Origin of the sequence: Streptomyces sp. ActVer (assembly GCF_027270795.1) — a bacterium.
Taxonomy (GTDB): Bacteria; Actinomycetota; Actinomycetes; order Streptomycetales; family Streptomycetaceae; genus Streptomyces; species Streptomyces umbrinus_A.
On record NZ_JAPWHT010000001.1, the window covers coordinates 55,570 to 103,055 of the forward strand.

General features: G+C 69.2%; 40 protein-coding genes and 7 pseudogenes (1 of these 47 running past the window's edge). 25 read left to right on the top strand and 22 right to left on the bottom strand.

Features of this window, described 5'->3' with window-relative positions; all coding sequences use genetic code 11:
• The 3 genes in view from O3Q52_RS00305 to O3Q52_RS00315 are tightly spaced (each overlapping or abutting the next) and all read right to left on the bottom strand, a layout consistent with a single transcriptional unit that may run on beyond the window.
• A protein-coding gene (locus O3Q52_RS00305; protein WP_266531848.1) for a hypothetical protein crosses the window boundary here: on the bottom strand, positions 1-42 show its 5' end (the start). The gene continues 1,173 nt to the left of window position 1, outside the view; 42 of the gene's 1,215 nt are visible here — the first part of the coding sequence; the start codon lies at positions 40-42; the stop codon falls past the left edge of the window.
• Positions 39-929 (bottom strand): enoyl-CoA hydratase/isomerase family protein, encoded by an 891-nt coding sequence (locus O3Q52_RS00310; protein ID WP_266531849.1) that lies wholly within the window; start codon positions 927-929, stop codon positions 39-41. Before O3Q52_RS00310 ends, O3Q52_RS00305 begins: the two co-directional genes overlap by 4 nt.
• Positions 926-2,113 carry a CaiB/BaiF CoA-transferase family protein gene (locus tag O3Q52_RS00315; protein WP_266531850.1) on the bottom strand — a complete coding sequence of 396 codons (1,188 nt, stop codon included), beginning with the start codon at positions 2,111-2,113 and terminating at the stop codon, positions 926-928. The genes O3Q52_RS00310 and O3Q52_RS00315 overlap by 4 nt, the downstream gene beginning before the upstream one ends.
• Positions 2,114-2,248: 135 nt before the next feature.
• On the opposite strand from O3Q52_RS00315, the gene O3Q52_RS00320 reads away from it, so the two are divergent.
• A complete protein-coding gene (locus O3Q52_RS00320; protein WP_269646746.1) occupies positions 2,249-3,772 on the top strand; it encodes an AMP-binding protein in 1,524 nt (507 codons plus the stop codon).
• Positions 3,773-3,835: 63 nt separating this feature from the next.
• On the opposite strand, the pseudogene O3Q52_RS00325 reads toward O3Q52_RS00320, so the two are convergent.
• From O3Q52_RS00325 to O3Q52_RS00340, 5 genes and pseudogenes are all read right to left on the bottom strand, one after another.
• Positions 3,836-4,232 (bottom strand): annotated as a pseudogene (locus tag O3Q52_RS00325) (transposase family protein); the annotation flags it as partial.
• 167 nt (positions 4,233-4,399) lie between these two features.
• Positions 4,400-4,945, bottom strand: a complete 546-nt coding sequence (locus O3Q52_RS54075) for a transposase (protein ID WP_327692295.1) — start codon at positions 4,943-4,945, stop codon at positions 4,400-4,402.
• Positions 4,931-5,179, bottom strand: a pseudogene (locus tag O3Q52_RS54080) (transposase); the annotation flags it as partial. The gene O3Q52_RS54075 and the pseudogene O3Q52_RS54080, both read right to left, overlap by 15 nt.
• Before the next feature lie 434 nt (positions 5,180-5,613).
• Positions 5,614-5,905 (bottom strand): annotated as a pseudogene (locus O3Q52_RS00335) (transposase family protein); the annotation flags it as partial.
• 181 nt (positions 5,906-6,086) lie between these two features.
• Positions 6,087-6,695: a VOC family protein gene (locus O3Q52_RS00340; RefSeq protein WP_266586785.1), complete on the bottom strand. Its 609-nt coding sequence runs from the start codon at positions 6,693-6,695 to the stop codon at positions 6,087-6,089.
• Between the two features lie 344 nt (positions 6,696-7,039).
• On the opposite strand from O3Q52_RS00340, the gene O3Q52_RS00345 reads away from it, so the two are divergent.
• Entirely contained in the window at positions 7,040-7,231 is a 192-nt protein-coding gene (locus tag O3Q52_RS00345) for a hypothetical protein (protein WP_266586779.1), read from the top strand.
• A gap of 132 nt (positions 7,232-7,363) precedes the next feature.
• Positions 7,364-7,852 carry an IS3 family transposase gene (locus tag O3Q52_RS00350; protein ID WP_269646747.1) on the top strand — a complete coding sequence of 163 codons (489 nt, stop codon included), beginning with the start codon at positions 7,364-7,366 and terminating at the stop codon, positions 7,850-7,852.
• A 330-nt stretch (positions 7,853-8,182) separates the two neighbouring features.
• Here the strand turns inward: O3Q52_RS00350 and O3Q52_RS00355 are convergent, their stop codons facing one another.
• Positions 8,183-8,962: an enoyl-CoA hydratase/isomerase family protein gene (locus O3Q52_RS00355; RefSeq protein WP_266586769.1), complete on the bottom strand. Its 780-nt coding sequence runs from the start codon at positions 8,960-8,962 to the stop codon at positions 8,183-8,185.
• A gap of 466 nt (positions 8,963-9,428) precedes the next feature.
• On the bottom strand, positions 9,429-10,592 hold the full coding sequence (locus O3Q52_RS00360; protein WP_266531586.1) for a CdaR family transcriptional regulator: 1,164 nt from the start codon (positions 10,590-10,592) through the stop codon (positions 9,429-9,431).
• Between the two features lie 153 nt (positions 10,593-10,745).
• Here O3Q52_RS00360 and O3Q52_RS00365 point away from each other — a divergent pair, with 153 nt between their 5' ends.
• From O3Q52_RS00365 to O3Q52_RS00380, 4 genes and pseudogenes are all read left to right on the top strand, one after another.
• The gene (locus tag O3Q52_RS00365) at positions 10,746-14,213 is read left to right on the top strand and encodes an indolepyruvate ferredoxin oxidoreductase family protein (RefSeq protein WP_269646748.1); all 3,468 of its coding nucleotides are present in this window, start codon (positions 10,746-10,748) and stop codon (positions 14,211-14,213) included.
• Between the two features lie 50 nt (positions 14,214-14,263).
• A complete protein-coding gene (locus O3Q52_RS00370; RefSeq protein ID WP_266586766.1) occupies positions 14,264-15,310 on the top strand; it encodes a Glu/Leu/Phe/Val dehydrogenase dimerization domain-containing protein in 1,047 nt (348 codons plus the stop codon).
• Positions 15,310-16,178: pseudogene (locus O3Q52_RS00375) on the top strand (3-hydroxybutyryl-CoA dehydrogenase). The gene O3Q52_RS00370 and the pseudogene O3Q52_RS00375 overlap by 1 nt, the downstream one beginning before the upstream one ends.
• Positions 16,175-16,306 carry a hypothetical protein gene (locus tag O3Q52_RS00380; RefSeq protein ID WP_266586764.1) on the top strand — a complete coding sequence of 44 codons (132 nt, stop codon included), beginning with the start codon at positions 16,175-16,177 and terminating at the stop codon, positions 16,304-16,306. Before O3Q52_RS00375 ends, O3Q52_RS00380 begins: the two are co-directional and overlap by 4 nt.
• Positions 16,307-16,318: 12 nt before the next feature.
• On the opposite strand, the gene O3Q52_RS00385 is transcribed toward O3Q52_RS00380, so the two are convergent.
• The 5 genes and pseudogenes from O3Q52_RS00385 to O3Q52_RS00405 form a co-directional block, all read right to left on the bottom strand.
• Positions 16,319-16,492 (bottom strand): hypothetical protein, encoded by a 174-nt coding sequence (locus tag O3Q52_RS00385; RefSeq protein ID WP_269646749.1) that lies wholly within the window; start codon positions 16,490-16,492, stop codon positions 16,319-16,321.
• A gap of 161 nt (positions 16,493-16,653) precedes the next feature.
• Positions 16,654-17,111, bottom strand: a pseudogene (locus tag O3Q52_RS00390) (electron transfer flavoprotein subunit beta); the annotation flags it as partial.
• Between the two features lie 24 nt (positions 17,112-17,135).
• Positions 17,136-17,642: a DoxX family protein gene (locus O3Q52_RS00395; RefSeq protein ID WP_266586762.1), complete on the bottom strand. Its 507-nt coding sequence runs from the start codon at positions 17,640-17,642 to the stop codon at positions 17,136-17,138.
• A 140-nt stretch (positions 17,643-17,782) separates the two neighbouring features.
• Positions 17,783-19,063: an acyl-CoA dehydrogenase family protein gene (locus O3Q52_RS00400; RefSeq protein WP_266586760.1), complete on the bottom strand. Its 1,281-nt coding sequence runs from the start codon at positions 19,061-19,063 to the stop codon at positions 17,783-17,785.
• Positions 19,064-19,074: 11 nt separating this feature from the next.
• Entirely contained in the window at positions 19,075-20,202 is a 1,128-nt protein-coding gene (locus O3Q52_RS00405) for an acyl-CoA dehydrogenase family protein (RefSeq protein WP_266586758.1), read from the bottom strand.
• 170 nt (positions 20,203-20,372) lie between these two features.
• Between O3Q52_RS00405 and O3Q52_RS00410 the strand changes: the two are divergent.
• Positions 20,373-21,233: pseudogene (locus tag O3Q52_RS00410) on the top strand (AAA family ATPase).
• Between the two features lie 17 nt (positions 21,234-21,250).
• Here O3Q52_RS00410 and O3Q52_RS00415 read toward each other — a convergent pair.
• Positions 21,251-21,538 carry an alpha/beta fold hydrolase gene (locus tag O3Q52_RS00415; RefSeq protein WP_266586756.1) on the bottom strand — a complete coding sequence of 96 codons (288 nt, stop codon included), beginning with the start codon at positions 21,536-21,538 and terminating at the stop codon, positions 21,251-21,253.
• 18 nt (positions 21,539-21,556) lie between these two features.
• Between O3Q52_RS00415 and O3Q52_RS00420 the strand changes: the two genes are divergently transcribed.
• The 3 genes from O3Q52_RS00420 (at position 21,557) to O3Q52_RS00430 (ending at position 23,052) form a co-directional block, all read left to right on the top strand.
• Positions 21,557-21,847 carry a hypothetical protein gene (locus O3Q52_RS00420; protein ID WP_266586754.1) on the top strand — a complete coding sequence of 97 codons (291 nt, stop codon included), beginning with the start codon at positions 21,557-21,559 and terminating at the stop codon, positions 21,845-21,847.
• Positions 21,848-22,077: 230 nt separating this feature from the next.
• Positions 22,078-22,623 carry a MaoC family dehydratase N-terminal domain-containing protein gene (locus tag O3Q52_RS00425; protein WP_266586752.1) on the top strand — a complete coding sequence of 182 codons (546 nt, stop codon included), beginning with the start codon at positions 22,078-22,080 and terminating at the stop codon, positions 22,621-22,623.
• 15 nt (positions 22,624-22,638) lie between these two features.
• A complete protein-coding gene (locus O3Q52_RS00430; protein ID WP_266586750.1) occupies positions 22,639-23,052 on the top strand; it encodes a MaoC/PaaZ C-terminal domain-containing protein in 414 nt (137 codons plus the stop codon).
• A 68-nt stretch (positions 23,053-23,120) separates the two neighbouring features.
• Here O3Q52_RS00430 and O3Q52_RS00435 read toward each other — a convergent pair whose 3' ends face one another.
• Together O3Q52_RS00435 and O3Q52_RS00440 are read right to left on the bottom strand one after the other, a co-directional pair.
• Positions 23,121-24,635, bottom strand: coding sequence for an acyl-CoA dehydrogenase family protein (locus tag O3Q52_RS00435; protein WP_269646763.1), 1,515 nt, complete (start codon positions 24,633-24,635; stop codon positions 23,121-23,123).
• Positions 24,615-25,319, bottom strand: a pseudogene (locus O3Q52_RS00440) (LacI family DNA-binding transcriptional regulator); the annotation flags it as partial. The pseudogene O3Q52_RS00440 and the gene O3Q52_RS00435, both read right to left, overlap by 21 nt.
• Before the next feature lie 138 nt (positions 25,320-25,457).
• Here O3Q52_RS00440 and O3Q52_RS00445 point away from each other — a divergent pair.
• From O3Q52_RS00445 to O3Q52_RS00500, 12 genes are all read left to right on the top strand, one after another.
• A complete protein-coding gene (locus O3Q52_RS00445) occupies positions 25,458-26,717 on the top strand; it encodes an MFS transporter (RefSeq protein ID WP_269646750.1) in 1,260 nt (419 codons plus the stop codon).
• A 9-nt stretch (positions 26,718-26,726) separates the two neighbouring features.
• On the top strand, positions 26,727-28,088 hold the full coding sequence (pafA, locus tag O3Q52_RS00450) for a Pup--protein ligase (RefSeq protein WP_143635636.1): 1,362 nt from the start codon (positions 26,727-26,729) through the stop codon (positions 28,086-28,088).
• A 131-nt stretch (positions 28,089-28,219) separates the two neighbouring features.
• Positions 28,220-29,227, top strand: coding sequence for an FKBP-type peptidyl-prolyl cis-trans isomerase (locus O3Q52_RS00455; RefSeq protein ID WP_269646751.1), 1,008 nt, complete (start codon positions 28,220-28,222; stop codon positions 29,225-29,227).
• An 88-nt stretch (positions 29,228-29,315) separates the two neighbouring features.
• Positions 29,316-29,690, top strand: a complete 375-nt coding sequence (locus tag O3Q52_RS00460; protein ID WP_269646752.1) for an FKBP-type peptidyl-prolyl cis-trans isomerase — start codon at positions 29,316-29,318, stop codon at positions 29,688-29,690.
• 267 nt (positions 29,691-29,957) lie between these two features.
• Complete coding sequence (locus tag O3Q52_RS00465; protein ID WP_055615505.1) at positions 29,958-30,911, top strand: YafY family protein; 954 nt, start codon at positions 29,958-29,960, stop codon at positions 30,909-30,911.
• Positions 30,912-30,927: 16 nt separating this feature from the next.
• On the top strand, positions 30,928-32,061 hold the full coding sequence (locus O3Q52_RS00470) for a YafY family protein (RefSeq protein WP_269646753.1): 1,134 nt from the start codon (positions 30,928-30,930) through the stop codon (positions 32,059-32,061).
• An 11-nt stretch (positions 32,062-32,072) separates the two neighbouring features.
• Positions 32,073-32,360 carry a hypothetical protein gene (locus tag O3Q52_RS00475; RefSeq protein WP_269646764.1) on the top strand — a complete coding sequence of 96 codons (288 nt, stop codon included), beginning with the start codon at positions 32,073-32,075 and terminating at the stop codon, positions 32,358-32,360.
• Positions 32,361-32,369: 9 nt separating this feature from the next.
• The gene (locus O3Q52_RS00480; RefSeq protein ID WP_269646754.1) at positions 32,370-32,564 is read left to right on the top strand and encodes a hypothetical protein; all 195 of its coding nucleotides are present in this window, start codon (positions 32,370-32,372) and stop codon (positions 32,562-32,564) included.
• Between the two features lie 237 nt (positions 32,565-32,801).
• Positions 32,802-33,089 (top strand): Sec-independent protein translocase subunit TatA, encoded by a 288-nt coding sequence (tatA, locus tag O3Q52_RS00485; protein WP_143635623.1) that lies wholly within the window; start codon positions 32,802-32,804, stop codon positions 33,087-33,089.
• Between the two features lie 47 nt (positions 33,090-33,136).
• Entirely contained in the window at positions 33,137-34,081 is a 945-nt protein-coding gene (gene tatC / locus O3Q52_RS00490; protein WP_269646755.1) for a twin-arginine translocase subunit TatC, read from the top strand.
• Between the two features lie 274 nt (positions 34,082-34,355).
• A complete protein-coding gene (locus O3Q52_RS00495; protein WP_269646756.1) occupies positions 34,356-34,763 on the top strand; it encodes a hypothetical protein in 408 nt (135 codons plus the stop codon).
• Positions 34,764-34,943: 180 nt separating this feature from the next.
• On the top strand, positions 34,944-37,760 hold the full coding sequence (locus tag O3Q52_RS00500; protein ID WP_269646757.1) for an RNA helicase: 2,817 nt from the start codon (positions 34,944-34,946) through the stop codon (positions 37,758-37,760).
• A gap of 286 nt (positions 37,761-38,046) precedes the next feature.
• On the opposite strand, the gene atzF is transcribed toward O3Q52_RS00500, so the two are convergent.
• The 4 genes from atzF to O3Q52_RS00520 all read right to left on the bottom strand — a co-directional run bounded on the left by atzF (position 38,047) and on the right by O3Q52_RS00520 (position 44,937).
• The gene (gene atzF, locus O3Q52_RS00505) at positions 38,047-39,726 is read right to left on the bottom strand and encodes an allophanate hydrolase (protein ID WP_269646758.1); all 1,680 of its coding nucleotides are present in this window, start codon (positions 39,724-39,726) and stop codon (positions 38,047-38,049) included.
• 164 nt (positions 39,727-39,890) lie between these two features.
• Positions 39,891-43,472 (bottom strand): urea carboxylase, encoded by a 3,582-nt coding sequence (gene uca / locus O3Q52_RS00510; protein ID WP_269646759.1) that lies wholly within the window; start codon positions 43,470-43,472, stop codon positions 39,891-39,893.
• A 29-nt stretch (positions 43,473-43,501) separates the two neighbouring features.
• A complete protein-coding gene (locus tag O3Q52_RS00515; protein WP_269646760.1) occupies positions 43,502-44,116 on the bottom strand; it encodes an urea amidolyase associated protein UAAP2 in 615 nt (204 codons plus the stop codon).
• The gene (locus tag O3Q52_RS00520) at positions 44,113-44,937 is read right to left on the bottom strand and encodes an urea amidolyase associated protein UAAP1 (protein ID WP_269646761.1); all 825 of its coding nucleotides are present in this window, start codon (positions 44,935-44,937) and stop codon (positions 44,113-44,115) included. Before O3Q52_RS00520 ends, O3Q52_RS00515 begins: the two co-directional genes overlap by 4 nt.
• Positions 44,938-45,116: 179 nt before the next feature.
• On the opposite strand from O3Q52_RS00520, the gene O3Q52_RS00525 reads away from it, so the two are divergent.
• Together O3Q52_RS00525 and O3Q52_RS00530 are read left to right on the top strand one after the other, a co-directional pair.
• Positions 45,117-45,740, top strand: a complete 624-nt coding sequence (locus O3Q52_RS00525) for a TetR/AcrR family transcriptional regulator (protein WP_055613921.1) — start codon at positions 45,117-45,119, stop codon at positions 45,738-45,740.
• Between the two features lie 317 nt (positions 45,741-46,057).
• Positions 46,058-47,486 (top strand): sensor histidine kinase KdpD (locus O3Q52_RS00530; protein ID WP_269646762.1); only part of this gene is annotated, 1,429 nt, incomplete at its 3' end.

The window sequence follows — 47,486 nt, forward strand, 5'->3', positions numbered from 1 at the left end:
GTACTGGTACTGCAAGTCCCCTTGGAGAACGTCGAGGATCACTGGTCTTCCTTCATGCTCGTCGGAGTCGGCAGCCAGCTCCCGGTGAACTGGGAGTCGCGGGCCGCCTTGAGTCCGGTCACGCCCTCCGTGGCCAGAATGTCGGCGAAGCGCCGGCCATCAGGAGCTTCGGCGTAGCGGGCGTTCGAGACGGTCACCACGTCGCGGGTACGCCCGGCCGCGCGGCCGTCGGTACGCCCCATGGCATCCGCGGTGGCGTTGACCGCGGCCTTGTTGAGGATCGCCGCTTCCCGGGGCGTCGCCGCGATCCGTGCGGCGAGGTCACCCGCCCGGACCGACAGCGCGTCGGGTGCGACCACGGCCAGGACGAGCCCGATCCGTTCGGCCACGGAGGCGTCGATCAGCTCTCCGGTGAGGATCAGGAACTTCGCCCACGCCGGCCCGATCAGCGGCACCAGCTCAGTGGCGCCCGGGTGGCCGATACGGCCCTCCACGAGACCGAAGCGGGCGTCCTCGGCCGCGACGACGAGGTCGAACTGGGCAAGCAAGCCCAGGCCCGCCCCCAGGCACAGGCCGTGCACGGCCGCGACGATCGGCCTGCGGACGGCTCGGATGCCGGCGTGGAACCGGTCGACCTCCGCAACCATCTCCGTGACGTCGTACGGTCTGTCGGTCGGCGGCGCCCCGGTCAGGTCACCGCCGGCACAGAACGCCCGGCCCTCCGCGCTCACGAGGATCGCCCCGACGGACGCGTCGGCGTCGGCACGCTGCAGGGCGGCAAGGATCTCGGCCCGGCTGCCGTCCGGGCCGAAGCCCAGGACGTTGAGCTTGTCGGGCCGGTTGAGGCGGACGTGCGCGACCCCGTCCTCGACGTGATACGCGACATGGGCGTAGCCGGAGTCGCTCTCAGAGCTGGCCAGGGCGCTCACCGCCCGCCTTCCCTCTTGATCTTCGCGGCGTCGTCCTTGCCATAGCCCAGCTCGACGAGGACGTCCACGGTGTGCTCGCCCAGCTGCGGCGCGTGCCGGCGGAGGCCCGGAGGCGTCTTGGACCAGCCGACCGGACCGCGCACCGTGCGCAGCGGGCCCTCCGTGGGGTGCTCCGTGGTCTGGAAGAAGCCGACCGCGTTCAGGTGCGGGTCGTCGAAAATCGATTCCAGGGTGTGCAGCGGCGTGGCCGGGATATCGGCCTTCTCGAACACCCCCAGCCACTCAGCGGTGGTCCTCGCGGCCAGCTGTTCGCGCACGAAGGCGTACGTGTGATCGGCGTGGGTGGTGCGAACGCCGAAGTCGGCGAAGTACGGGTCATCTAGAAGGTCCGGCCGCCCGACGAGCTCTCCGAAGGACCGCCAGTGGTTGTCGGTGTAGATGATCGCGCATACGTAGCCGTCAGCCGTCTGGTAGGGGCGCCGTTCGGCGGTGAGTGTGCGCGGGTATCCGGGCGGACCCATGGGCGGCTCGAAGGCCATGCCGCCCATGTGGTCGCCGAGCACGAACTGGGCCATCGACTCGAACATCGGCACTTCGATGTGCTGGGCCTCCCCGCTCCGCTCGCGGTGGAACAGGGCGGTCACGATGGCGTGCGCAGCGTACAGACCCGTACCGCGGTCGTTGAACGAAGTGGGCACATAGCCGGGCTCCGGCGAGCCCGTGCGGGCCAGCAGGGAGGGCACGGCGGTGAGGCCCTGGATGAGGTCCTCGTACGCTGGTCGGCCGGCATAGGGGCCGCCCTCGCCGAAACCGACGAGACTGACCGAGATGAGTTTGGGGTTGAGCTCGGCGAGGTCCTCGGGCCCCAGGCCGAGCCGGGCCATCGCCTGCGGGCGCACCGAATACATGAACACGTCGGCGCCGGCGAGGAGGTCGCGCATCGCCTCCATGTGCCGCTCGATCTTGAGGTCGAGCACGACACTGCGCTTGTTCCGGTTGAGCTGCAGGAATGTGCAGCCCATCTCGGGGTTCTGCATCGGCGGAATACTCCGTGTCGTGTCACCAGCCGGTGACTCGACCTTGATGACGTCAGCACCGTGGTCGCCGAGTAGCTGGCTCGCCATCGGCCCCATCACCGTGGCGCTCATGTCGACGACGCGGATACCTGCCAGTGCAGACTCCACCTGCTCCTCCAAATTCATGCCGCTCCCAGGCGGGACGTCCTCAGCCTAGGTGCGAATAGATGTCGATTGGGTGTCCGAGAGAGCGGTCCCGAAGTGGCATCCATTCGACAGGCACATCGGCCTACGGTTCCCCTTATGACAATGGCTCACGGTCACCGGACACTCGGCTCGGTGCTCAAGGAATTCGCCCACCTGCAGCCCAACGCGCCCTTCCTCGCTTACGAGCGAGGTCCCGGGCTGGTCGAGACCACCACGTGGGGGCAGATGGCCGCGCGGGCGCTTTCCTCCGCCGAGCTGCTGTCCTCGCACGGCGTGCGGGCCGGCGACAAGGTAGGCGTCCACCTGACGAATTGTCCCGAATTCTACGACGTGTGGTTCGGCGCCGCGCTCCTTGGCGCAGCCATCGTGCCCACCAATCCACTGCTCACCGCCGACGAACTGCGCTACGTGGTCGACCACGCGGGATGCGAAGTCGTCGTGACCCAGGCCGACTTGGCCGACACAACCCGCGCCGCCGGCGCCCGGACGATCATCGACGTCGAGCACGCGTGGCACGTCAGCGACACCTTCGCCGACTGGGACTCAGTCGACCTCCGTCGCACCGACGGCGGCACGCTCGCGGCCATCATGTACACCTCCGGCACTACCAGCCGCCCAAAGGGTGTCATGGTGACCCACGCGGCGTACCTGAACGCCGGAGACGTCGTCGCCGGTCACTTGCGGCTGCGTCGTTACGACCGCAACCTCATCGTCCTGCCCCTCTTCCACGGCAACGCGCAGTACTACTCGACCATGTCGGCCTTCGTCTCCGGAGCCTCTGTGGCGCTCACCCCCCGGTTCAGTGCCAGCCGATGGTCGGAGCAGGCGCTGGCCACCGGAGCGACGGTCGCCAGCCTTTTCGCCGCTCCGATCCGGATGCTGCTCGCTCAGTCGGTCTCCAATGCCGACCACATGCACCAGCTGCGCGTCGTGATCTTCGCGCAGAACGTCTCCGCGGCCCAGGTCACGGAGTTCCAGAAGCGGTTCGGGGTCGATCTGCTTCAGCTCTACGGCATGACCGAGACGGTCTTCCCGCCCTTGATGAACCCGCTGCTCGGCACGCGGAACTCCCAGGCGATGGGCAGGCCAGTCGCCGGCGCACGCATTCGTCTCGTGGACGACCAGGGCAACGACGTCCCGCTCGGCACTCCCGGGCAGTTGCTCGTCGGCGCCAATCCCGGATTCGACGTGATGACCGGCTACCTCGCCAACCCGGAGGCCACCGCGTCGACGCTCGTCGACGGATGGCTGCACACCGGAGACGTGGCCGCCACGGACTCCGACGGGTTCGTCATCTTCGTGGACCGGGCGAAGGACATGATCAAGCGGGCCGGCGAGAACGTCGCCTGCAGCGAGGTCGAGGCGGTGATCGGTCAGCACCCCGCCGTCTTCGAGTCCGCCGCTGTCGGCGTTCCCGACGAGATGCGCGACGAGGCGCTGGTCGCGTTCGTCGTGCTCTGCAAGGGCGCAGAGGCGACCCCGGACGAGATCCTCGACTTCTGCCGCGAGCGGCTCGCGAAGTTCAAGGTCCCCGACAGCGTCAAACTGGTCCGCGAACTGCCGCGCACGCCCGTCGGCAAGATCCAGAAGCACCGGCTGAAGGGGAGCCTGCCGGCCTGACGGGCCGCACGGCTGAGGCAAGCAGAAGAGGGGCCCGCGGTGGCCCCTCTTCATTGGGCTTCTTCAGCGTTGCCGCTCCAGAGTGAGGATGGCCTTGGCGATTGACGTCATCCGGTTGGGGCTGCATCGGGATCTTCGGAAGATCCGCCAGGACTTCAATCGTGCGATGCCGCGTTCGACCGGTGCCCGTGCTGCGGACAGCGCGCGGTTGAGGGTCTTCTCGGTGAGGGTGAGTTCCTGCAGGGTTTGCGCTTGATGCCTGTGGTCAGCCAGGGCCGGCACCCTGGTAGGCGAGGTCGGCCAGGATGGGGACGCCTTGGCGCTCGCAGATGCGGATGATGCGGTGGGTACGGGCAGCGGTCAGGTCGTGAGCCCGGCCCGGCAACGCGGGCGAGAGCCACAACAATTGGCCGTCCGGATCGGTGACCACCTGCACGTTCACCCCGTGCTGGCGGTGCTTGATGCCCCCTATGTTCGTCAAGCTGCGGCCATCAGAGTCGCTGAAGGATCAGACCGCTGGTGGCGCGTGATCATGTCGGCACGGATCAGTTGTATACCTCGCGGGCTACGTAGCGTTTGAGGCAGCGCATGACCTCACGTTTTCCCTTGCCTTCGGCGGTGCGTCGCTCAAGGTAGAGGCGGGTACGCTCGTCTTGTCTCATGCGCGTGACCACGATGCGGTGCAGTGCGGCGTTGGCCTGCCTGTCTCCGCCGCGATTGAGCCGACGGCGTTGTGCTTTTCCCTGAGGACTTCTCGACGGGACTGACACCGCACAGGGCGGCGAAGGATGCCTCGCTGCCCAGCCGTTCCGGATTGTCGCCTGCAGTGATCAGCAGGGCCGCCGCGCTGTCGGGTCCCATCCCGAGCTGCTCCAACAGGCTGGGCGCGGTAGCCCTGATCGCTATGGTCATCCGCCTTTCGAGCTCGGTGGCTTCGTGTCGAAGCTGCACGACGCACTGTGCCAGCAGCCGCAGCGTGAAGACCGCCGTGTCGGCTGCCGGGTTGCCCTCGCGGGTGTCGGCCAGTTCTGCGCACCGGCGGAGCAGCCGCGAATTCGAGAGCGGCTCCAGCTCCTCGCGCAGGGCGGACAGAGCGTTGACCAGCACGGACTTGAGCTGGTTGAGCGCTTGAGTGCGGGCTTTGACCGCGGAGTTCTTCGCCAGCCGGAGCATCCGCAAGGCTTCCACTTGCCCGTCGCCGCTCTTCGGTAGCGCCCGTGCGATGCCGGACAGCGCGGCCCGGGCGGCAGCCTCGGCATCGACGGCGTCGGTCTTGCCGCGGCGGCGCCGGGTGGATCGGTCGGGCTGGTTCACCTCCACCACCGCAACCTGCTGGGCCGCGAGGTAGCGGGCCAGGCCCGCACCGTGGGAGCCAGTGCACTCCACCCCGGCCCGCAGCACCGTCCCGCACTGGCGTGCCCAGTCGAGGAGCTGGCGGTAGCCGGCCCGGTGGCCGGGAACTCCCCGCTGCTCAGCAGCCTGCGAAGGTGGTCAAGGCCGGCCGCGACGTGTACGTCTTTGTGGGTGTCGACGCCGAGCACCACCACACGCGCGGCTCGGCCGCGGCCTCGACAGCATGAACAGCAGGAAAGGCAGCAGACTTGCCGAGGGTGGCCACCGTGCTCCTGTTCGACGACTTACCGAAAGTCAGCGCCGGTCGGTGGAGCGGTCAGAACTGTGACGGTGCCTTCGAGGCCATGGCCCCTATCGGGACACGCTCCGCCCGGCCCGGTGCCGGTGCGTGTCACTCCGGCCGGGCTGACAGATCAAACACAAGGCACAAGCGGCCAGTGAGAGTACGAGTCAAGCCGTGGCCGGAACGACACACCGCCATCCTCACAGTGGGAGTAGTCGGCCCGTCCGTCGCCGGCTCGGTCGCACTCGGCGAGCGTGCCGTCCAGCAGGACGAAGTCCGCATCGGCCTCGCGCATGACCTTCAGCAGACCCGGCGCGCGTTCGGCGAGCAGGTGGACGATCGTGCTGGTGTAGGCGTGGGCGGTGGACTCGCTGATCCCGAACCCGGCAGGGATCTTCGCCAGGGTGGTGTGCGCGCAGGTACACCAGTGCCACCATCGCGCGCTGGGACGGGCGGAGCTTGCAGCGCCGGTCACCCTCACGGGTGACGATGAGCATCGTCACCCACTCCACAAGGGCATGGGGCAGGTCGAGTGCGGCAGGATTGACCAACGAGGCCCCCGAGCAGCGTGGTTGAGACGTCAGACATCTCGATCAACAGCCCGGGGGCCTCGCTCGTTGCGCTTCGTGGACCGTCACCTGATCGGAGGCCAAGCCGAAGAAGCTCATTCGGCGGATCTCAGGCCGGGGTGTTGCCGTGCGATTCGTTCCGGTAGACCTGAATGAACTTCATCACCGCCTCGGCGACGTCCTCGTTCCGCTCCGCCGCCTTGTGCTTGACCTCGATCCAGGCCTTCAGCTCCCGCTGGGCCACGGCAGCGTTGTCGTTCCACTTGGGGTCGAGGGGCGTGGTGATCTCCAGGCGCAGGTCGTTGACCGGGTCACGGAAGTAGACGCTGTAGACGATCCCGTGGTCGATCGGTCCGACCGTGGAGATGCCGTTGGCGTTCAGCCACTCCTTCCAGGCTTCGACGCGCTCCTTGCTGTCGACCTGCAGCGCCAGATGGTCGAAGATGTCGTACGCGGGGTGGCCCTTGGGGTTGGCCTTGGGCAAGCCCGGCGCCTCGAAGAAGGCGATCGTCGAGCCGTCGCCTTGGCGGAAGAAGATGTGGAAGTAGGGGAAGTCATCGCCGGTGCTGGGCACCTTGTCGCCGATCACGCTGTCGACCAACGGCATTCCCATGATCTTCTCGTAGAACTCCACCGTCGCCTCGACGTCGTGGGTCACGTACGCCTGGTGGCTGAGCATGTCGGGCTGGCCCGGGTGTTGAAGGCTAGTGTCGGGCATCACATGGCCCTTTCTCCGGAGAATGTCCTTGCGACTCCACACTCACACCCTGGACGTGTCACAAGGATGTCACTTGCCCGAGGCTTGAGCGATCCGGTTGCCACCTGCAGCAGGTCGTGAGCCAGCTGCCGGTCTGGGGCGGCCTGACCACCAGCAGCGAAAGCGGCGAGAACCAAGGAATCCCGAGTGAGCATCCGGACAGCGAGGTCCGGCGGACCATCGCGCCCTCCACGCCTCACCCGGCGACGACCCGGATCACGCGACCAAGGTGCGTCTGAGAAAAAGCACCAGTTGGGGTTCTCAATACCCAACCACTGGTCGTTCGGGGTGCCGGGGCGTCCGAAGTGCTGGGCGATGCGGGCGCCGGCCATGAACAGGGCGGTGGCTGTGGAGGCGATCTGCGGGCCGTTGTCCGAGACCGCGAGTATCACCGGTACCCGTTCGTCGTTGTCCGACACGACGCCGTGCGCGAGTTCGTCAAGCAGCGCCTCGTCGAGCAGGTGCTCCTTGCCCTCGGCGACGAGGGCGCGGGGTGAACGACCTCGGCCTGTGTGGAGGACTCCTGCGCGGAGACCACGGTCGCGAGCCACTTGCTGGACACCACGCTGATAACTGCGACCGCGCAGCGTTTGCTCGCCCCGAAGTGCATGAAGTCGTAGATCCATATCATGCCGGGAACGAGGTTGGCCCACTCCGGGAACGGCCGCTCCTCGCGGCGCCCCCGCGTGGCCTCGAAGGGTGCCTACGGTGTTCCGCGCGTGCACGCCGAGCTGCGGCGACTGGGCCGGACGGTCAACCGCAAGCGGGTGGAGCGGGTCGTGCGCGAACGCGGCATCGTCGGCGTCACGCGTAGAAGACGCCGTTCGCTGACCCGTCCCGACAAGCAGGCACGGCCGGATCTGATCGGCCGTGACTTCACCGCCGCCCGGCCCGGCACCCTCCTGGGCGGGGACATCACGTACCTGCCCACCCAGGAGGGCTGGCTGGACCTGGCCACCCGCGAGGTCATCGGCTACGCGATAGCCGACCACCACCGCGCCGAGTCGAGGGCCGCCCCGGCGACTTCATCGGCGACCGACCCGTCAGCTCCGTCATCCAACCCGCTGGTCGTCCCACAACACACCTCTCTAATCAGGAGTGTTGCTACGACTGGTTGAACCTGGTGAGTACACCTCGGCTCAATTCCGCATGGAAATACGCGCGTTGGGGCTTCGCCAGAGCACCGGACAAACAGGTTCCTGTTTCGATAACGCCGCAGCGGAGAGCTTCTGGGCCGTACTCAAGGAAGAGATCGCACGCAGATCTGGCCCGACCGAGCGACCGCCCGTGCCGAGGTGTTCGCGTTCATCGAGCCCTTCTACAACCGGCGCCGCCTACGCATACACGCTGTCTTCGGGTACCTCACACCCCACGAGACACGTCAGCGGTTCCGGAACGACCAGACGCTCGCAGCGTAGAAGAAGGGTGTCCAGGGTCGCGGGGAAACTTCACGGCCGCAAGGACTCGGACTGGATCAGCATCGTCTGCGCGAGACGATCGATGTCCCGGGCCGTTCGCCGATCCACCTCGGACGCCGCGTCGATCGCAAGCTTGGCCAGACCGAGCGCCTCGGCCGGCAACGCAGCCAGCTTGCGTGCGAACTCGTCAACATCGCGGTCGAAGGTCTCGGACGGGTACACGGCATGCACCAGTCCGATGTCCGTCGCAGCGGAGGCATCCACCAAGGCGTCCGTCATGACCAGCCACTTGGCCCAGTGGGTTCCGAGCAACCGCGTCAGCCGGCTTATCCCGCCGGAGCCTGGAATCATCGCCAGCTTTGCTACTTCCGGCAGACGGAAACTGGCTGCCTCCGACGCCAGCCGGAAGTCACACGACACCGCCATTTCGACGCCGATGCCCATGCAGGGCCCGTTGGCAGCCAGGATCACCGGCTTCTCGACCATCTCCAGCCGGTCGAACAGGTCGTGCCGAGCGTCTGCCCGGTACCTGCGCCGAAAGTCGTATCCGCTCCGCGAGGCGTCGCCGCCTGGATCCACCGTCGCGCCGACCGTCAAGATGTCGATACCGGCGGTGAAGTACCGGCCGCGGCCGCGGATGACCAGGACTCTGAGGTCTGCGCGCTGTTCGAGCTGAATGACGGCAGCGTCGAGCGCATCGAACATCGCCGGCGTGATGGCGTTCAGCTTGGCGTCACGACAGAACGTCACATTAATGATTCTTTCGGACTCCGAAACCTCGACGTCCGACAATGAGCTGTCATCCACCACTGCCTGTGCTCCTTCGTACGGGTGCCCTGCACCACTGGGGTCTCAGGTACTTCACACGTGCACGGACGGGGAGGATCGAGCTCGATCGTCCCTGGCCGGCGCTGCGACGAGCGCCGGACGCATCGCAGTTTGGCGTCCTCAGGAATCGTCTGCTCCTCCTCCAGGTCTCCCAACGAGTATGCCGTAAGTCTTACGGTACAACTATCGGGAAGGGCTGTCGCCACCCCAGAACTCCCTCGTGGGCGCACAGTTTTCTCCCGGCCTGACCGAACGGGCCCTCGTCATCAGCGAGGCCGCAGCGGCTGAGCACACGCTCGCTGCTGCTCGCATCAGGCGATACACCGAGCGCGCGTCCTTCGCGGGCTCAACGCAGGAGAGTCGACCCACGAGATTTTTCGGGATTGGGCGCGCCCGCATACCGACGCGACGAACTGGTTCGGCACTCGCGCCGTAGCCGTGGCTGACCTTATGGTCGGCGGGCCTCCTGAGCAGCGATCCACGACTGGAGAAGTGTCGGTGCCGATCGGGGGTCGAGTCCCGTCAGGTCCCGCCACCGGCCCAAGCGGTAAGTGAGCGTGTTCGCGTGCATGTTGAGCGCCTTCGCCGTGGCCGCCAAAGAGAGCGAGTTCTCCCAGTGAGCGATGACGGCATCGGCGAGGTGGGGGTGCTCGCGAGCGACCGCGACGAGGTCGGCCACGAGGGGCACGAGGCGGTCGCGGTGCGCCGCGACACACGCGAGAACCCAGTTGTCCGAGAAGTCACTGACCCGCCGCGGCGCGGTGGCAGCGTCCAACGCCAGCCGTGCGTCTTCAAGACTCGCGGCGGCGCCGTCCAGTCCCTGGCGGAGCATCCCGATGCCCCACCGGCCCTCCCGATGACTTTCCGCGTAGGCGCGAACAGCGGTCGACGATGATTCGTCGGCGAGTACGACGAGGTGAGCTCCTCGCGCGGCACAGATGATCTGGGCACCGAGTCCGGTGATGCTGCGTTGCAGCTCGAAGGACACCTCGGCGTTAGATCGTGGCGGCGCCCACACGAGCACCTGCCAGCTCGCGGTGGCCGGCATGCGCAGCGTCTCCGCGATGGCGCGGACTTCGTCGTCGACCACACCATTGGTGAGCCTCTCGACGAGGCGGTGGATCAGGGTGATTCTGTGCCCTTGGAGGCTCTGCGTCACCTCGGAGTGGGCCGCTGTGAGTGCTGACGAGAGCACGTGCAGCGAATCCATCATCCGGCTGGCGAGCCGTGGCAGCTCGGGGGCGCTCGCTTCGTCGGAAGCGCGCACGAGAGCATTCCAGACCTCGCTGTCACCGATGTGATAGGCGTCGATCAGGCTTGAGATCTGTACGTGCTGCCGCGCGCGAGCCCTCGCTAGCCGTGCGGCGGACTCAAGGTCCGCAGTTTCAGGTGGTCGGTCGTACCGCACCGCCTCGAGGCGACGGCGGAGCTGCTCGTGAACAGCCTCCCAGTGCTCGTTTTCCGCGACAACAAGGTATTCGGGCAGCTCGTGTCGGATCCGTCTAACCGCCTTGGAGACCACCGCGTCCAGGTCGTCCCGCACTCGGGAGCACAGCGCCTGCACCTCCGCCCGGGAACCGGAGTCAAAATGGGGAATCTCACCAACCTGCATGCCGAAACAATACGGGCTTCGTGGGTTCTGCCGTAGCTTCCGCCGAGTGGCGTTCTCGACAATATGGGTGAGATCCCGAAGTGCGGCAGGTTTGCCGCTGTCTCCCGCGCTGCTTGTCGGGCAGCGCCGGAGCCTGAGCAGTCAGGAACTGACATGACGGTCGCCATGCACGATCGCGCCGCGCCGGACCCGGCGGCGTACCGACTCGAAGACCGCTACGAGGTCGGGGGCGGACGCTCACTACTGACCGGCGTGCAGGCGATCGCGCGAGCCCTGATCGAGCTCCGCGCGCGCGACGCGGCTCGCGGTCGAGATGTCGCAGTCTTCGTCTCCGGGTACCAGGGCTCCCCGCTAGGCGGCCTCGACAGTCTGCTCGAGTCCATCCCGCGCCTGCGTGAGAACCACCGCATCCACCTCACCCCCGGGGTCAACGAGGAACTGGCGGCGACGTCGGTCTGGGGTACGCAGCTGCCGCTCCCCGACGACAAGAGGACGGTCGATGGGGTCGTGGGTGTCTGGTACGGGAAGGGGCCAGGCCTTGACCGCGCCTCTGACGCCATCCGTCACGCCAATATGTACGGAACTGACCCCGGCGGCGGGGTGGTGGCCTTCGTGGGTGACGACCCGTCGTCGAAGTCTTCCACGCTCCCGTACGCCAGCGACGCGACCCTGGCGGCGTTGAACATGCCGTTCTTCACCCCCCGCAACGCCGAGGAGGTCATCCTGCACACGCTCGCGGCTGTCGAGCTGTCACGGTTCTCAGGATGCTGGGTCGGAGTCAAGGTGTTGAGCGACGTCGCAGATGGCATGTGGACCGTTGCACGGGACTTCCAGTCACTGGAGTTCGAGCGACCGCTTGTCGAATGGGAGGGACGTCCTTGGACTTACGCCCAGCGACCGGTGCGCACCCCATCCGAGAGTCTTCGGGTTGAATCGGACCTCGTCGGGCCACGTTGGGCTGCGGCCGAGTCGTTCCTGGCGGCCAACGACCTGGACACCGTGCGGCCCGCAACCGCCCCCGCAGTCCTCGGCATCATGGGCAGTGGGACGGCAATCGACGCCGCCGTGCAGGCCTTCCGTGACCTTGGTGTCGACCATGAGGCGCTGTCCCGCGGGGGAATCCGCCTGATGGACGTTGCCGCACCGTACCCACTCGCCCGAGAGCGGGTCGCGGCATTCGCCGACGGCCTCGAGAAGATCCTGGTGGTCGAGGAAAAGAGTCCGGTGATCGAGCGGCAGATCAAGGATCTCCTGTACGCGCACCCTGACCGCCCGGCGATTGTCGGGAAGCGGGACGAGTCGGGAGCTGTGCTGGTTCCTGCCGACGGAGAGCTCGTCGCCGAGCGGCTGTACGGACCTGTGCGTCGCTTCGTCGGCGACAGGGTCCAGTTCACCTCGAGGCCGGCGCGTCGTGTCACCCTCGACCTTCTCAGCGTGCAGCGCACTCCCTATTTCTGCTCGGGCTGTCCGCACAACACCTCGACCGTGGTCCCTGACGGCTCCGTGGCAGGAGGCGGAATCGGCTGCCACACCCTCGCGTCGGTGTCCTCACGACAGGACTCGGCAATCACGGGATGGACCCAGATGGGTGGCGAGGGCGCCCAGTGGATCGGTCAAGCGGCATGGAGCTCGCACCGTCACATCTTCCAGAATGTCGGGGACGGTACCTTCTTCCACTCGGGCCAGCTCGCTGTACAGGCGGCCATCGCCGCCGGCGTCAACATCACGTACAAGGTTCTGTACAACTCAGCCGTCGCCATGACCGGCGCCCAGGACCCGCAGGCAGCACTACCAGTGCCGGCGCTCTCCCGGAAACTCCTCGCCGAAGGGGTAACCCGAATTGTCGTGTGTGCCGACGAGCCGGAGCGCTACCGGAGGATCCGCATGCCTCGCGGCTCGGTCGTGTGGCCGCGTGAGCGACTCGACGAGGCGCAGCGCCTCCTCCGGGACGTCGAGGGCGTAACGGTCCTGGTCTACGACCAGCAGTGCGCCGCAAACGCCCGCCGGATGCGAAAGCGAGGCAAACTCGAGCCGCGTCCGACCCGCGTCGTGATCAACCCTGAGGTCTGTGAGGGGTGCGGGGACTGCGGGGTCAAGAGCAACTGTCTCTCCGTGCAGCCCGTCGAGACCGAGCTCGGCCGCAAGACCAGCATTGAACAGACCAGCTGCAACTCCGACTACAGCTGCCTGCGCGGAGACTGTCCGAGCTTCGTCACCGTGACGGATGCGCCGACCCCCACCAAGAGGCGATCGAAGCGGACAGTTCCTACGGCGCCGAAGGTGCCGGACCTGGACGTCGAGTTGACTGACTCGAACGTTTTCATGGCTGGGATCGGTGGGACCGGGATCGTTACCGTCAGCCAGGTGATCGCCACAGCGGCGATGAGCGCGGGCTACGAGGTCAGGGGCTTGGACCAGACCGGCTTGAGCCAGAAGGCCGGACCGGTCGTGTCGCACCTCCGTCTGGTGGTGGACGCCGACGCCCCCGCGAACCGCGTCAGCGAGCAGGCGGCCGACCTCTATCTGGCCTTCGACCTGCTCGTGGCGGCCGACGCGAAGAACGCAGCGCGCACCGGAACCGAGAAGACCATGGTGATCGCCTCCACCAGTGCGACGCCTACAGGTGACATGGTCGCCGACGCGTCCATCACCTACCCAGACACCGATCTGCTGCTCGAACGCCTCCGCGGCGGCTCGAAGCGGGTCGTCGACTTCGACGCGCTGGCCCTGGCCGAGGGGCTCTTCGGTTCGATCCAGACAGCGAACCTGTTGCTGGTCGGGGCCGCGTACCAGGCAGGCAGCCTGCCGATCCCGGCCCAGGCCATCGAGGCCGCCATCACCCTCAATGGCGTGGCTGTGGACACCAACATCGCCGCGTTCCGGTGGGGACGTGCGATCGTCGCTGATCCTGGGTCGCTGCCGACTCGTGCGGAGACCGCGAAGAAAGACCCCTCGTCCCGGACCCAGGAAGCTCTCGAGGCGTCGGGGATCGAGGGCGAGACCCTTCGGATCACCACAGACCGGGCGACCCGGCTCGAGTCCTACCAGGGCACTGCCCTAGCCCGCTCGTACGTCGGCGTCGTCGCGCGGGCGTGGAGCGCCGAACGGGCGGTGGGAGTCGCCACGGCCTTCAGCGAGCAGGTCGCGCGCAACTTCTACAAGCTCGCCGCCTACAAGGACGAGTACGAAGTCGCGCGGCTCCTGACGGCGCCGGACGCGCTGGCCGCCGTTCATGCCGAGGCTGGGCCTGGGAAACTCCGGTTCAACCTGCACCCTCCGACCCTGCGCGCCCTCGGCTTGGGCAAGAAGATCCAGCTCGGTCCCTGGTTCCACCCAGTGATGCGGCTGCTCGCGACACTCAAGTTCGTCCGGGGCCACTGGTTCGACCCTTTCGGTCACACCGCTGTACGACGACTTGAGAGGAGGCTGGTGAGCGAATACGCGGCAGTGGTGCAGGAGTTGACCACGTCGCTCTCGCCGACCACCTACGAGATCTCGACCCGGATCGCGGCCCTGCCGGACACGGTGCGGGGTTATGAGGACGTCAAGGTCAAGAACGCCGAGGCCTACGAGTTCGAGCTCCGCGCACTCCGAGCCGAGCGGCAGGGGCTGGCCTCGTGACCGCGCGAGATCTCACCAGCCACGATGCGAACTCGTCCGTGCTCGAGGCCATGAGCGATGCCGACAGCCCTCACGAGCAGGTCATCTACTGCAACGACCCGGAGTCGGGGCTGAGGGCGATCATCGCCATCCACTCGCTCGCGTTGGGGCCTGCGGTCGGGGGCTGTCGCTTCCTGCCGTACGACGACGAAGCGAGTGCGCTGGCCGACGTCCTCCGGCTATCGCGTGGGATGACCTACAAGGCGGCCGCTGCCGGGCTCGACACGGGCGGGGCCAAGGCCGTCATAATCGGCGACCCCAGTCGCGACAAGACCCCGAAGTTGCTCGAGGCGTTCGGCAGGTTCGTCGACCGCCTCGGAGGCAGCTACTCCACCGCGGGCGACGTCGGCACCGACTCCGACGACATGGACATCATCGGCCGCGCCACCCGCCACGTCGCCTTCCGCAACACCGGCCGCGGTGGATCCGGTGACAGCGGCAGCAACACAGCGCTCGGGGTCTTCCAGGGCATTCTCGCCGCGGCTGAGCACCGGTGGGGTTCGCCCGAGCTCCGTGGCCGACACGTCGGCGTCGAGGGGCTGGGAAAGGTCGGCTTCCAGCTGGCCGTGATGCTGCACGAGGCGGGCGCCAAGGTGACGGCAGCGGACCCGTCCGAGTTGGCCCGCGCCAAGGCGACATCGGCTGTTCCCGATCTGCCGATCGTCGAGTCCGTCCGTGAGCTGCGGACGGACGTGTACGCACCCTGCGGACTGGGCGGCACCCTCGACCACGACCTCGCCAGGCGAATCGAGGCCGAGATCGTCTGCGGAGGCGCGAACAGCCAGTTGGCCTCGTCTGACGTGGCGGAGGTCCTTCTCCGGGCCGGAGTGACCTGGGTCCCTGACTTCGTCGCGAACGTGGGTGGACTGATCCAGGCGGTGGCTGAGCTGCGTGGGGAGATTCCTGCTTCGGCGCGGGAGCGCGTGCTCGGAGTCCGAGCAACGGTGCTCGACATCCTGGAGGACGCCGGCGCAGCCGGGTCCACCACGCTCCATGCCGCCGAGGTCAGGGTTGAGCGACGTCTCGCTGCTGCCCGCTCTCGCCGGAGCGCCGTCTAATGCGCCGGATCGGCGTCGTCGGAGGGGGCCTGATGGGCGCGGGCATCGCCGAGGTGGGCGCTCGCGCCGGACTCGACGTGATTCTCGTCGAGTCCACCACGCAAGCGGCGACGTCCGCGCGGTCTCGCATCGATACCTCGCTTCAACGTGCCGAGGCGAAGGGCAAGCTGGGCCAGGGCGAGACGGCGCACCAGGTGCTGGATCGGATCTGCCGTGGCCACGGATCTCGGCGCCCTGGAGGATCGTGATCTCGTTGTCGAGGCCATCACAGAGGACGAACGGGCCGAGACCGTCCTTTTCGGTAAGCCGGACAGGATCGTCTCGACGCCTGACGCAATCCTCGCGTCGAACACATCGTCGATACCGATCATGAAACTGGGCGTCGCGACTCAGCGGCCTGAGCACGTAGTCGGCATCCACTTCTTCAATCCGGTCCCAGTGCTGCCGCTCGTCGAACTCGTCCCCTCACTGCTCACCGCGCCCGACACCGTGCGGCGATCCCGAGCCTTCGTCGAGGACCAGCTCGGCAAGCAAGCGATCGACTGTCAGGACCGCGCAGGCTTCGTCGTGAACGCGCTGTTGACCCCCTTCATCCTCTCCGCCATCCGGATGTGCGAGTCGGGCTTCGCGCCGCCCCGAGGACATCGACCGAGGACTCGTCCTCGGGGCGGCGCACCCACAGGGCCCGCTGGCGCTCGCGGACCTCATTGGGTTGGACACGACGAAGGCCGTGGCCGACTCGCTCTACGACGAGTTCAAGGAGCCGCTTTACGCGGCGCCGCCGCTGCTTCAGCGGATGGTGGACGCCGGCCTCCTCGGACGTAAGGCGGGACGAGGCTTCTACAGCTACGAAGGGAGTCCGCGATGAAGCGTGTGAACACCGCCTGCGATGTGAGCGACGTACAGTCCGACGCGGCGGGACGCGAACCCACCATTGGGCCGCTGACTCCAGAGGAGTGGCGTGCGGCGATCCTCAGCACGGTTGAGACGGACTGAGCCGTGGACAGTTCACTGACATCGTTCACCTTGTCCGAGGAGCACCCGGCGGCGGCCCCGGACCCGGCGGGGATCGGGTATCCGCCCCAGAACCTCGGCCAGAGAGGTGAACTGCTGCGGACCCGGGCAGGCGGAGTCGATGTCCTCGCAGTGGCGCTGCAGGACACCGATCAGGGAGGATGGCACGCGAACGCGACCCCTGTTCGTGATCAAAGGCTTCGACACCCTTGATCATCAGGGGTCGCGTCTCTCGTTACCGAACCGGGCGAACCGCACGCAGCGGCGCGTACGCAGGCGATCAGCTCATCTCGCCCGCTGAGAACGCATCAGCCCTGGGCCGCGACCAAGACCTCGGACAGCAGGGTGACCTGCGGGACGCCCAGGCGCTCGGCCAGCAGCGCGGGCACCACACCCATCGTGCCGTCGGTGGAAGCCATGCCCGAGACGACCAGGTCGAAGCCGGCCTTCTCGATCGCCTTCGCCAGCACCAGCGAGGTACCGATCGCATCCGTGCCGTGCAGGCCGTCGTCCTCGACGTGGACGGCCCTGTCCGCGCCCATCGACAGCGCCTTGCGCAACGCGTCCTTGGCGTCCTCGGGGCCGACGGTCAGGACGGTGACCTCGGCGTCTGCTGCTTCCTGCCGCCGGCCTTCGGCGATCCGCAGCGCCTGCTCGACCGCGTACTCGTCCAGCTCGGAGAGCAGACCCTCCACGCCGTCCCGGTCGACGGTCAGGTCATCGGCGAAGGGCCGGTCGCCGTGGCGTCGGGCACGTACTTCACCGTGACAACGATCCTCAGACTCACTCGTGTTTCTCCTCACATGGCGGTTCAGGACGCGCTCGGCGCCTGCGGGCGATAGAAGAGCGCGAGCAGGGTCCCCGTCCCGAGGACCGCGGCGCCGAGCGCGACGCCGGTGCCCGGCCAGCCGGTCAGCTCGATGCCGGCGGCCGTGTCCACCGCGTACTCGCCGGGCCCCCAGGCCGCGAGTGCCAGCGACAGCACGGCGAGGACCAGGACGTACTCGTAGCCGTCCTTGAAGACGAAGAAGCCGTTGCGGCGGTGCGCGAGCAGACCCGCGACCAGCATCACCGAGATGACGGCGGCGCCGGCGAGCGAGGTGAACAGCCCGGCGGCCAGCAGGACGCCCGCGCCGATCTCGGTGAGCACGCTCAGGTGCGCCTGCAGGCGTGGTCGGCGCAGCCCGAGTCCGCCGAACCAGCGCGCGGTGCCCTCGATCCCGCCTCCGCCGCGCCAGTGGTTCCAGCCGTGTACGGCCATCACCGCGCCCACAGTGAGCCGTACCAGCAGCAGAGCGGCGTCACCCGCCTCACCCATGTCGTTCCTCCTCGCAGGGCAGGGCCCGCACGATGCGCCGGACCACGTCCGCGGCCGACAGGGTGGTGGCGAGGGAGGGTTCTGCTGTGGTCATGTTCCGTTATGTCCTTCCCGAGGACCTCAGGTGCGTTGTTCGGCCTTCAGCGCCCGTGCCGGACCTGGTTGAAGGGGACGTCGCGGTCGGCGGCGTACTCGCGGGGCATTCCGAGGATCCGTTCGCTGATGATGTTGCGTGCCATCTCGGTGCTGCCGCCGCCGAGCTGCTCGGCCTGGCGGAACAGGAAGGACACGCCCACCTCGCGGGTGTCGGGCCCGTCGGGGGCGGACATCGCGGCGGCCGGGCCGGCGAGTTCGAGTGCGATCTCTGCCTGGCGGGTGGCGCTCTCGCCGTGGAAGAGGCGGATGAGCGAGCCGGCGGCGGGAGGCATCTTCTGCGTGCGCATGCCCGCGGTGACCCGGTCGACGAGATGCCCGTGGATGACGCCGAGGGCGTGCGCCTCGGCGATCAGCTCCCGCGCGTAGGGGTCGTCCGCCCGGCCGGTTCGGCGGACCAGGTCGATGAGCGGATCGGTCTCCGTGCCGCGCCGCCCTTCGGCCCGCGCGCCGCTGAAGTACGGTGAGCCGCCGCCGACGGCGTTGCGCTCGTGGAACAGCTGGCGCGAGGCGACCGCCCAGCCGCCGCCCACCTCGCCGACCACCGCGGAGGCCGGGACGACGACGTCGTCGAAGAACTCCTGGCAGAACTCGTCGCCGCCGTTGACCTGCTTGATGCGTTCGATGTGCACACCAGGCTGATGCACCTTCATCAGGAACATCGTCAGTCCCCGGTGCTTGGGCGCGTCCCAGTCGGTGCGGGCCAAGCACAGCGCGTAGTCGGCGGCGTAGGCGCCCGAGCTCCAGATCTTCGAGCCGTTGAGGACGAACACGTCGCCGTCGCGCTCGGCGCGGGTCGTCCCTCCGGCGAGGTCGGAGCCGCCGCCCGGTTCGGACAGGAACTGCACGAGCACCTCGTCACCGCGGATCGCGGCGGCCAGGTGCTCACGCCTCTGCTCCTCGCTGCCCATGTCGAGGATGGTCGGGCCGCAGATGGTGAACGTCGGCACATTCAGCAGCATCGGCATCTCGTAGTCGGTGACCTCCTCGTTGAAGGCGCGCTGGTGCGCGGGGGTGAGGCCGAGACCGCCGTACTCCTCGGGGTAGCAGATTCCGGCGAAGCCACCCTCGTACAGCGTGCGTTGCAGGACACGGGCCCGCTGCCAGGCGCTCTGGTCGCTCGACACGTTCCTTTGCGCACGTTCGTCGGCGGGCAGGTCGGCCAGGCGCCGCAGGTTCGCCGGGATCCACTCGCGGGCCCGCAGGCGGAAGCTGTCGACGCTCTCCATGCCGGTGGCGTCGGACACGGCCGTCGTCGTCGCGGTCATCTCGAATCTCCTCAGACGTTCAGCAGATCGGCGATACGGCGGCGGTGCGCGGACGGCGTGCCCCACATGAGCCGGTTCACCGTCGCCCGGCGCAGGTAGATGTGGATGTCGTGCTCCCAGGTGACTCCCAGGCCGCCGTGCAACTGGACGCAGTCCTGGATGATGTCGGTGGCCCGCTGGCCGAGGTAGGACTTCGCGACGCTGACCAGCTCACCGGCGTCGGCCCGGCGCTCCTGCACCGCGCGGGCGGCGGCGGCCATCGTCGCCTGGCCGGACTCCGACCACAGCGTCATGTCCGCCATCCGGTGTTTGAGCTCCTGATAGGAGGCGAGCGGCCGGCCGAAGGAGTAGCGGTCGAACATCCACTGCCGGGTGAACTCCAGCACGCGCTCGACGACACCGACGAGTTCGGCGCACTGCAGCACGACGGCGAGCTGGAACTGTCGCTCGACGGCGGCCGCGGCACCGCCGGCCGCTCCCACGAGCGCGGTGGCCGGGACGCGTACGCCGGTGTAGTCGACGCGTGCGAAGCCGCGCACCATGTCGAGGCTCTCCAGCGGGAGGACGGACACGCCGTCCGCGTCGCGCTCGACGACGAACTGGCTCAGGCCCTCGGGGGTACGGGCGAGTACGAGGAACGCGTCCGCGTCGCCGCCGTGCTCGACGCCGTCGTGCGTGCCGTCGAGGACGTACCCGTCCCCGTCGGGCCGTGCCTCGATCGCGCCCGCTTCGGGGTCCCAGCCCCCTCCCGGCGCACAGCAGGCCCAGGCGGCGACCGTCGAGCCGTCGAGCAGCCTGCCGAGGAGTCCGGCGTGCCGGTCCGCTCCGGCCGCTTCGGCGAGGGCGGCGGCGACGACGTTGACCGCGGCGAGCGGTCCGGGCGCGCACCCGCGTCCGAACTGCTCGGCGATGAGCGTCGCGTCGACGACCCCCTCGCCGGATACGCTGCCGCCGCCCGTCTCCTCCGGCACGACGAGCGACGTCCACCCCAGTTCCGCCCCGCGCTGCCAGGTGACCCGGTCGAACGTGCGGCCCTCGTCGTGCAACGCGCGGATCACACCGAGCGGGGCGGACTTCTCCAGGTAGTCCGCTGTCGCCGTCTGCAACAAGCGCTGGTCGGCGGTCAGTTCGAATCTCATGACGGCACCTTGCCCTCCCGACGATGCACTGCGAAGCCGACGGCCATGGCGCCGGGGCTGCCTTGACCGGCATTCTACACGCCATTACGGTAATGCATACAGTAAAAGCAATGTGCGGCCGGGCGCAGGGCTGACGGGTCGGCACGTCACCCAGCACGGGAGCGTCGCAGATGCCCGACTCGCCGCATTTCGACTCCTCCCAGCAGGTCACGGACCGGCTGCGGGGCACCGGTCATGCCCCGAGTCCGCGCATCGCGGGTGTCGTACACCTGGCCGAACGCCTCGGCAAGCCGGTCCTCGTCGAGGGTCCGGCCGGCACGGGCACGACGCAGCCGACCAAGAGCGCCGCCGAGTCCTGCGGGCCGCGGCTGATACCGCTGCAGTGCTACGAGGGCCTCGACGAGGCGAAGGCGCTGCACGAGTGGGACTACCGCAAGCAGCTCCTGCACATCGCGCGGGCCGGGACCGCGGGCGGGGACGCGTGGAGAGCGAGTTGTTCCACGAGCACTTCCTGCTCACCCGTCCGCTGCTGGAAGCGATCCGCTCCGAGGAACCGGTCGTGCTCCTCGTCGACGAGGTCGACCGGCTCGACATCGAGACCGAGGCACTGCTGCTGGAGGTGCTGTCGGAGTATCAGGTGTCCCCCCGAGCTGGGGACACTGCGGGCGCGTACCACTCCCCTGGTCTTCCTCACCTCGAACAACAGCCGTGAGCTCTCCGAGGCGCTCAAGCACCGCTGTCTCTACCTGCACATCGGCTATCCGACCGCGGAGCACGAGCGGGACATCGTGCTGGCGCAGGTCTCCGGCATCGAGGCGGTCCTCGCCGGCAGGGTCGGCCAACTGGTGCGGTCGCTGCGCTCGCTGGAACTGCGGAAGAAGCCGTCCGTGGCGAAGACCCTGGACTGGGCGCGCACCCTCGTCCTGCTCGGCGCCGACGACGTCACGACCGAACTGCTCGCCGACACCCTTCCGGTACTTCTCAAGAACGAGAGCGACATCGCTCTCGCCCTGAAGGAGTTCGGCGAGTGACACCCCGCCCCACGGGGTCAGTCCCCGTCGAGGAAGCGGAGTACGGAGTCGACGCATCCGATGTCACGCGGAATCGCGAAGTGGTCGAAACCCTTCAGGACGACCCGCGAGCAGCGTGGTAGCGCTGCGGCGACCTGCTCGGCCGGGCCGCCGCGGTCGGCGCCACCCTCCACGACCAGGCAGCGAGTGGTGATCGCCGCGAGATCGGCCGTGCCGGCGCGTGGCTGACTCGACCGGGCGAACGCGGCGACCGAGGCCCGGTCGTTGCCCGCCACGTCGACGAGACGGCGGATCAGGCGCGGCACGCCGACGGCCTCGACGAGGTGACCGACCTGATCGAGCGGTCCGCGAACGTGCTGGAGGTGGCGAGCGAGATCAACCGGCTCGGGCTCGGCGTCTGGCTGGACGGCCGCTCGGACTACGGCAACTCCATCGAGACCTTCAGCCGGGATCACGCCGGTGAGCTGCGCGCCCGCACCACGGTCCTGGTCCTGGGCGACACCCGCTCCGACTACCGCGCTCCGACGCGCTCGGCAGGATCGCCGGCCGCTGCGGGCACCTGTTCTGGCTCAACCCCGAGCCACGGGCCCCCTGGGACAGCGGCGACTCCGTGATCGATCGGTACGCCGGGTACTGCGACGAGGTGGTGGAGTGCCGCAGCCTGCGGCAGCTGCGCGCCTTCGTCGAGCGCCTCGCCTGAGCCACCCCATGCCGTCCACACCACAGACCGAAGAGAGGTGACCCGCATGGCAGATGACGTGCTGGGCCTGCTCCGGCCGGCGTACCCCGCCAGCAAGGCCTTCCTGCCGAACAGGCACCGTAACCCCACAGGAGCAGTGCAGTCATGACGGACACCACGAAACCAGCGCAGGCCGCGGTGAGTCACATCTCCGGCGAGATGCTGGCGGCCGTCGGCCGCACCCTGTCCCGCCGCGTCTCCTTCCCCGTCTCCGAGTCGGACATCCGCCGCTGGGCGCTGGCCGTCTACTACGCCGACGCCCCGCCCGAGCGCTTCATCGAGGCGGAGACCGCCGCGAAGCCGCGCCACGGCGGGATCACCGCACCGGAGGACTTCAACCCCTTCGCCTGGCTGGCGGCGCTGCAGAGCGCGGCTCCGTCCGGCGGGAAGGAGAACGATCCCGGCTCCCTCGAGCGCATGCTCGGTATCACTCCGCCGCCGTTGGAGTTCCAGCTGAACGGGGGCCTGGAGGCCGACTACGGCGTGCCGATGCGGCCGGGTGACGTGATCACCTCGGAGAACCGGCTGATGTCGTACGCCGAGCGCCCCGGCCGGCTCGGTCTGATGCTGTTCACCGTCACCGAGGACACCTGGACGAACCAGGACGGCAAGCTCGTCAAGCGCAGCCGTACGACTCTCATCCGCTACTGACCGCGTCGAGGAATCATGACCACCATACTCAGTCCGGCCGTCGGCGACAGTCTGCCGGAGTTCACCCGCACGACCGATTTCGCCCACTGGAACCGTTACGCGGCCGTGAACGACGAGTTCGTCCCGATCCACATGGACGAGGAGGCCGGGCGGGCCGCCGGCTACTCGGGGGCCTTCGGGATGGGCAATCTGCAGTGGGCCTACCTGCACAACCTGGTGCGCGACTGGCTCGGCGGCGCCGGCCGAATCGTGTCGCTGCGCTGCCAGTTCCGGGCCGTCAACACACGCGGCATGACCGTCTGCGCACGCGGCAGGGTCACCGCGGTGCGCGTCGAGGACGGCGTGCGCCTGGTCGACCTCGACGTGTGGACCGAGGACCAGGACGGCAACCAGATCGCTCCCGGCAAGGCCGTCGTCGAGCTCGACTGACGTCGTCACATGGCGGGCCCGTCCCCGGTGACCGGGGACGGGCCCGCCATGTGACGCTCCCGGCCCGGTCAGCGCACCAGTGGGTCGCGGGGCAGGCCGAGTATGCGTTCGGCGATGACGTTGCGGGTGATCTCCGAGGTGCCGCCGGCGATCGTCAGGCACCGGTCGAACAGGTACTCCACGGCGATCTCCGGTTCGTCCCCGGTGACGGCGGCCGTGCCGCACAGCCGCAGCGCCAGCTCGCTCACGCGCTGGGCGTGCTCGGCCGACAGCAGCTTGGTCACGTTGCCTTCCGCGCCCGGCCCCGCCCCGGTGACGGCACGCGTCGCCTGCCGCAGGTTGATCACCCGCATCGCCTGCTCCTCGACGATGAGCCGGGCGATCGCCCGCCGGCTTTCGGCATCGAGCGCGCCGTGCCGCAGCGCGAGGTCGGTCAGTTCGAAGGCCGACAGGCGCTCGGGCGACCCGCCGCCGATCGTCACCCGCTCGTTGCCGAGAGTCGCCCGGGCGACCTTCCAGCCGCCGCCCGGCTCACCGACGATGTCGGCGTCGGGGACGAACACGTCGTCGAAGAAGACCTCGTTGAACAGCGCGTCCCCGGTGATCTCGCGCAGCGGCCGGATCTCGACGCCGGGCGCGGTGAGGTCGACGACCATCGCCGTGATACCCCGGTGCTTGGGCGCCTTTGGGTCGGTCCGTACCGTCGCGAGGCCCCGGTTGCAGTCCTGCGCGCCGCTGGTCCACACCTTCTGGCCGGTCACCCGCCAGCCGCCCTCGACGCGTTCGGCGCGGGTTCGCACGGCGGCCGCGTCGGAGCCGGCGTCCGGTTCGCTGAACAGCTGGCACCACCGCAGTTCGCCGAGCAGGCTCGGGGTGATCCACCGCTCGATCTGTTCCTGGTCCGCGGTCTGGGTGAGCGTCAGCAGCACCCATCCGCCGATGCCCAGCGAGGGCATCTCGATCCCGGCCAGCTCCTCCTCCAGGACGAGCTGCTCGATCGCGCCCGCCCCGCGTCCGAACGGCTCGGCCCAGTGCGGCACCAGGTATCCCGAGGACACGAGCAGCGCCCGGCGTTCTTCCTCCGGAGCGGCGCGGTACCGGTCGAGGAAGGCGCGGGCCTCGGCACGATAGGCGTCGGCCTCCTCGGGCAGTTCGACCGCGAACTGCCGCCGTACGCCGGCGTGGGTGGCGCCGTAGACGTCGTCCTCGGCCGAGCCCAGGGCGGCCACCACGGCCCGGAGCGCCGCCGCGCGCCTGAGGTGGAGGTGGGCGTCGTGCTCCCAGGTGAAGCCGATGCCGCCGAAGATCTGGACGGCCTTGTGCGCGCACTCCTGGTAGCTGCGCAGGGCCAGGCCGGCCGCCGCCGCGGCCGCCAGCTCCGCTTCGGCCGGGGCGGCCGCTCCTCGGGCCGCGTCCCAGGCGAGCGCGGTGGCCAGCTCGACGGCGACCAGCATGTCGGCCAGGTGGTGTTTGACGGCCTGGAAGCTGCCGATGGTCCGGCCGAACTGCTCTCGTACCCGGGCGTATTCCAGCGCGAGGTCCAGGCAGCCCCGCGCCCCGCCGGCGGCCTCGGCGGCGGCCAGGGCGCCGTCGATGGAGATCGGGGCGGGGGCCGTGCGGAGTTCCGTGCCCGGGACCGCGGCCAGGCGCTCGGCGAGTTCACGGGCGCGAATCTCGAAGGTCCAGGACGGGATGTCCGCCGCCAGGTGCAGGAAACGCCGGTGCCCCAGGCCCAGCAGATGCTCGGCGACCTGGCGTACGCCGTCGCGGATGTCGAGGTTGACCGTTGCCGCGCCCGTGCTGCCCGCCGGATCGCTGTCGAGCATCACCAGGGGCAGCTGGTCGCCGCGGATCGCCGTGAGGGCGTCGGCGGCCATGGAGGAGGCGATGACTCCGTCCAGGGCGGCCTGTGCGGATGCGAAGGGGTCCCGGGCCGGACCGATGCCCTCGGGGGAGGGGTAGAGCACCACTCCGAAGCCGTGCTCCGCCGCCACCCGGGCCGCGCCCGTGTAGACGCCGGCGAAGAACTCGGTCGTCAGGGCGGGGACGACCAGCAGGACCGTACGCGTGCTGCCCAGGCGCAGATTGCGGGCCGCCAGGTTCGGCCGGTAGCCGAGCTCCCGCGCGGCCTCCCGTACGCGCTCGGCCGTCCGCTCGGAGACCCGCCCGCGCCACTTGTCGCCGAGCACCAGCGAAACGGCCGCCTGGGACACTCCCGCGGCCTGGGCGACGTCACGGCTCGTGGGGCGGGGGCTGCCTGCTGCCACCGGTGACCTGTCTTTCTGCTGGACTCGCGGACAGCGCACATGGTACGTATGACGAGCGAAGTTATACGTAACACTTACGAGGTCTCCGGCGGCGCGGACGGGAGAACTCGGGCATTCTGAAGCCGAAAGGGGCGGGGCATGGCCACCGGTTATCTGGAGATCCTCCGGGCGAAACACGCCATGCGGCTGCTCGTAGGCACCCTGGTGGGCCGGCTGCCGAACGCGACCTCCGCGATCGCCATCGTGCTGTTCATCCGTGCCGAGGGCGGCAGCTACAGCCTCGCCGGAGCGCTCGCCGCGGTCTACGGAGTGGCCAACGCCGTGGGCCAGCCGCTGCTCGGCCGCCTGGTGGACCTCTACGGGCAGCCGCGGATCCAGCTGCCCACCGCGCTCGTCTCCGCCCTCGCCACCACCGTGTTCGCCCTCACCGGCACCGAGGTGCTTGCGCTCGCGTATGCCCTCATCGCCGTCGCCGGACTGTTCACGCCGCCCCTGGAGGGCGGTCTGCGGGCGCTGTGGCCCTCCGTCCTTCGTAAGGAGGACCAGGTGCACACGGCGTACGCGATGGACGCGGTGGCGCAGGAAGTCATGTTCACCGTCGGACCGTTGCTCGTGACGCTGTGCGTGGCCCTGTGGTCCGCGCAGGCCGCGCTGATCATCCTGAACGTCATCGGGGTGCTGGGCGCGCTCTCCGTGGTCGTCTCGCGGCCCTCGCGCGCGTGGCGTTCGGCGCCGCGCGAGGCGCACTGGCTCGGCGCGCTGCGCTCGTCCGGACTCATCGCCCTGCTCGGCGCGTTCCTTTTTGTCGGAATGGCGCTCGGTTCCATCACGGTCGCGAGCGTGTCGTACGCGGACGACCACGGCGGCGATGTGACGTACGGCTGGCTGATGGCCGCCATCGGGCTCGGTGCTCTCGTCGGCGGCACGGTCTACGGGGCGCGGCAGTGGGGCGGCGCGCCGGAGCGGCGACTGCGCGCGCTCGTCGCTCTTCTGGCGGTCTGTTATCTGCCGCTGATGATCATGCCGGACGCGGTCGCCATGACGGCGCTGATGGCCCTTGCCGGAGTCTTCCTCGCACCCTGCATCGCCTGCGCGTTCATCCTCGTCGACCGGCACGCGCCGAGGGGCACGGTCACCGAGGCGTTCTCCTGGCTCGTGACGACGTTCACCGTGGGAGCGTCCGTCGGGACGGGCCTCGCGGGACCGGTCATCGAGTGGGGCGGAGCCGTCCGGGGCTTCGCCGTATCGGCTGTCGCCGGAGGCGCCGCGCTGCTCGTTCTGCTGGCCACGGGGCGGGTCCTCGCAGCTACGGGCGGGGGCACGGTGGTCGAGGGCGGTTCGGAAAATGATCGAAACGGTGCCCCCGAACCCCGTTTCAGCACAGGCCATCAGGCGTAATGTTCAGTCATGGACCGCCGCATTTTCGGGCTGGAGAACGAGTACGGCGTCACGTGTACGTTCAGGGGACAGCGACGCCTGTCTCCCGACGAGGTGGCGCGGTACCTCTTCCGCCGTGTCGTGTCATGGGGCCGCAGCAGCAATGTCTTTCTGCGAAACGGCGCCCGCCTCTATCTCGACGTGGGATCACATCCGGAATACGCGACACCCGAATGTGACAACGTGACGGAACTGGTCACCCACGACAAGGCCGGCGAGCGCATTCTGGAAGGACTCCTGGTAGACGCCGAACGACGCCTGCACGAGGAAGGAATCGCGGGCGACGTCTACCTCTTCAAGAACAACACCGACTCGGCGGGCAACTCCTACGGCTGCCACGAGAACTATCTGGTGGCCCGTCACGGGGAGTTCTCCCGGCTCGCGGACATCCTCATTCCGTTCCTCGTCACGAGGCAGCTTCTCTGCGGTGCCGGCAAGGTGCTGCAGACCCCGCGTGGTGCCGTGTACTGCGTCAGCCAGCGGGCCGAGCACATCTGGGAGGGCGTCTCCTCGGCGACGACCCGCTCCCGGCCGATCATCAACACCCGGGACGAACCGCACGCGGACGCCGAGCGCTACCGCCGGCTGCACGTCATCGTCGGCGACTCGAACATGTCCGAGACGACCATGCTCCTCAAGGTCGGCGCCACCGACCTCGTGCTGCGCATGATCGAGGCGGGCACGGTGATGCGCGACCTGACCCTGGAGAACCCGATCCGGGCCATCCGCGAGGTCAGCCACGACATCACGGGCCGGCGCAAGGTGCGCCTGGCAAGCGGCCGCGAGGCCTCAGCTCTTGAGGTGCAGCGCGAGTACTACGAGAAGGCAGTGGACTTCGTCGAGCGCCGCGGTATCCGTACCGGCGTCGTCGACCAGGTTCTGGAGCTGTGGGGCCGCACGCTCGACTCGATCGAGTCCGAGGACCTCGACCGGATCGGTACCGAAATCGACTGGGTGATGAAGTACAAGCTCATCGAGCGGTACCGCGCCAAGCACAACATGACGATGTCGCACCCGCGTGTCGCTCAGATAGACCTCGCCTACCACGACATCCACCGTCGCCGGGGTCTCTACTACCTGCTGGAGAAGCGGGGCCAAGCCGCCCGGATCTGCAACGACTTGAAGATCTTCGAGGGCAAGTCCGTACCGCCGCAGACCACTAGGGCCCGGCTGCGCGGCGACTTCATCCGGCGCGCTCAGGAACAGCGTCGTGATTTCACCGTCGACTGGGTCCACCTGAAGCTCAACGACCAGGCACAGCGCACCGTGTTGTGCAAGGACCCGTTCCGTTCCGTCGACGACCGGGTGGAGAAGCTCATCGCCGGAATGTGAGTCAGGACGCGTCCGGACGTGTTTCCGGAACGCAACGCGGGGCGCCGTACGTTTTCCGTACGGCGCCCTTCTCACGTCGTAGAGTTGCGCGCACGCCATCAACCAAGATCGACCGATACGAGGCCCCCACCGTGCGCCGACGCTCACTTCTTATCGCCGTTCCCGCTGGACTGGTCACTCTCGCCGGATGCGGTGACGACGACAAGTCGGACAAGGCCAAGTCCAGTGACAGCCCGTCCCCATCGGCTTCGCCCTCGGCCTCGGCGCCTCCGCCGCCGAAGATCGTCGACGGGCCGCTGCCGGGCATCACCGCCGGTGAGAAGTTCGGTGAGAAGCCCACCGTCGCCAAGGGCAGCGGTGACCCCTCCAAGGACCTCGCGGTCGAGACGGTCATCGTGGGCACCGGCCGGACGGTCGCGGAGAACGACTTCGTCCAGGCCCACTACCTGGGCCAGATCTGGTCCTCGGCGAAGGTCTTCGACAACTCCTTCGACCGCAAGACGCCGCTGGTCATCCAGCTCGCCCAGGGCCAGATCATCGACGGCTGGCGCTACGCCCTCGCGGGCAAGAAGGTCGGCAGCCGCGTCGAGATGGCCGTGCCCCCGACCTGGGGCTACGGCACGTCGGGCAACGCCCAGGCGGGCATCAAGGGCACCGACACGCTGGTCTTCGTGGTCGACATCCAGCAGGCGTTCAACGGCAAGAGCTCCGCCAAGGGCACCGCCGTCGCCCAGGACAACATCGACCTGCCGAAGGTCGGCACCAACACCGACGGCAAGGCCCCCTCCATCGAGGTGCCGAAGAAGGCCGCGCCGAAGAAGCTCGTCGCCAACTACATCCTGGAGGGTGACGGGGACGAGGTCGCAAAGAGCGACAGCCTCCTCGTGCAGTACAAGGGCGTGCTGTGGGCGGACGGCAAGGAGTTCGACTCCTCGTACAGCCGCGGGCAGCTCACGTCGTTCCCGCTCGCACAGGTCGTGAAGGGCTGGGCGCAGGGCCTGACCGGCAAGAAGGTCGGCAGCCGGGTCCTCATCGTGATTCCGCCGGCGCTCGGCTACGGAGACAACCCGCCGCAGGGCAGCAGCATCAAGAAGGACTCGGTGCTCGTCTTCTCCGTCGACATCCTCGCGAAGATGTAGTCCCTTCGGGAATGCAAGACTGTCCGCGTTGCCTTGTCACACCGAGGCGTCGCAAACACGTGCCGCAAACCAAGCAGGAGCCAGAAACGTGAGCATCGACAAGCCCGAGATCGACTTCCCGGAGGGCCAGCCCCCGACGGATCTTGAGATCAAGGACATCTGGGAGGGCGACGGCGAGGTGGCCAAGGCGGGCGACACCGTCTCCGTCCACTACGTCGGCGTGGCCTTCTCCTCCGGCGAGGAGTTCGACGCGTCCTGGAACCGCGGTACGCCGCTCCAGTTCCAGCTCGGTGCCGGCCAGGTCATCGCGGGCTGGGACCAGGGCGTACAGGGCATGAAGGTCGGCGGACGCCGTCAGCTGACCATCCCCTCGCACCTCGCCTACGGCGAGCGTGGAGCCGGTGGCGGCCGTATCGCGCCCGGCGAGACGCTGATCTTCGTCTGCGACCTGGTCGCCGTCTGAGCCCTCGCGGAGGACCGGCCGGGGGAGACCCGCGGTCCGGTCACCACGAGAGCCCCGAGCGCGACCCGATCACCACGAGGGCCGGAACCCGGCCCGGTGATCACGAAGTTCTGATCATGATCCGATCTTCGTACGCCGTGTGACCGAGGTCCGACCGGACCCGATCACTTGGGGCCCATGCCAGTCCGGGCATGGGCCCTCGGCTTTTGCCACGACACCCCGGGGCGGTACGGTCATCGGTCGGAAGCATCATAGGGAAGGGCATCGATGGCCATTGCCAAGGCAGAGCGGCTGATGAACCTGGCGCTGTGTCTGCTCGGAACCCGGCGGCCGCTCAGCAAGCGCGAGCTCCGCGAGTCCATCGAGGCCTATCTGGAAGCGAGCTCGGACGACTCCTTCAACCGGATGTTCGAGCGCGACAAGGACGATCTGCGCGAACTCGGCCTGGTCATCGAGACGGTGGAGAACCTCGACGGCGAAGTCGGCTATCTGGCCCGCCGCGACAGCAACCGGCTTCCTCCCATCACCCTCGACGCCGAGGAGGCCGCGGCCCTCGGCCTCGCCGCCAAGGTCTGGCAGCAGGCACGCCTCGCGGGCGCGGCGAGCGGCGCCCTGCAGAAACTGCGCGCCGCGGGCCTCCCCGAGGACGTCGATCCGTACGAGGCCCATGGCGCCCTGGAACCCCGCATCCCCGTGCACGAGGCCGCCTTCGAGCCCCTGATGCTCGCCTGCCGCGACCGGCGGCCCGTCGCCTTCGACTACCGCAAGGCCACCGCGGCCCGCCCCGAGCCCCGCCTCGTCGAGCCGTGGGCCCTGGAGTGCTGGCGCGGCCACTGGTACCTGGCCGGCTGGGACCGCGACCGGGGCGCCGAGCGGGTCTTCCGGCTGTCCCGGATCACCGGCAAGGTCCGTACGCGCGGCGGAAAGTACACGGCCCAGGTGCCCGACGTCGTCACCGTGCGTGAGACCGTCGCGAGCTGGGCGGGGGACATCGCCGACCGCTCCGCGCTGATCCGGCTGCGGTCGGGCTCGGGCTACCCGCTGCGCGCGAAGGCCGCCTCCGTACGGGAACTCGGTGACGGGTGGGACGAGTTGGAGATTCCGTACGGGCACGGTCTGGATGCCTGGCTCGTCGAGTTCGGGCCCGACGTGGTCGTCCTGGAACCGGCCGAGCTGCGGGCCGACGTCGTCGACCGGCTGCGCGCCGTGGCCAAGGGCTGAGGGGGAACGTAAGAAAGTGGCAGGAAAACCGGCCAAGCCCACGAACGCGCTCGACCAGACCCGGCGGATGCTCTCCCTGGTGACGTATCTGCGGGAACGGCCCGGCGCCCGGGTCGAGGATGTCGCGCGGGCCTTCGGGATCACCGAGGACGAGCTGATCTCCGACCTCGACGTGCTGCCGCTGTGCGGGACCAGCTTCCGCGGGGGCGATCTGCTCGACATCGACACCGACGGCGACCGGATCTGGTGGCACAACCCGGACGATGTCGCCGAGCCGCTGCGGATCGCCGCCGACGAGGCCACCGCGCTGCTGGTGGCCGCACGGGCCGTGTCGACCCTGCCCGGACTGCGGGAGGGCGACCGGCAGGCGCTGCTGCGGGCCACCGCGAAGGTGGAGGCAGCCTCGGGCGAGGCCGCGGGGGCCAGTGCCCGGCTGTCCGTCACCTTCGAGTCCGAGGGCGGGGTCTTCGCCGACGTCGACCGGGCGATCTCCGAGCGGCGCCGGCTGTGGATCCGCTACTACTCGCCCTCGCGCGACGAGCTCACCGAGCGGGAGATCGACCCGATCCGCCTGGTCAGCGTCGGGCACACGTACGTGGAGGCGTGGTGCCGCCGCTCCGAGGCGCGTCGCACCTTCCGGCTCGACCGGGTCGCCGAGATCAAGATCCTCGACGAGGCGTCCGCGCCGCCCGAGGTCGAGCTGCGGGACCTCTCCGAGGGTCTTGTGCAACCGGCCGCGGAGGACCCCGAGGTGGTCGTGGAGGTCGGCCCCGGCGGACGCTGGGTCGCCGAGTACTACCCGCACGACAGCGCCGAGGAGCTCCCCGACGGCGGCCTGCGCATCACCCTGCGCGCCCCCGATCCGGCGTCGCTGCGCCGGCTCGCGCTGCGGCGCGGCCGGGAGGGCCGGATCGTGTCGCCGGCGGAGGTCGCGGACAGCGCCCGGCAGGCGGCCCGTGAGGCCCTCGCGGCGTACGACGGACCGCAGGGTGCCGGTGACTCCGGGGACCGGCCGCAGGACGTGCCCGGTGCGCCTCGCGACGGTGCCACAGGTGCTCCGCTCGACGGCGTCGGGGGAGCGCAGCGCCCGGACGACGGGCCGCACGGAGTTCATGACGGGCTGTACGGCAGGCAGGAGCAAGGGCTTTGAGCGGGTCGACGATGTCGGGTATCAGTGAAATGTCCGTTGCGTCCGCGTTCTCGGGGATGACAAGGGTGGATCCCGTGGTGTTCAAGGCCGCGTGCCCCGACTGCCGGGGCGGCTTCGAACTCTCCGCGAACGCCCTGCGCCTGGTCATCGGCGCCACACATCGGACCACTTTCTACTCCTTCACCTGCCCGGAGTGCGGCGCCGCGGTTCGTAAGCCGGCCGGGGAGCGCATCGTCGAACTCCTCACCGGCGGAGGGGTCCGGGCCCTGCGGCTCCACGCGACGGTTCGCGGGGCTTAGGGTCGAGCCATGTTCTGGCCGATGTTCGCGATCGCTGTGGGTTTCCTGGGAATCTCCGTCCTCGGCGTGCTCGCCGTCCGTGTCTTTCTGGAGGCGGAACGTCTGGGCAGGCAGGTCACCGAGTCCGCACGCAGGATCAATCGCGCCGCCGAGGATCTGGAGCACGCGTCCGCCGGTGCGGCCCGCGCCGCGGACGCCCTCTGAGCCTTGCTGTCCGTGCGCTTTGAGTCACTCCGACCTGTCAGCTTCGCAGGATCGGCGGGTACGCTGCTGGTCGCGGCCCGGAGAGCGAGGCGCGGACCGCGAACTGGGAGTACGCACAGGGATTGCCCCGCGTTTACCCCTGAGCGTTACGATCGCTGCCAGCACGACTGTCGGACAGACGTCCGACCGGTCGGGCAGCAACCCAACCACGCCGCCTCGGTGAGAAGGTAAAAGCTTATGTTCGGAAGGCTCGGCGCTCCCGAGATCATTCTCATCCTCGTCGTCATCATCCTGCTGTTCGGCGCGAAGAAGCTTCCGGACATGGCCCGCTCGCTGGGCAAGTCCGCCCGCATCCTCAAGAGCGAGGCCAAGGCGATGAAGACCGAGGGCAAGGACGACAGTGCCACCCCGGCAGCCCCGCCGCAGGACGACCAGTCCCAGGTCCAGCGCACCATCCAGGCCGCACCCGGTGACGTGACCAGCTCGCGCCCGGTCACCGAGCCGACGGACACGACCAAGCGCTGACGCAGGGCCGGTGACCGCCGGCCCCCTGCACGAGATGGGAACGTGGGTTGCTGAAGTCTGCCCGCAAGAAGGAAATCGATTCCGAGGGGCGCATGCCCCTCGTGGAGCACCTTCGTGAGCTCCGCAACCGGCTGGTGAAGAGTCTGCTCGCGGTGATCGTCACCACGATCGTCTCGCTCATGTTCTACAAGGACATCATCCAGTTCTTCACGGATCCGATCCTTCGGGCTGTGGGATGTGGGCTGAGTTTCGCGGAGTTGCAGGAAACCGGTACCAGCACCTGCGCACGTATCGTGCAGAACGGTCTACTGAGCCCGTTCACGCTGGCGCTGTCCGTTTCCTTCACGTCTGGTGTGGTGCTCGCGTCGCCGGTGTGGCTGTACCAGTTGTGGGGCTTCGTCGCTCCCGGCCTGCACAAGAACGAGAAGAAGTACTCGCTCGGCATCGTCGCCGCGGGCTTCCCGCTGTTCCTGATGGGCGCGTACTTCGCTTACTGGTCGCTGCCGAAGATGGCGGAGGTGATGCTCCAGTTCTCCATCATCGGCAGTGACAACCAGCTGCCGCTGGACGAACTGATCCAGCTCATCATGCGCATGATTATTGTCTTTGGTCTGGCTTTTCAGTTGCCGTTGCTGCTGGTCATGCTGAACTTCGGAGGGATCGTCTCCGGGGCGAGGATGCTCGGCTGGTGGCGGGGCATGATCATGAGCATTACCCTGTTCGCCGCGATCGCTACCCCTAGCACCGACCCGATCTCGATGCTGGCGCTGGCCGGGCCGATCTCGGTGCTGTACTTCGTCGCCACTGGCGTCGCCCTACTGAATGATCGGCGCCGGGCCCGTCGCGAGGCCGAGGGACCGGACGACGATGAAGCTTCTGACCTTGACCTCGCCCCTGAGGACATTGGCGAGGCCGAGTCGGTGAGTGCGAGCCATGTGTTGCCTGAGCAGGCGGCCCAGGAGCGGGCGAACAACTACGGCGACGTCACGTAGGGCATCACATCATTGTGTTGAGTGGAGGCAGGACACCCTACTGGGCCCCGCCTCCACTCGCGTTAACCGGTGGCCGGTGACCGCGTAAAGTGGAGAAAGTTTGACCTAGTGTTTTTCTGTTGGTCGGTATAGGTTCATCGAGATTTTGCGAGATCTTCATGACCAAGGGGATGTTGAGGATTTTGCTTGTTTCGTTGAACCTATGGGGGGATCCGTGCTTGTGGTGGCGTTGAGATCGACATTCGTGACGCTCGCGGCAGGGGGAGCGCTTTTCGTGGCGATGAGCAACCCTGCAGCTGCGGACGACGACAATACGGGCGTTGTCGGCGGCGCGCCGTCGGGTGGCACGTGCATCACGAACATTCAGGGCGCTGCGGCCTGTTTTCAGCCATACGGTGACGTGATCTGGAGCAAGGACACTTCCACCGACGGTTACGGCGTCTACGCGAAGTGGACGAACCAACTCAGGGACTCCGGCGGTTCTTGGAGCACCTACCGGAGCGGCAAGTGTTCGAACCCTGGAAGTTCGGGTGACTGGGCTTCGTGCAACAAGGACTTCTATGAAGCCGACAACACCAATGCATACGGAGGCCAGGGAAGCCGTATCCAGGTGACGGCTTGCATTGCAAGCATCGGTGACGACGAGTGCGACACGAGTCCTTGGATCAGCAACAACGGCTGATCCGCTTGGAGCGGGTACTTGGGGCGGAGAACGCGTAGACGTTGGGTGAGCCTCGCAGGACCTCTTCAGATTTGACGCGGCCGGTCCCTCAAGGAGGACCGGCCGCGTCGGCTTCCGACTTGGGGTGATCCGGACAATGATCGTCCGTTGTCAGTGGTGGCCGGTAGTCTCGAATGCACGATGACAGAGGATCTCTCACCGGCCGAGCGGTACGCGGCAGCCCGTAAGCGTGCTGTCGAGCAGGCCACCGCGCTCGCGGACTTCCGCGAGATGTACGACTTCGGCCTCGACCCCTTCCAGATCGAGGCCTGTCAGGCCCTCGAAGCGGGCAAGGGTGTTCTCGTGGCCGCGCCCACCGGCTCGGGCAAGACGATCGTCGGCGAGTTCGCCGTCCATCTCGCCCTCCAGCAGGGCAAGAAATGCTTCTACACCACGCCCATCAAGGCACTGTCGAACCAGAAGTACGCCGACCTGTGCCGTCGTTACGGCGCTGACAAGGTCGGCCTGCTCACCGGCGACAACAGCGTCAACTCCGAGGCGCCGGTGGTCGTGATGACCACCGAGGTCCTCCGGAACATGCTGTACGCGGGCTCGCAGACCCTCCTCGGCCTCGGTTACGTCGTCATGGACGAGGTGCACTACCTCTCGGACCGCTTCCGCGGCGCCGTCTGGGAGGAAGTGATCATCCACCTCCCCGAGTCGGTGACCCTGGTGTCACTGTCGGCCACGGTGTCGAACGCGGAGGAGTTCGGCGACTGGCTCGACACCGTCCGTGGCGACACCGAGGTGATCGTCTCCGAGCACCGGCCCGTGCCGCTCTTCCAGCACGTGCTCGCCGGGCGCCGGATGTACGACCTCTTCGAGGAGGGCGAGGGCCACAAGAAGGCCGTCAACCCCGACCTCACGCGCCTGGCGCGCATGGAGGCCAGCCGTCCGTCGTACCAGGACCGCAAGCGGGGCCGCGCCATGCGCGACGCCGACCGGGAGCGCGAGCGGCGGCAGCGGTCCCGGGTGTGGACGCCGGGGCGGCCCGAGGTCATCGAGCGGCTCGACTCCGAAGGCCTGCTGCCCGCCATCACGTTCATCTTCAGCCGCGCCGCCTGCGAGGCCGCCGTCCAGCAGTGCATGTACGCGGGGCTGCGGCTGAACGACGAGGAGGCCCGGGAGAAGGTCCGCGCCCTCGTCGAGGAGCGCACGGCCTCCATCCCGAACGAGGACCTCCACGTCCTCGGCTACTACGAATGGCTGGAAGGCCTGGAGCGCGGCATCGCGGCCCACCACGCGGGCATGCTGCCGACGTTCAAGGAGGTCGTCGAGGAACTCTTCGTACGCGGCCTGGTGAAGGCCGTGTTCGCCACCGAGACCCTCGCGCTCGGCATCAACATGCCCGCCCGCTCGGTGGTGTTGGAGAAGCTCGTCAAGTGGAACGGCGAGCAGCACGCCGACATCACCCCCGGCGAGTACACCCAGCTCACCGGCCGGGCCGGCCGCCGCGGCATCGATGTCGAGGGCCACGCCGTCGTGTTGTGGCAGCGCGGAATCAACCCCGACCACCTCGCGGGACTCGCCGGCACGCGCACGTACCCGCTGCGTTCCAGCTTCAAGCCGTCGTACAACATGGCGGTGAACCTCGTGGAGCAGTTCGGGCGGCATCGCTCGCGCGAGCTGCTGGAGACGTCCTTCGCGCAGTTCCAGGCCGACAAGTCGGTCGTCGGGATCTCCCGCCAGGTGCAGCGCAACGAGGAGGGGCTCGAGGGCTACAAGGAGTCCATGACCTGCCACCTCGGGGACTTCGAGGAGTACGCGCGGCTGCGCCGCGACCTCAAGGACCGCGAGACCGAGCTGGCCAAGCAGGGCGCCTCGCAGCGGCGCGCCGAGGCGGCCGTCTCCCTGGAGAAGCTCAAGCCGGGTGACGTCATCCACGTCCCGACCGGCAAGTTCGCGGGACTCGCGCTCGTCCTCGACCCGGGGCTGCCCGCCGGGCGGTCCAACGGACACCGGGGCTTCGAGCACCACGACGGGCCGCGCCCCCTCGTCCTCACCGCCGAGCGCCAGGTCAAGCGGCTCAACACGACCGACTTCCCGGTGCCCGTCGAGGCGCTGGAGCGGATGCGCATCCCGAAGTCGTTCAACGCGCGCTCTCCGCAGTCGCGCCGCGACCTCGCCTCGGCGCTGCGCACCAAGGCCGGACACATCGTGCCCGAGCGGCACCGCAAGCGCCGCGCCGAGGCCGCCGACGACCGCGAGATCGCCCAGCTGCGCACGGCGATCCGGGCGCATCCCTGCCACGGATGCACCGACCGCGAGGACCACGCCCGCTGGGCCGAGCGCTACCACCGACTGCGGCGCGACACCGCCCAGTTGGAGAACCGCATCGAGGGCCGGACGAACACGATCGCCCGCACCTTCGACCGGATCGTCGCGCTCCTGACCGAGCTGGACTATCTGCGCGGCGACGAGGTCACCGAACACGGCAAGCGGCTCGCCCGGTTGTACGGCGAGATGGACCTGCTCTCCAGCGAATGCCTGCGCGAAGGGGTCTGGGAGGGCCTCGGACCGGCCGAACTGGCCGCGTGCGTCTCGGCGTTGGTGTACGAGTCCAGGGTCGGCGACGACGCGATGGCGCCGAAGCTGCCGTCGGGCAGGGCGAAGGCCGCGCTCGGCGAAATGGTCCGCATCTGGGGCCGGCTCGACGCCCTGGAGGAGGACTTCCGGATCACGCAGACCGAGGGCGTCGGCCAGCGCGAGCCCGACCTGGGCTTCGCCTGGGCCGCCTACGAGTGGGCCTCCGGCAAGGGCCTCGACGAGGTGCTGCGCGAGGCGGAGATGCCCGCCGGTGACTTCGTGCGCTGGTGCAAGCAGGTCATCGACGTGCTGGGACAGATCTCCGCGGCGGCACCGGTCTCGTCCGGCGCGAGTTCGACGGTGGCGAAGAACGCGCGCAAGGCGGTTGATCAGTTGCTGCGGGGAGTGGTGGCTTACTCGTCGGTCGGGTGAGTTGACGGGGTCGGCCGGTGGGTCAGTTGGTGGGGCGGGTCCTGGCTTCGGCTTCGGCCGGGGTGGCGCCGCTGGGGGCCGATGGCGGTCAGGGGTGGCTTCGGTTTCGGGGACGCGCTGGTGGGTGTCGGCTGCTTCCCCCTCCGGGGCCCGGCGGGGGAGCGACGGTGCAGGCCTCGGCGGGGCCTGCCGGTGCCTGCGTGGGGCCTGACGGTGCCTCGGTGGGGCTTTCGGGGACGGTAGGCCCGGCGTGTTCTCGCTGCGGCCGGTCCGGTGCAGAGGCCTGTCACTCGTCGGGGGAGTTCAGATACGCGCGCCATCCCCCGTACGCCGTGATGTCCCGCGCGCCGTCGAGCGCGCCCGGCTCGCACAGGAAGCCGGGTGCCTCGTCGCCGTCGGCCAGTTCGACCCGGCCCAGGGCCATCGGCCGGGGCAGCGCGGCGAGCAGGCGGGCGAGTCCCTCCGCGGGCAGGCGCCAGACCTCGGCCTCGATCGCGGTGCCGCCCTCGCCCACGTGGACGAGACCGGGCTTGGGCGGTTCGGTCGACAGGGCGTGCAGCCGGTAGACGGGCGCGGTCCTGGTCGTTCGTTCCAACCGGGCGCCCAGGGAGAGGAGTTGGCCGTTGAGCGGCTGGTCCGACAGGTGGGCGCCGACCACGGCGATCCGGGTCGTCGGTGCCTCCAGGGTCCGGGCGATCCGGGCGAGGCGTTCGTCGGTGAAGGCCGGGCCGATCAGCATCACGCCGAACGGGAGGCCCCCAACCACGCCCGCCGGGACGGCCACGGCCGCCAGGTCGAAGAGGTTCGTGGAGTTGGTGAAGCGGCCGAGCCGGGCGTTGGAGCCGAGCGGGTCGGCGGCGACCTCGGCGAGCGTGGGGTGGCCCGGGGCCGTGGGGAGGAGCAGGGCGTCCGCGTCGCCGAGTTCCGCCAGCGCGCGGGTGCGCAGGGCCGCCAGCCGGTCCTGGTCTGCGAAGAGCTGGTGGGCCGGGATGTCGCGGGCGCGGGTGATGATGCCGGCGACCGTCGGGTCGAGGCCCGCTCCGCCCTCGGAGAGCAACTTGTCGACAAAGCTTCCCACGGCGGTGTAGCGCTCGGCCACGAAGGCGCCCTCGTAGAGCATCGCGGCGGCCTCGGTGAAGGGGGCGAGGTCCAGGGGGCGCAACTCGGCTCCCGCCGCGCGGAGTTGGGCGGCGGCTTCCTCGTACGCCTCCGCCCAGCCCTCGTCCAGCTCGCCGAGCTGTTCGCGGGGCGGGACGGCGATGCGCCATGGGCCCGGGGTGCGCTGGGGGAGTGCGGGGAGGTCGCGGGCGGGCGGGGAGGCCATGTGTGCCAGGGCCTGCTCCGCCTCCTGGAGGGTGCGGGCGAAGACCGTCACGCAGTCGAGGGTGGCGCAGGCCGGGACCACGCCGTCCGTGGGGACGAGGCCTCGGGTCGGCTTGAGGCCGACGATGCCGTTGAAGGCCGCGGGGATGCGGCCGCTGCCTGCGGTGTCGGTTCCCAGAGCGAGGTCCACGATGCCGAGGGCTACCGCTACCGCGCTTCCCGAGCTGGAGCCGCCGCTGATTCTTTCGGGGGCGACGGCGTTGCGGACGGGGCCGTGGGGGGAGCGGGTTCCTACCAGGCCTGTGGCGAACTGGTCCAGGTTGGTGGTGCCCAGGGGGATCGCGCCTGCCGCGCGGAGGCGGGCGACCACCGGGGCGTCCGTCTCCGGGTGGTATGCGTAGGCCGGGCAGGCGGCGGTGGTGGGGAGGCCTGCCACGTCGATGTTGCCCTTCGCGGCGAAGAGCCTGCCTGCGAGGGGGAGGTGCTCGCCTGCGGCCACGCGGGTGTCGATGGCTCGGGCTTCCTCTTCCACCTCTGCCTGGGGGCGCAGGTCGATCCAGACCTCGGGGCGGGATGTGGCCTCGATACGGGCGTAGGCCCTGCGCACGCGGGCCACTGCGTGGGGCTTGGTCTGGGGCGACATCTGTGCTCCTTGCTGGGGGTTCGTTGTCGGCTGCGGGCCCGGCAGTCTGTGCCCACCCGTTCCGCCCTGCGGAACGCCTGCCCACAGACTGTGCGGCGGGTGGGGTGCCTGCCCGCAGACGGCGCGGCGCGGGTGGGCCGGGCTGCCCACGGATGACGCGGGGCTCAGGCCGGTGGCGGGCCCACCACCGCCAACGCCGTGCCCGCTTCCACCTGGTCGCCCGGTTTGGCCAGGAGGTCCAGGACCACTCCGTTCATGGGGGACGGGACCCGGGACTCCATCTTCATGGCCTCCAGGGCCAGCAGGGGCTGGCCGGTGGTGACCGTGTCGCCCGGTTGGACGTTGAGCTGCCACACCGAGGCGGCGAATTCGGCTTCGACGAGGCGGGCGCCCGGGGGCACTGTCACCTGCACGGGGGCGGCCACCGGAGCCGACACCGCCTCCGCACGGGTGAACTCGCCCGCCGCCTCCCAGGCGTCGCGCTCCGCGGAGAAGGCCGTGCCCTGCCGGGTGCGGAACTCCTCGATCGCGTCGGCGTTCTCGGCGAGGAAGGCCTCGTACGAGGCGAGGGAGAAGGTGCCCTCCTCGATCCTCGGGACGAAGCGGCCCGAGGTGATGTCGGAGCGCAGGTCCAGCAGTTCGTCCGCGTCCACCGGGTACCACTTGACGCGGTCGAAGAAGCGCAGCAGCCAGGGCGAGCCCGGCTCGAACGCGCCCCGCTGCTGCCACCCGGACCACACCTGCGTCGTACGGCCCACGAACTGGTAGCCGCCGGGCCCCTCCATCCCGTAGATGCACAGGTACGCCCCGCCGATGCCCACCGAGTTCTCGGCCGTCCAGGTGCGCGCCGGGTTGTACTTCGTGGTGACGAGTCGGTGCCGGGGGTCGAGCGGCGTCGCCACCGGCGCCCCGAGATAGACATCGCCGAGGCCCAGGACCAGGTACTCGGCGTCGAAGACCGTCCGGTACACGTCCTCGACCGAGTCGAGACCGTTGACGCGGCGGATGAACTCGATGTTCCACGGGCACCAGGGCGCGTCGTCGCGCACGCCCGCCATGTAGCGGGCGATGGCCTCGCGGGTCGCAGGATCGTCCCAGGAGAGCGGGAGGTGCACGGTGCGCGACGGCACGACGAGCTGGTCGGCGGGTGGGAGCGAGGCGACGATCTCCCTTACCAGGGACAGGAGTTCGGGCGCCGGGAGCTCGTCCGGGTCCGTCTGGATCTGGAGCGAACGGATGCCGGGCGTGATGTCGGTGATGCCGGGCAGCCCGGCTGCCGACACCGCCTCCATCAGCGCGTGCACCCGCATCCGCAGCGCCAGGTCGAGCTGCATGGGCCCGAACTCGACGAGCAGGTTGTCGTCACCGCTGCGCCGGTACGTCACGTCGGCGTCCCGGGCCAGTACGCCGCCGTCGGCGATCTCCGCACGGTCCGCGACCGGCGCTGCAGCCGGGGCATGCCGCAGCCGCGCGGCCTCGGGCACGGTCACCGGGATGAAGCGGACGGTGTCACCCGGCCGCAGCTGTCCCAGCTTCCAGCGCTGACCCTTCGCGATGGTCGCCGGGCAGACGAACCCGCCCAGCGATGGCCCGTCCGGGCCCAGCAGCACCGGCATGTCGCCCGTGTAGTCGACCGCGCCGACCGAGTAGGGCGTGTCATGGATGTTGGAGGGGTGCAGGCCCGCCTCGCCGCCGTCGGTGCGCGCCCAGCGGGGCTTGGGCCCGACCAGCCGTACGCCCGTACGCGCCGAGTTGAAGTGCACCTTCCACTCGGCCGCGTAGAAGTCGCGGATGTCCTCCTCGGTGAAGAACTCCGGTGCCGCGTGCGGCCCTTCGAGCGCACCGACCTGCCACTCGGAACCGAACACCGGCCGCTCGCCGACCGGAACAGGACCACCAGGGAAGCCACCAACCGGAACAGCCCCCCCGTGCAGCACATCCCCCGTCCGCAAGGCCCGTCCGCCGTGCCCGCCGAAGCGGCCCAGCGTGAACGTCGAGGCGCTGCCCAGGAAGGCCGGCACGTCCAGGCCGCCGCCGGCGAGGAGTACGTACGTCCGCAGTCCGTGCTCCGAGGGTGCGCCCACCTCCAGCAGACCGCCCGCGGGTACCGTCACCGGCTCCCACTGGGGGACCGCCGTCCCGTCGACCGTCACCGGCGCCGGAGCGCCCGTGACGCACACGGTCGTCGGATGCGTGAACCTCAACGCCGGTCCCTGCAAGGTGCATTCGAGCCCGGGGGCGCCCTCGTCGTTGCCCAGCGCCCGGTTGCCGAGCCGGAAGGACAGGTCGTCCATCGGCCCGCACGGCGGCACACCCACCTGCCAGTAGCCGGTCCGACCCGGCCAGTCCTGGACCGTCGTCAGGGTCCCGCCGGAGACGACCTCGATCCGCGGCGTCGGATCGCTCACCGCGGCGAGGGTGGCCGTGGAGTGCGCGGCCGCCCGGAACGCCGGGTCCGACAGCGCGGCCCGCACCAGGCCGAGGTTCGTCTCGATACCGTCCACCCGGGTCCTGGCCAGCGCCTCGTCCAGCCGCTCCAGCGCGTGCGCCCGGTCGGAGCCGTACGCGACGACCTTCGCGAGCATCGGGTCGTACGCCGTGGTGACCTCGGTACCCGTCTCGATCCAGCCGTCCACACGGACCCCCCGCGGGAACTCGACCCGGGTCAACAGGCCCGCGCTGGGCCGGTGTTCGCGCGTCGGGTCCTCCGCGTACACCCGCGCCTCGACGGCGTGGCCGCGCGGCGCCCCGGGATCGCGTACGACATCGGAGTCGCCGCGGGCCAGCCGCAGCATCCACGCGACGAGGTCGACGCCGTAGATCTCCTCGGTGACCGGATGTTCCACCTGGAGCCGGGTGTTGACCTCCAGGAAGTACGCCTCCTCGCGGGCCGCGTCGTAGACGAACTCGACCGTGCCGGCGGAGCGGTAGCCGACGCTCGCGCACAAGTCGCGTGCGGCGGTGGCAAGTTGTTCGCGCACATGGGAAGGCAGGCCGGGAGCCGGGGCCTCCTCCACGACCTTCTGGTTGCGGCGCTGGAGCGAGCAGTCGCGGTCGCCGAAGGTGACGACACGGCCCTCGCCGTCGCCGAACACCTGCACCTCGACATGGCGGGCGTGCTCGACGAGCCGCTCCAGGAAGACACCGGCGGAGGAGAAGGACGCCGCGGCGACGCGCTGCACACGCTCCCAGGCGTCACGGAGGTCCTCCGCCGAGCGGCACGCGGACATGCCGATGCCGCCTCCGCCGCCGGTCGCCTTGAGCATCACCGGGTAGCCGATGGACTCGGCCAGGCGCAGGGCCTCGTCGACGTCCGCGAGCAGGCCCGTACCCGGCGCCAGCGGTACCCCGGCCGCCTCCGCGGCCGCCCGGGCCGTGTGCTTCGCCCCGAACAATTCCAACTGCTCCGGCGTGGGCCCCACGAACACGATGCCCGCGTCCTGGCAGCGGCGAGCGAACGCCGCGTCCTCGGACAGGAAGCCGTAGCCCGGGTGGATCGCCCCGGCCCCGGTGTCCTTCGCCGCCCTCAGAACGAGATCCGCGTCGAGGTACGACTCCTTGGCGGGCGCGGGCCCCAGCCGTACGGCCTCGTCGGCGAGCCGCACATGGGGCGCCGAGCGGTCCGCGTCGGAGTACACCGCGACCGTGCGCAGGCCCAACTCCCTTGCCGTACGGATGATCCGGACCGCGATCTCGCCCCGGTTGGCGACGAGGAGCGTGTCGAAGTCGGTCCCGCCGCCGCTCATCCCTCCGCCGGCATCCGCTCCTCCGCCGCTCATTCGGGAGCCCCGATCGTCATCTCCACCGCGGTCGGCTCGAAGCCGTTGCAAGGGTTGTTGATCTGGGGGCAGTTGGAGACCAGCACGAGCACGTCACGCTCGGCACGCAGGGTCAGGGAGAGGCCCGGCGCCGAGATGCCGTCGACGATGCCGAGGGTGCCGTCCTTCTCGACCGGCACGTTCATGTACCAGTTGATGTTGGAGACCAGGTCGCGCTTGCCGAGGCCGTAACGGGCGCCCTCCGCAAGGAAGTTGTCCACGCAGGCGTGCTGGGACCAGGTGTGGTGCCCGTACCGCAGCGTGTTCGACTCCTTGGAGCAGGCGCCGCCGACCGTGTCGTGCCGGCCGACGTCGTCCGCGACGACCGTCATCAGCGGCGTGTGTTCGTTCGACATGAGCACACTGCCCGTGGTCAGGAAGATGTTCCCCTGCGCCTGGATCGTGTCGGGCGCGCTGTAACGCACGCTCGTGTCCCCGGCGTCGTACACGAGGAAGTCGACGGCCTGGTTGCCGTGCAGGTCCGTGATGGTGAGCGTGGCGCCCGCGCGGACGACGGCCGACCAGGCGGCCCGGGCCGCGACGGTGGTCCTCTGGACGGACTGCTCGCTCATGCGATCCCCCTCGCGGCAAGGAACTCGGCGGTGTTGAGGAAGGCGCGGTGGCCCTCGGGCGTGGCGTCCCACAGCGGATCACCGGACCGGGTGGCCTCGGCGCGCCAGGCCAGTACCTCCAGCGGCGTGCTCGTGTAGGCCTCGCGGGGGTCGGCCGGGTGGGGCACGTTGGCCAGCAGCACCGTGAGGTCCTGCTCGGTGCGCAGCGTCACGCTCACCCCGGGACCGGCCGAACCGGTGAAGTCCAGAGAGCCGTCCTCGCGTACCTCCACGCCCTGGAAGAAGGACAGCGACGGCGGCAGATCCCGCGGCGCCAGCCCGTTCTTGGCGGCCGCCAGCTTGAACAGCTCACGCCCGGCGGGCGAGGGGGACTGCGGCGCCCCGTCCCCGTACCGCTCCGTGTTCCGCACGAGACCGGACGTGCCGCACAGCGCGTCGTGCCGTCCGGAGGTGTCGGTGATCACCGAGGCGAGGACGCGGCCCTGGTCGGAGAGGAGCAACTGGCCCTCGCCGAGGTAGGCGTTCCACTGCACCTTCACCGTGTCGGCCACGTTCAGGCGCTCCCACGGCCGGTCGGCGGCGAAGAGGAGCAGATGGGCGCAGGCGTCGCCCTTGAGGTCGGTCAGCCGCAGCTCCGTGCCGCGGGCCAGCACCTTGTGCGTGTAGTTGCCGCCCGCCACCGTCTCCGCCCACACGAGGTGGCCCGCCTCGCACGGCGGCGCGGGCCAGGCACTCGCCGGGACGACGGGCATGGCCTCGGCTCGGGTGCCCTCCTGGGCGCGGGCGTGCGCGCGGGCTCCGTAAGTGGTCGCTGTCGCCATCGCGGGACCTCCGGCTCGGCAGTGGTCGGTCATGGGTGCGGTCGAGCGGGTGCTCGTATTTCTGTCGCCCGACAGAAATTAGGAGCCGGGCGGGTCGCCGCCGTTGCCCGCGGGTTGCGGCCCCGTTACCGATCCCTCACCGAGATCGCCTGATGGGGCGGTGTGCGAGGATCGAACGCATGGGTTCCAGTGGACGACGAGTGGGCAGGCCGCGCGCCGAGCAGCGGCCGGACAGCGGCCTCTCGCCGCGCGACGAGCTGCTCGCCGCCGCCGCGGAGCTGTTCACGACGCGGGGGTACGCGGCCACGACCACCCGGGCCGTCGCCGAGCGGGCGGGCATGCGCCAGGCGTCCATGTACCACTACGTGTCCGGCAAGGAGGAGCTGCTCGCCGCGCTCCTGGAGTCCACCGTCACGCCCTCGCTGGCCTTCGCCCGGCAGCTCCTCGCCGAGCACGACGCCCCTGCCGCGGACCGCCTCTGGGATCTGTGCCGCACCGACGTCGAGCTGCTCTGCGGCGGCTCGCACAACCTCGGCGGGCTCTATCTGCTGCCCGAGGTCCACTCGGAGCGCTTCGCCGGCTTCCACGCCGTACGGGCCGAACTCAAGGACGCCTACCGGCAGTTGCTCGCCGCGACCGAGGCGGGCGGCGCGCTCGCCAAGAGCGAGCTGGACCTTCGCACCGATCTGCTCTTCGGTCTCATCGAAGGGGTGATCCTCGTGCACCGCTCCGATCCCGAGCGGCCCGTCTCGGCCTTCGCCGAAGCCACCGCGGACGCGGCCCTGCGCATCGCCGGAATCTGAGCCGGAAGCCGCCTCCGGGCGCTGTCCCACCCCTTCTGGTGAGGGGTTTTCGTATGCCCGTACGCCGTCACGCAACGTGTGCGAATGACCTCGCTGTGTGTAAATGGGGCAGAGCGTACTCCTGTCGCGAGGGTGATTTCAGGTGCTTGCTGAATATGACACGGCGATGATCCGGTCGGACTAAGCTCGCCCGCAGCGCACCGAGTTGGGGTGTATTCGTGCGCTTGTTCCAAAAGATACCGAAGATCCAGTTTGATTGCCAGATAAACCCCCAGCAACTTCCCCGACCTTCAGCCGATTTGTCTCAGAGGGCATACATGGTGAGTGTTCAATCGCCTCCCGGTGGCCGTGAACTTCCCTACGCGCGCGTGCTGCTGCTGCCGGCGATACTGATGGCCGCGGTGACCGGGACCGGTGTCGCCCTGGTGACGGGGTCGGCCCGGATCGCCGTCGGCTTGTGCGGAGCAGGCGCGACGCTCCTGGTGATCGCGGTCGCGGCCGTCGCGGTGCGCCGCGGCCGTATGGTCCGTGACCTGCGTGCCGAGCACGCTCGGAGGACCGCCTGCCTGGAGCAGCGGATCGCTGCCCACGACCAGGAGTTCACCCGGCTGGGCACGGAGATCCTGCCCGCCGCGCTGTACCGCCTGCGCTGCGGAGAATCCCCCGACGAGGTGATTCGCAACGAAATCGACGGTGACTCCGAGTGGGGCGAACTCCCCAAGTCGCAGCGTGACTTGGTGCACATGGTGCTCGACATCGTCGACCGCGAGGAAGCGCTGCGCGACTCCTCGCAGCGGTCCTTCGTCAACATCGCCCGGCGTGTCCAGGCGATCGTCCACCAGCAGAACAAGGAACTCCGGGAGATGGAGGAGGACCACGGGCGCAACCCCGAGGTCTTCGACGACCTCCTGCGCATCGACCACGGCACCGCGCTGATCGGCCGCCTCGCCGACTCCATCGCCGTCCTCGGCGGCAGCCGCCCCGGACGTGTGTGGCCCAAGCCCGTGCCGCTGTACAGCGTGCTGCGTGGCGCGATGTCCCGCATCCTGGACTACCGACGCATCGAGCTGCACTCGATCGCCAAGGCCAACGTCAACGGCGTCTCCGTCGAACCGGTCATCCACGCCTGCGCCGAACTCCTCGACAACGCGACGCGCTACTCGCCGCCGCACACCAAGGTGCACGTCACCGCCGTCGAGGTGCAGACCGGCATCGCCATCGAGATCGAGGACGGCGGCGTCAGCCTCAGCGAGGAGTCCCGCGCCAAGGTCGAGGACATGCTCGCCAAGGCCCAGGCAAGCGTCGACCTGCAGGAACTCGGCGACAGCCCGCGTCTCGGCCTCGCCGTCGTCGGCCGTCTGTCGACGATGTACAAGATGCACATCGCGCTCCGGCAGTCCGCGTACGGCGGGGTCCGCGCGGTGATCGTCGTACCCCGCGACATGCTCAGCATCGAGCCCGCTCCCGGGCTCGCCCACGGCATCGGCGCAGCCGCCGTACCCACCATGGACACCGGTGGTGTCGAGGGCCCCAACCGCAAGCCCAAACGCCGTCGCCCGACCACCGGACCGCGGGTCCCGAGCTCCGCGGAGGAGATGGACCCGGGCATGGAGGACGACGTCCCCGTCGTCACCGAGTGGACGCCGAACGGCCTGCCGCAGCGCCGCAGCCGGATGAAGACCCCGCTCAGCCAGCGCATGGCCGAGGCCGCCGCCGCGGAGGCCGCGGCCGAGCCCGCCATGGCCG

What these genes read in the sequence shown, in the direction of transcription:
- O3Q52_RS00320 (WP_269646746.1), top strand. Translation starts at nt 2,249, where the DNA reads ATGACAATGGCTCACGGTCACCGGACACTCGGCTCGGTGCTCAAGGAA.
- O3Q52_RS54075 (WP_327692295.1), bottom strand. Translation starts at nt 4,945, where the DNA reads ATGCTCCGGCTGGCGAAGAACTCCGCGGTCAAAGCCCGCACTCAAGCG.
- O3Q52_RS00340 (WP_266586785.1), bottom strand. Translation starts at nt 6,695, where the DNA reads ATGCCCGACACTAGCCTTCAACACCCGGGCCAGCCCGACATGCTCAGC.
- O3Q52_RS00350 (WP_269646747.1), top strand. Translation starts at nt 7,364, where the DNA reads ATGCCGGGAACGAGGTTGGCCCACTCCGGGAACGGCCGCTCCTCGCGG.
- O3Q52_RS00360 (WP_266531586.1), bottom strand. Translation starts at nt 10,592, where the DNA reads ATGCAGGTTGGTGAGATTCCCCATTTTGACTCCGGTTCCCGGGCGGAG.
- O3Q52_RS00365 (WP_269646748.1), top strand. Translation starts at nt 10,746, where the DNA reads ATGACGGTCGCCATGCACGATCGCGCCGCGCCGGACCCGGCGGCGTAC.
- O3Q52_RS00370 (WP_266586766.1), top strand. Translation starts at nt 14,264, where the DNA reads ATGAGCGATGCCGACAGCCCTCACGAGCAGGTCATCTACTGCAACGAC.
- O3Q52_RS00380 (WP_266586764.1), top strand. Translation starts at nt 16,175, where the DNA reads ATGAAGCGTGTGAACACCGCCTGCGATGTGAGCGACGTACAGTCCGAC.
- O3Q52_RS00395 (WP_266586762.1), bottom strand. Translation starts at nt 17,642, where the DNA reads ATGGGTGAGGCGGGTGACGCCGCTCTGCTGCTGGTACGGCTCACTGTG.
- O3Q52_RS00400 (WP_266586760.1), bottom strand. Translation starts at nt 19,063, where the DNA reads ATGACCGCGACGACGACGGCCGTGTCCGACGCCACCGGCATGGAGAGC.
- O3Q52_RS00405 (WP_266586758.1), bottom strand. Translation starts at nt 20,202, where the DNA reads ATGAGATTCGAACTGACCGCCGACCAGCGCTTGTTGCAGACGGCGACA.
- O3Q52_RS00425 (WP_266586752.1), top strand. Translation starts at nt 22,078, where the DNA reads ATGACGGACACCACGAAACCAGCGCAGGCCGCGGTGAGTCACATCTCC.
- O3Q52_RS00430 (WP_266586750.1), top strand. Translation starts at nt 22,639, where the DNA reads ATGACCACCATACTCAGTCCGGCCGTCGGCGACAGTCTGCCGGAGTTC.
- O3Q52_RS00445 (WP_269646750.1), top strand. Translation starts at nt 25,458, where the DNA reads ATGGCCACCGGTTATCTGGAGATCCTCCGGGCGAAACACGCCATGCGG.
- pafA (WP_143635636.1), top strand. Translation starts at nt 26,727, where the DNA reads ATGGACCGCCGCATTTTCGGGCTGGAGAACGAGTACGGCGTCACGTGT.
- O3Q52_RS00465 (WP_055615505.1), top strand. Translation starts at nt 29,958, where the DNA reads ATGGCCATTGCCAAGGCAGAGCGGCTGATGAACCTGGCGCTGTGTCTG.
- O3Q52_RS00475 (WP_269646764.1), top strand. Translation starts at nt 32,073, where the DNA reads ATGTCGGGTATCAGTGAAATGTCCGTTGCGTCCGCGTTCTCGGGGATG.
- O3Q52_RS00480 (WP_269646754.1), top strand. Translation starts at nt 32,370, where the DNA reads ATGTTCTGGCCGATGTTCGCGATCGCTGTGGGTTTCCTGGGAATCTCC.
- tatA (WP_143635623.1), top strand. Translation starts at nt 32,802, where the DNA reads ATGTTCGGAAGGCTCGGCGCTCCCGAGATCATTCTCATCCTCGTCGTC.
- O3Q52_RS00500 (WP_269646757.1), top strand. Translation starts at nt 34,944, where the DNA reads ATGACAGAGGATCTCTCACCGGCCGAGCGGTACGCGGCAGCCCGTAAG.
- atzF (WP_269646758.1), bottom strand. Translation starts at nt 39,726, where the DNA reads ATGTCGCCCCAGACCAAGCCCCACGCAGTGGCCCGCGTGCGCAGGGCC.
- uca (WP_269646759.1), bottom strand. Translation starts at nt 43,472, where the DNA reads ATGAGCGGCGGCGGGACCGACTTCGACACGCTCCTCGTCGCCAACCGG.
- O3Q52_RS00515 (WP_269646760.1), bottom strand. Translation starts at nt 44,116, where the DNA reads ATGAGCGAGCAGTCCGTCCAGAGGACCACCGTCGCGGCCCGGGCCGCC.
- O3Q52_RS00520 (WP_269646761.1), bottom strand. Translation starts at nt 44,937, where the DNA reads ATGGCGACAGCGACCACTTACGGAGCCCGCGCGCACGCCCGCGCCCAG.
- O3Q52_RS00525 (WP_055613921.1), top strand. Translation starts at nt 45,117, where the DNA reads ATGGGTTCCAGTGGACGACGAGTGGGCAGGCCGCGCGCCGAGCAGCGG.